At 72.6% G+C, this 55,797-nt stretch carries 54 protein-coding genes (1 of these 54 cut by a window edge); 23 read left to right on the top strand and 31 right to left on the bottom strand.

Annotation, left to right across the window (positions count from 1 at the left end; translation table 11 throughout):
- The first annotated feature begins 23 nt into the window (after positions 1-23).
- Entirely contained in the window at positions 24-3,248 is a 3,225-nt protein-coding gene (locus ACTWO6_RS04460) for a S8 family serine peptidase (RefSeq protein ID WP_446218360.1), read from the top strand.
- Positions 3,249-3,311: 63 nt separating this feature from the next.
- Here the strand turns inward: ACTWO6_RS04460 and ACTWO6_RS04455 are convergent, their stop codons facing one another.
- The 3 genes from ACTWO6_RS04455 to ACTWO6_RS04445 are packed head-to-tail and all read right to left on the bottom strand — an operon-like array spanning position 3,312 to position 5,184.
- Positions 3,312-3,743, bottom strand: coding sequence for a hypothetical protein (locus ACTWO6_RS04455; RefSeq protein ID WP_446218359.1), 432 nt, complete (start codon positions 3,741-3,743; stop codon positions 3,312-3,314).
- A gap of 46 nt (positions 3,744-3,789) precedes the next feature.
- A complete protein-coding gene (locus ACTWO6_RS04450) occupies positions 3,790-4,782 on the bottom strand; it encodes a 4-hydroxy-3-methylbut-2-enyl diphosphate reductase (protein WP_446218358.1) in 993 nt (330 codons plus the stop codon).
- A 9-nt stretch (positions 4,783-4,791) separates the two neighbouring features.
- Entirely contained in the window at positions 4,792-5,184 is a 393-nt protein-coding gene (locus ACTWO6_RS04445; protein ID WP_446218357.1) for a hypothetical protein, read from the bottom strand.
- A gap of 99 nt (positions 5,185-5,283) precedes the next feature.
- Between ACTWO6_RS04445 and xseA the strand changes: the two genes are divergently transcribed.
- Both xseA and ACTWO6_RS04435 read left to right on the top strand, forming a co-directional pair.
- Entirely contained in the window at positions 5,284-6,498 is a 1,215-nt protein-coding gene (xseA, locus tag ACTWO6_RS04440; RefSeq protein WP_446218356.1) for an exodeoxyribonuclease VII large subunit, read from the top strand.
- 47 nt (positions 6,499-6,545) lie between these two features.
- Positions 6,546-6,758 carry an exodeoxyribonuclease VII small subunit gene (locus ACTWO6_RS04435; protein WP_130331682.1) on the top strand — a complete coding sequence of 71 codons (213 nt, stop codon included), beginning with the start codon at positions 6,546-6,548 and terminating at the stop codon, positions 6,756-6,758.
- Between the two features lie 47 nt (positions 6,759-6,805).
- On the opposite strand, the gene ACTWO6_RS04430 is transcribed toward ACTWO6_RS04435, so the two are convergent.
- The 3 genes from ACTWO6_RS04430 to ACTWO6_RS04420 form a co-directional block, all read right to left on the bottom strand.
- Positions 6,806-7,648, bottom strand: coding sequence for a hypothetical protein (locus tag ACTWO6_RS04430; protein WP_446218355.1), 843 nt, complete (start codon positions 7,646-7,648; stop codon positions 6,806-6,808).
- Between the two features lie 236 nt (positions 7,649-7,884).
- Positions 7,885-8,703, bottom strand: a complete 819-nt coding sequence (locus tag ACTWO6_RS04425; RefSeq protein ID WP_446218354.1) for a hypothetical protein — start codon at positions 8,701-8,703, stop codon at positions 7,885-7,887.
- A 110-nt stretch (positions 8,704-8,813) separates the two neighbouring features.
- On the bottom strand, positions 8,814-9,581 hold the full coding sequence (locus ACTWO6_RS04420) for a DUF4245 family protein (protein ID WP_446218353.1): 768 nt from the start codon (positions 9,579-9,581) through the stop codon (positions 8,814-8,816).
- Between the two features lie 293 nt (positions 9,582-9,874).
- Between ACTWO6_RS04420 and glpX the strand changes: the two genes are divergently transcribed.
- Entirely contained in the window at positions 9,875-10,906 is a 1,032-nt protein-coding gene (glpX, locus tag ACTWO6_RS04415; protein ID WP_446218352.1) for a class II fructose-bisphosphatase, read from the top strand.
- Entirely contained in the window at positions 10,903-11,874 is a 972-nt protein-coding gene (locus ACTWO6_RS04410) for a DMT family transporter (RefSeq protein WP_446218351.1), read from the top strand. The genes glpX and ACTWO6_RS04410 overlap by 4 nt, the downstream gene beginning before the upstream one ends.
- A 27-nt stretch (positions 11,875-11,901) precedes the next feature.
- Here the strand turns inward: ACTWO6_RS04410 and ACTWO6_RS04405 are convergent, their stop codons facing one another.
- A complete protein-coding gene (locus ACTWO6_RS04405) occupies positions 11,902-12,819 on the bottom strand; it encodes an NAD-dependent epimerase/dehydratase family protein (RefSeq protein WP_446218350.1) in 918 nt (305 codons plus the stop codon).
- A gap of 146 nt (positions 12,820-12,965) precedes the next feature.
- On the opposite strand from ACTWO6_RS04405, the gene ACTWO6_RS04400 reads away from it, so the two are divergent.
- Positions 12,966-13,661, top strand: coding sequence for a TetR/AcrR family transcriptional regulator (locus ACTWO6_RS04400; RefSeq protein ID WP_446218349.1), 696 nt, complete (start codon positions 12,966-12,968; stop codon positions 13,659-13,661).
- 10 nt (positions 13,662-13,671) lie between these two features.
- Here ACTWO6_RS04400 and ACTWO6_RS04395 read toward each other — a convergent pair whose 3' ends face one another.
- The 6 genes from ACTWO6_RS04395 to ACTWO6_RS04370 all read right to left on the bottom strand — a co-directional run bounded on the left by ACTWO6_RS04395 (position 13,672) and on the right by ACTWO6_RS04370 (position 19,103).
- Positions 13,672-14,640: an NAD(P)/FAD-dependent oxidoreductase gene (locus tag ACTWO6_RS04395; RefSeq protein ID WP_446218348.1), complete on the bottom strand. Its 969-nt coding sequence runs from the start codon at positions 14,638-14,640 to the stop codon at positions 13,672-13,674.
- Positions 14,641-14,754: 114 nt separating this feature from the next.
- The gene (locus tag ACTWO6_RS04390) at positions 14,755-15,414 is read right to left on the bottom strand and encodes a rhomboid family intramembrane serine protease (RefSeq protein ID WP_446218347.1); all 660 of its coding nucleotides are present in this window, start codon (positions 15,412-15,414) and stop codon (positions 14,755-14,757) included.
- Positions 15,415-15,530: 116 nt separating this feature from the next.
- Complete coding sequence (locus ACTWO6_RS04385) at positions 15,531-16,211, bottom strand: aggregation-promoting factor C-terminal-like domain-containing protein (protein ID WP_446218346.1); 681 nt, start codon at positions 16,209-16,211, stop codon at positions 15,531-15,533.
- 286 nt (positions 16,212-16,497) lie between these two features.
- Positions 16,498-17,910: a PhoH family protein gene (locus ACTWO6_RS04380; protein WP_446218345.1), complete on the bottom strand. Its 1,413-nt coding sequence runs from the start codon at positions 17,908-17,910 to the stop codon at positions 16,498-16,500.
- A gap of 346 nt (positions 17,911-18,256) precedes the next feature.
- Positions 18,257-18,709, bottom strand: coding sequence for a hypothetical protein (locus ACTWO6_RS04375; RefSeq protein ID WP_446218344.1), 453 nt, complete (start codon positions 18,707-18,709; stop codon positions 18,257-18,259).
- Between the two features lie 52 nt (positions 18,710-18,761).
- On the bottom strand, positions 18,762-19,103 hold the full coding sequence (locus ACTWO6_RS04370; protein ID WP_130331658.1) for a hypothetical protein: 342 nt from the start codon (positions 19,101-19,103) through the stop codon (positions 18,762-18,764).
- 264 nt (positions 19,104-19,367) lie between these two features.
- On the opposite strand from ACTWO6_RS04370, the gene ACTWO6_RS04365 reads away from it, so the two are divergent.
- From ACTWO6_RS04365 to otsB, 3 genes are all read left to right on the top strand, one after another.
- Entirely contained in the window at positions 19,368-19,808 is a 441-nt protein-coding gene (locus ACTWO6_RS04365) for a helix-turn-helix domain-containing protein (RefSeq protein WP_446218343.1), read from the top strand.
- 178 nt (positions 19,809-19,986) lie between these two features.
- Positions 19,987-20,340 carry a hypothetical protein gene (locus ACTWO6_RS04360; protein ID WP_446218342.1) on the top strand — a complete coding sequence of 118 codons (354 nt, stop codon included), beginning with the start codon at positions 19,987-19,989 and terminating at the stop codon, positions 20,338-20,340.
- 70 nt (positions 20,341-20,410) lie between these two features.
- Positions 20,411-21,235: a trehalose-phosphatase gene (gene otsB / locus ACTWO6_RS04355; protein WP_446218341.1), complete on the top strand. Its 825-nt coding sequence runs from the start codon at positions 20,411-20,413 to the stop codon at positions 21,233-21,235.
- A 34-nt stretch (positions 21,236-21,269) separates the two neighbouring features.
- Here the strand turns inward: otsB and ACTWO6_RS04350 are convergent, their stop codons facing one another.
- The 4 genes from ACTWO6_RS04350 to ACTWO6_RS04335 form a co-directional block, all read right to left on the bottom strand.
- On the bottom strand, positions 21,270-22,040 hold the full coding sequence (locus ACTWO6_RS04350; protein ID WP_446218340.1) for an isoprenyl transferase: 771 nt from the start codon (positions 22,038-22,040) through the stop codon (positions 21,270-21,272).
- 31 nt (positions 22,041-22,071) lie between these two features.
- On the bottom strand, positions 22,072-23,277 hold the full coding sequence (locus ACTWO6_RS04345) for a geranylgeranyl reductase family protein (RefSeq protein ID WP_446218339.1): 1,206 nt from the start codon (positions 23,275-23,277) through the stop codon (positions 22,072-22,074).
- 177 nt (positions 23,278-23,454) lie between these two features.
- Positions 23,455-24,318, bottom strand: a complete 864-nt coding sequence (locus ACTWO6_RS04340; protein WP_446218338.1) for a hypothetical protein — start codon at positions 24,316-24,318, stop codon at positions 23,455-23,457.
- Positions 24,319-24,355: 37 nt separating this feature from the next.
- Positions 24,356-26,200 carry a phosphoenolpyruvate carboxykinase (GTP) gene (locus tag ACTWO6_RS04335; RefSeq protein WP_446218337.1) on the bottom strand — a complete coding sequence of 615 codons (1,845 nt, stop codon included), beginning with the start codon at positions 26,198-26,200 and terminating at the stop codon, positions 24,356-24,358.
- Positions 26,201-26,725: 525 nt separating this feature from the next.
- Here ACTWO6_RS04335 and ACTWO6_RS04330 point away from each other — a divergent pair.
- Together ACTWO6_RS04330 and ACTWO6_RS04325 are read left to right on the top strand one after the other, a co-directional pair.
- The gene (locus ACTWO6_RS04330) at positions 26,726-27,274 is read left to right on the top strand and encodes a GtrA family protein (RefSeq protein ID WP_446218336.1); all 549 of its coding nucleotides are present in this window, start codon (positions 26,726-26,728) and stop codon (positions 27,272-27,274) included.
- 63 nt (positions 27,275-27,337) lie between these two features.
- Positions 27,338-28,069 carry a GtrA family protein gene (locus ACTWO6_RS04325; RefSeq protein WP_446218335.1) on the top strand — a complete coding sequence of 244 codons (732 nt, stop codon included), beginning with the start codon at positions 27,338-27,340 and terminating at the stop codon, positions 28,067-28,069.
- Between the two features lie 71 nt (positions 28,070-28,140).
- On the opposite strand, the gene ACTWO6_RS04320 is transcribed toward ACTWO6_RS04325, so the two are convergent.
- Together ACTWO6_RS04320 and ACTWO6_RS04315 are read right to left on the bottom strand one after the other, a co-directional pair.
- A complete protein-coding gene (locus tag ACTWO6_RS04320) occupies positions 28,141-28,713 on the bottom strand; it encodes a PH domain-containing protein (RefSeq protein ID WP_446218334.1) in 573 nt (190 codons plus the stop codon).
- Between the two features lie 83 nt (positions 28,714-28,796).
- A complete protein-coding gene (locus ACTWO6_RS04315; protein WP_446218333.1) occupies positions 28,797-29,672 on the bottom strand; it encodes a biotin--[acetyl-CoA-carboxylase] ligase in 876 nt (291 codons plus the stop codon).
- Between the two features lie 108 nt (positions 29,673-29,780).
- Between ACTWO6_RS04315 and ACTWO6_RS04310 the strand changes: the two genes are divergently transcribed.
- Positions 29,781-31,364 (top strand): acyl-CoA carboxylase subunit beta, encoded by a 1,584-nt coding sequence (locus ACTWO6_RS04310; RefSeq protein WP_446218332.1) that lies wholly within the window; start codon positions 29,781-29,783, stop codon positions 31,362-31,364.
- 51 nt (positions 31,365-31,415) lie between these two features.
- Here ACTWO6_RS04310 and ACTWO6_RS04305 read toward each other — a convergent pair whose 3' ends face one another.
- The 4 genes from ACTWO6_RS04305 to ACTWO6_RS04290 all read right to left on the bottom strand — a co-directional run bounded on the left by ACTWO6_RS04305 (position 31,416) and on the right by ACTWO6_RS04290 (position 34,829).
- Positions 31,416-32,294: a hypothetical protein gene (locus ACTWO6_RS04305; RefSeq protein ID WP_446218331.1), complete on the bottom strand. Its 879-nt coding sequence runs from the start codon at positions 32,292-32,294 to the stop codon at positions 31,416-31,418.
- Complete coding sequence (locus tag ACTWO6_RS04300) at positions 32,287-32,790, bottom strand: SigE family RNA polymerase sigma factor (protein ID WP_446218330.1); 504 nt, start codon at positions 32,788-32,790, stop codon at positions 32,287-32,289. Before ACTWO6_RS04300 ends, ACTWO6_RS04305 begins: the two co-directional genes overlap by 8 nt.
- A 151-nt stretch (positions 32,791-32,941) precedes the next feature.
- Positions 32,942-33,925, bottom strand: coding sequence for a ketopantoate reductase family protein (locus ACTWO6_RS04295; protein WP_446218329.1), 984 nt, complete (start codon positions 33,923-33,925; stop codon positions 32,942-32,944).
- A gap of 160 nt (positions 33,926-34,085) precedes the next feature.
- Positions 34,086-34,829, bottom strand: coding sequence for a M50 family metallopeptidase (locus tag ACTWO6_RS04290; protein WP_446218328.1), 744 nt, complete (start codon positions 34,827-34,829; stop codon positions 34,086-34,088).
- Between the two features lie 195 nt (positions 34,830-35,024).
- Between ACTWO6_RS04290 and ACTWO6_RS04285 the strand changes: the two genes are divergently transcribed.
- A complete protein-coding gene (locus tag ACTWO6_RS04285; RefSeq protein WP_446218327.1) occupies positions 35,025-35,777 on the top strand; it encodes a GH25 family lysozyme in 753 nt (250 codons plus the stop codon).
- A gap of 89 nt (positions 35,778-35,866) precedes the next feature.
- On the opposite strand, the gene ACTWO6_RS04280 is transcribed toward ACTWO6_RS04285, so the two are convergent.
- The gene (locus ACTWO6_RS04280) at positions 35,867-36,097 is read right to left on the bottom strand and encodes a hypothetical protein (protein WP_446218326.1); all 231 of its coding nucleotides are present in this window, start codon (positions 36,095-36,097) and stop codon (positions 35,867-35,869) included.
- A 90-nt stretch (positions 36,098-36,187) separates the two neighbouring features.
- Positions 36,188-38,215, bottom strand: coding sequence for a protein kinase domain-containing protein (locus tag ACTWO6_RS04275; RefSeq protein ID WP_446218325.1), 2,028 nt, complete (start codon positions 38,213-38,215; stop codon positions 36,188-36,190).
- A 91-nt stretch (positions 38,216-38,306) separates the two neighbouring features.
- On the opposite strand from ACTWO6_RS04275, the gene ACTWO6_RS04270 reads away from it, so the two are divergent.
- The 5 genes from ACTWO6_RS04270 (at position 38,307) to ACTWO6_RS04250 (ending at position 42,988) form a co-directional block, all read left to right on the top strand.
- Complete coding sequence (locus tag ACTWO6_RS04270) at positions 38,307-38,519, top strand: acyl-CoA carboxylase subunit epsilon (protein ID WP_446218324.1); 213 nt, start codon at positions 38,307-38,309, stop codon at positions 38,517-38,519.
- 114 nt (positions 38,520-38,633) lie between these two features.
- The gene (locus tag ACTWO6_RS04265; RefSeq protein ID WP_446218323.1) at positions 38,634-39,086 is read left to right on the top strand and encodes a hypothetical protein; all 453 of its coding nucleotides are present in this window, start codon (positions 38,634-38,636) and stop codon (positions 39,084-39,086) included.
- Positions 39,087-40,617: 1,531 nt separating this feature from the next.
- On the top strand, positions 40,618-41,658 hold the full coding sequence (mycP, locus tag ACTWO6_RS04260; protein ID WP_446220557.1) for a type VII secretion-associated serine protease mycosin: 1,041 nt from the start codon (positions 40,618-40,620) through the stop codon (positions 41,656-41,658).
- 28 nt (positions 41,659-41,686) lie between these two features.
- On the top strand, positions 41,687-42,325 hold the full coding sequence (locus ACTWO6_RS04255; protein WP_446220556.1) for a Maf family protein: 639 nt from the start codon (positions 41,687-41,689) through the stop codon (positions 42,323-42,325).
- A 9-nt stretch (positions 42,326-42,334) separates the two neighbouring features.
- The gene (locus ACTWO6_RS04250) at positions 42,335-42,988 is read left to right on the top strand and encodes an O-methyltransferase (protein WP_446218322.1); all 654 of its coding nucleotides are present in this window, start codon (positions 42,335-42,337) and stop codon (positions 42,986-42,988) included.
- Between the two features lie 15 nt (positions 42,989-43,003).
- On the opposite strand, the gene ACTWO6_RS04245 is transcribed toward ACTWO6_RS04250, so the two are convergent.
- The 4 genes from ACTWO6_RS04245 to ACTWO6_RS04230 all read right to left on the bottom strand — a co-directional run bounded on the left by ACTWO6_RS04245 (position 43,004) and on the right by ACTWO6_RS04230 (position 46,826).
- Positions 43,004-44,254, bottom strand: a complete 1,251-nt coding sequence (locus ACTWO6_RS04245) for an MFS transporter (protein ID WP_446218321.1) — start codon at positions 44,252-44,254, stop codon at positions 43,004-43,006.
- A 57-nt stretch (positions 44,255-44,311) separates the two neighbouring features.
- On the bottom strand, positions 44,312-45,067 hold the full coding sequence (locus tag ACTWO6_RS04240; protein ID WP_446218320.1) for an ABC transporter permease: 756 nt from the start codon (positions 45,065-45,067) through the stop codon (positions 44,312-44,314).
- 17 nt (positions 45,068-45,084) lie between these two features.
- Entirely contained in the window at positions 45,085-46,041 is a 957-nt protein-coding gene (locus ACTWO6_RS04235; RefSeq protein ID WP_446218319.1) for an ATP-binding cassette domain-containing protein, read from the bottom strand.
- 125 nt (positions 46,042-46,166) lie between these two features.
- Complete coding sequence (locus tag ACTWO6_RS04230) at positions 46,167-46,826, bottom strand: PadR family transcriptional regulator (RefSeq protein WP_446218318.1); 660 nt, start codon at positions 46,824-46,826, stop codon at positions 46,167-46,169.
- A 131-nt stretch (positions 46,827-46,957) separates the two neighbouring features.
- Here ACTWO6_RS04230 and ACTWO6_RS04225 point away from each other — a divergent pair, with 131 nt between their 5' ends.
- Together ACTWO6_RS04225 and ACTWO6_RS04220 are read left to right on the top strand one after the other, a co-directional pair.
- Positions 46,958-48,709 (top strand): acetyl/propionyl/methylcrotonyl-CoA carboxylase subunit alpha, encoded by a 1,752-nt coding sequence (locus ACTWO6_RS04225; RefSeq protein WP_446218317.1) that lies wholly within the window; start codon positions 46,958-46,960, stop codon positions 48,707-48,709.
- Positions 48,710-48,902: 193 nt separating this feature from the next.
- On the top strand, positions 48,903-50,342 hold the full coding sequence (locus ACTWO6_RS04220; RefSeq protein ID WP_446218316.1) for a GuaB1 family IMP dehydrogenase-related protein: 1,440 nt from the start codon (positions 48,903-48,905) through the stop codon (positions 50,340-50,342).
- 15 nt (positions 50,343-50,357) lie between these two features.
- On the opposite strand, the gene ACTWO6_RS04215 is transcribed toward ACTWO6_RS04220, so the two are convergent.
- Complete coding sequence (locus tag ACTWO6_RS04215) at positions 50,358-50,915, bottom strand: TetR/AcrR family transcriptional regulator (protein ID WP_446218315.1); 558 nt, start codon at positions 50,913-50,915, stop codon at positions 50,358-50,360.
- A gap of 91 nt (positions 50,916-51,006) precedes the next feature.
- Here ACTWO6_RS04215 and ACTWO6_RS04210 point away from each other — a divergent pair, with 91 nt between their 5' ends.
- The 3 genes from ACTWO6_RS04210 (at position 51,007) to ACTWO6_RS04200 (ending at position 55,279) form a co-directional block, all read left to right on the top strand.
- Positions 51,007-51,528: a MarR family winged helix-turn-helix transcriptional regulator gene (locus ACTWO6_RS04210; RefSeq protein WP_446218314.1), complete on the top strand. Its 522-nt coding sequence runs from the start codon at positions 51,007-51,009 to the stop codon at positions 51,526-51,528.
- Complete coding sequence (locus tag ACTWO6_RS04205) at positions 51,522-53,255, top strand: ABC transporter ATP-binding protein (protein ID WP_446218313.1); 1,734 nt, start codon at positions 51,522-51,524, stop codon at positions 53,253-53,255. Before ACTWO6_RS04210 ends, ACTWO6_RS04205 begins: the two co-directional genes overlap by 7 nt.
- Before the next feature lie 95 nt (positions 53,256-53,350).
- Positions 53,351-55,279 carry an ABC transporter ATP-binding protein gene (locus tag ACTWO6_RS04200; RefSeq protein WP_446220555.1) on the top strand — a complete coding sequence of 643 codons (1,929 nt, stop codon included), beginning with the start codon at positions 53,351-53,353 and terminating at the stop codon, positions 55,277-55,279.
- A gap of 122 nt (positions 55,280-55,401) precedes the next feature.
- Here ACTWO6_RS04200 and thrS read toward each other — a convergent pair whose 3' ends face one another.
- Positions 55,402-55,797: the 3' portion of a threonine--tRNA ligase gene (thrS, locus tag ACTWO6_RS04195; RefSeq protein WP_446218312.1), read on the bottom strand. The gene runs 822 nt beyond the window's last position; only the last 396 of its 1,218 coding nucleotides appear in the window; its start codon lies beyond the right edge, outside the window; its stop codon occupies positions 55,402-55,404.

Here is a 55,797-nt window from a genome sequence, read left to right as displayed (position 1 = left end):
CTCTCCCCCCCGGAGGAAGAGACGTGAGTACAACCCCCGTCCGACGCAGCCGTGCGGCTGCCGCTCTCCTCGCGTCGGTGTTGACCGCCGGTGCCCTGACCACGGCATTCGCCGGCGCACCCGCCAACGCCCAGCCGTCCGTCGACGCCGTCAAGAGCAGCGCCGCCGGCTGGACCCCCACCGACCAGGACCGGCTGACCGAGGCCCGCGGCAAGGGCCAGCAGACGGTCACCGTCCTGGTCGGAGCACAGTCCGGGCAGGCCACGACCGTCGCCGACGGCCTGGCCGGACTCGGCGCCAACGTCCTCTACCGGGACGACATCCTGGGCTACCTGCGCGCCGAGGTGGCCGTCGACCGGGCCGACCGCGTCCCGCAGCTCAACGGCGTGCAGACCGTGGAGATCGACGCGGCCGTCCCGGTGCCCGACCCGGGCCCGGACGCGTCCCAGGCGCCGGCGCCCCAGCCCGCGCCAGGCAAGGACACCCCCGCCGTCAACCCGTACATGCCGATCGGTGACATGGGGGCGGCGCAGTTCGTGGCCGACCACCCCACGCTCGACGGCCGGGGTGCCACCGTCGGCATCATCGACACCGGCGTCGACCTGGCACACCCGGCGCTGCACACCACGACCACCGGCGAGCGCAAGATCGTCGACTGGGTCACCGCGACCTCCCCGGCGGAGGACGGCGACCCGACCTGGATCAGCATGGCGAAGACCGTCTCCGGACCCGCCTTCACCGTGGCCGACCGCACCTGGACCGCGCCGAGCTCCGGCTCCTACCGGTTCGGCGTCTTCAACGAGCGGGCCGCCGCCCTGGCCGGCGAGGTGGGCAACGACGTCAACCGCGACGGCAACCCCGCCGGCAGCAGCGGCCTCTTCGGCGTGCTCTGGGACGGCGGCAGCACCGTCTGGGTCGACACCAACCAGAACGGCTCCTTCGCCGATCAGACCCCGATGACCGACTACAAGGTCCGGTACGACGTCGGCACCTTCGGCACCGACGACCCGGCGACCCCCGTCGCCGAGTCGATGCCGTTCGTCGTGCAGGTCGACGGCAAGGGCAAGTTCGTCAACATCGGCATCGTGGCCGGCGCGCACGGCTCGCACGTCGCCGGCATCACCGCTGGCAACGGCCTGTTCGGCGGGGCGATGACCGGTGCCGCCCCGGGTGCCAAGCTGGTCTCCGTCCGGGTCTGCATGTTCGTCGGCGGCTGCACCTCGCACGCCCTCATCGAGGGCATGATCTACGCCGCCAAGCAGGCGAACGTCGACGTCATCAACATGTCGATCGGTGGCCTGCCGTCGCTCAACGACGGCAACAACACCCGGGCGCTGCTCTACAACCGCCTCATCGACCAGTACAACGTGCAGATGTTCATCTCGGCCGGCAACAGCGGGCCGGGCACCAACACCGTCGGCGACCCGTCCGTGGCGGAGAAGGTCATGAGCATCGGGTCGTACGTCACCGACGCCACCTGGCGGGCCAACTACGGCTCCAGCTCGCCGTACGCGGACAACCTGCACTACTACAGCTCGCGCGGGCCCCGAGAGGACGGCGGGTTCAAGCCCAACGTCGTCGCCCCGGGTTCGGCCATCTCGAGCATCCCCACCTGGCAGCCGGGCGGCCCGGTCACCGGCACCTACCCGCTGCCGCCGGGCTACGCGATGTTCAACGGCACCTCGATGGCGTCGCCCCAGGCGGCGGGCGCCGGGGCGCTGCTGGTCAGCGCCGCGAAGGCGCAGGGCTTCCAGCGCCAGCCGGCCCAGATCCGGCAGGCCATGATGTCGTCGGCCCGGTTCATCGACCACGCCGGGGCGTACGAGCAGGGCGCCGGCCTGATCAACGTGCCGGCGGCGTATGAGCTGCTGCGGAAGAACATCAAGACGGTGGACATCACCTCCTCGGTGCCGGTGAACACCGTGCTCTCCGGCTTCCTCGCCAAGCCCGGCGTCGGCGTCGGCATCTACGACCGCGAGGGCGTCACGGTCGGCAGGGAGTACACCCGCACCTACACCTTCACCCGCACCAGCGGCGGGTCGAAGGCGGTCACCTACAACCTGTCCTGGGTCGGCAACGACGGCACCTTCACCACCGGCACGTCGGTGACGCTGCCGCTGAACAAGCCGGTCACCCTCACCGTGAAGGTCAACCCGGCGACCCCGGGCGCCCACTCGGCGGTCCTGCGGCTGGACGACCCGGCCACCACCGGCGTCGACCACCAGACGATGAACATGGTGATCGCGCCGTACGCCTTCCAGGCGGGCGACAACTACCAGGTGCAGGTCAGCGACAAGGTGGGCCGTAACCAGTCCCTGCACTACTACTTCAAGGTGCCGGCCGGCACGCCCGCGCTGAAGGTGGACTTCGCCGGACCGTCCGGCGCGGCGGGCACCGGTCAGGCGCGGTTCCTGCGCTACCACCCGTACGGCGTGGCGATCGACGACAACGCGTCGAGCTCCTGCTACGTCCCGGCCGCGGGCGTCTGCGCCACCGGCTCGGCGACCAGCCGTACGACCTCCAACCCGCTGGCCGGGGTCTGGGAGGTCACCGTGGACGGTCGGCGTACGTCGGACGCGGAGTGGACGCCGTTCACCCTCAACGCCTCGGTGCTCGGCGCGACGGTCTCCCCCAACCCCGATGTGATCGACTCGGCCACAGCGAACACGCCGGTGTCCCGGTCGTACACGATGACCAGCACGCTCGGCGCGTTCACCGGCCGGGCGGTCGGCGGCACGCTGGGCAGCGCCCGGCAGGGTCCGTTCACCATCGCCAACCACGCCACGCAGGAGTACGACCTGACCGTGGCCCCGGGTTCGACGCAGCTGCGGGCCACCATCGGCGGGACCTCCGACCCGGGTTCCGACCTGGACCTGTACGTGCTCAACTGCACGTCCGGGGCCTGCGTCGAGGCTGGCCGGAGCGCCGACGGTGACTCGGAGGAGTCGGTGACCATCGCCAATCCGGTGGCGGGCGCCTGGAAGGTACGCGTCGACGGGTACTCGGTGCCCTCCGGCTCGACCAGCTACAACTACATCGACGTCTTCACCAACGCGGCCTTCGGCACGGTGGCGGTGACCGACGCGAACGCGCCGCGTCCCAGCGGCGCCTCGTGGACGGTGCCCGGCACGGTGACCGCGAAGGCCGCCCCGGCCAGCGACCGGGTGCTCTACGGCAACGTCCAGGTCCGTACCGACACGAACATTCTGATCGGCAGCGGTGACGTGGTCGTGAAGAACGTCAACTGACCGAACCCGCACAAGGCAGGAGCCCGTCCCCGGTCCCGGGACGGGCTCCTGTCGTTGTCGGCCTCAGGCGCGGCGGGCGCTCTCCACCACGAAGGGGGTGCCCTGCTGGCAGGTGGTCATCATGCCGGGCTGGGAGCGGCCGGTGACCGTGACCCGGGCGCCCGGCTTCAGCACGTCGCGGGGGCCGCCGATCAGCAGGTTGCCGTCGAGCAGCAGGCAGTTCGGTTCCACCCCGGCCTGGATGGTGCCGGTGAGCACGGTGTCGCCGGCCGGCGGCGGCTTCGTCGGGCCGCCTCGGGGCGGGGCGGTCGGGCCCTTCGCGGTGGGCAGCGGGTCGGCCGGGTCGGCCGGGTCGCTCGGGGTGGGGGTCGGCTGGCTGGTCACCGGGGCTGCTCCCGTCGGGGTGGTGGTGCCGTCCGCACCGCCCTGGCCGCCGCAGGCGCTCAGCGCCGCGCAGACGAGCAGGGCGGGGACGGCGAGCCGAAGGTTCCTCATACCCGTATCGGACGTACGACGTTGGTGGTCCGTTCCCGGCGGCCGGTCAGCCCCGCGCGGCCGTCGCCGCGGCCTTCATGTCCCGCTTGAGCTCCTGCGGCAGCGAGAAGGTCAGCCGCTCGTTGGCGGTGGTGATCTCCTCGACGTCGGTGAAGCCCCGCTCGGCCAGGTGCGCGAGCACCTCCTGGACCAGCTCGTCGGGGACGCTGGCGCCGGAGGTGACGCCGACCGTGCCGGCGCCGGCCAGCCAGGCGTCGTCGATCTCGTCGGCGAAGTCGACCAGGTGACCGCCGCGGGCGCCGGCGTCCAGAGCCACCTCGACCAGGCGCACCGAGTTGGAGGAGTTGCGGGACCCGACGACGATCACCACGTCGCAGTCGGGGGCGATCTCCTTCACCACGTGCTGCCGGTTGGAGGTGGCGTAGCAGATGTCGTCGCTGGGCGGCGACTGGAGCAGCGGCAGCCGCTGCTTGAGCCGGGCCACGGTCTCCAGCGTCTCGTCCACCGAGAGGGTGGTCTGCGAGAGCCAGACGACCTTGTTCGGGTCGCGCACCGTGACCTTGTCGGCCCCGTCCGGGCCGTCGACCAGCTGGATGTGCGCGGGGGCCTCACCGGCGGTGCCGACGACCTCCTCGTGCCCCTCGTGGCCGATCAGCAGGATGTCGTAGTCCTCGGCGGCGAACCGCTTCGCCTCCTGGTGCACCTTGGTGACCAGCGGGCAGGTCGCGTCGATCGCCTTGAGCGAGCGCACCTTCGCCTGCTCGTAGACCTCGGGGGCCACGCCGTGCGCGGAGAAGATCACGGTGGCGCCCTCGGGCACCTCCTCGTTCTCCTCCACGAAGATCGCGCCCTTGGCCTCCAGGGTCTGCACCACGTGCTTGTTGTGCACGATCTGCTTGCGTACGTAGATCGGCGCGCCGTAGAGCTTCAGCGCCTCCTCGACGGTCTGCACCGCCCGGTCCACGCCCGCGCAGTAGCCGCGGGGCTTGGCCAGGAGCACGCGCTTGCCGGTCCGGGGAGTCGTCTCAGCGTGAGTCACCCGCCCATCCTACGTGTCGGGTTTTCCGACGGCAGCGGCTGCGACCCGCGCCACAGGGGGCCGCGGGGCTGGCAGAATGACCGGACCGGCAGCGCGCGGGGCCACCGGGGACCCCTTCACGGGTACGAGAGGACGCGCGTCATGGTGATCCAGAAGACCCCCGACGAGCTCGAACTGATGGCCCGGGCCGGTGCCGACCTGGCCGAGGTGCACGAGGTGCTCGCCGAGGGCGGTCGCCCCCGGCGTCACCGCCGAGCTGGACGCGCTCGCCGCCGCCGAGATCAGCGACAGGAAGCGCTCCGCCCGGGCCGGGTCGAACTCCCCCCACCGCAGCGGCGTCAGAAAGCCGTCCGCGGCGTCCCACTCGTGGCGCAACCGCCGGCCGATCCCGTCGACATCCATCCCGGCCTCCCGTCCCTCCCCCGACCTCACCACTGCCGCCGCCGTGCCGCCGGGCCCGCCGATCCTGGCTCGCGGCGCGGCGGTGCGTAGGGTGGGCGGGTGAGCGACGCCCCGCGCAGCACCCCCGAGGAGCCCTGGCCGGTCCGGGTGGTCAGCCAGAAGGTCGGCGCCTGGATCGCCAAGCTCGGCTGGGTCTGGGTGGACGGGCAGGTGGCGCAGATCAGCCGGCGCCCCGGCGCCAGCACCGTCTTCCTCACCCTGCGCGACCCGTCGGCGGATCTCAGCCTGACCGTCACCACCAACCGGGACGTCCTCGACTCCGGCGCGCCGGAGCTGCGCGAGGGCGCCCGGGTGGTGCTGCACGCCAAGCCGGAGTTCTACGCCGCCCGGGGCACGCTGAGCCTGCGCGCCGACGAAATCCGGCAGGTCGGGCTCGGTGAGCTGCTGGCCCGGCTGGAGAAGCTGAAGAAGCTGCTCGCCGCCGAGGGGCTCTTCGACCGGGCCCGCAAGCGCCGGCCGCCGTTCCTGCCCGGGCGGATCGGGCTGATCACCGGTCGCGCCTCGGCCGCCGAGCGGGACGTGCTGACCAACGCCCGGCGGCGCTGGCCGGCGGTGGAGTTCCGCACGGTCAACGTCGCGGTGCAGGGGCCGGGCGCCGTCCCGCAGATCGTCGACGCGCTCAAGGTGCTCGACGCCGACCCGACCATCGACGTGATCATCCTGGCCCGGGGCGGCGGCAGCATCGAGGACCTCCTTGCCTTCTCCGACGAGGCGCTCTGCCGGGCGGTCTTCGCCTGCCGTACGCCGGTGGTGAGCGCGATCGGCCACGAGACGGACGCCCCGCTGGTCGACTACGTCGCCGACGTCCGCGCGTCGACGCCCACCGACGCGGCGAAGCGGATCGTGCCCGACCTCACCGAGGAGGTCCGCCTCATCGGCCAGGCCCGGTCCCGCCTGGAGCGGGCCGTCCGCAACCTGGTCGACCGGGAGTCGCACCGCCTGGACCTGCTCCGCTCCCGCCCGGTGCTGGCCCGGCCGCAGGTGATGGTCGACCAGCGGGCCGCCGAGGTGACCGCGCTGCGCGACCGGACCGGCCGCTGCCTGGACCACCGGCTCGGCGCCGCCGGCGACGACCTGCGGCACACGCTGGCCCGGCTGCGCGCGCTCTCCCCCGCCGCCACCCTCGACCGGGGGTACGCGATCGTGCGGCGCGCCGACGGCCACGTGGTCCGCGCGGCCGCCGAGGTGGCCAAGGGCGACCCGCTGCGGGTCCGCCTGGCCGACGGCGAGCTGACCGCGACGGTCGACGGCTGACCGGCGGCGGACGGGCGACGGCGGACGGATGTGGTGGGATGGGTGCGATGACTGACGAGAAGAAGGACGAGCGGCTCAGCTACGAGCAGGCCCGCGCCGAGCTGGCCCAGGTGGTCGAGCGGCTGGAGACCGGCGGCACGTCGCTGGAGGAGTCGCTGGCGCTCTGGGAGCGCGGCGAGCAGCTGGCCGAGATCTGCCAGCGCTGGCTGGACGGCGCACGGGCGCGGATCGACGCGGCCCGGCAGCGCGCCGAGGACTGATGCCGCGACGGCGGGACGGCCGGAGCCGCCCCGCCGTCACCTCAGGCTCAGTTGAACAGGTTGTAGAACTCCGGCGGAGCCTCCACGACCTGGTCGACCGGCGGCTTCTGCGCGGCCGTGGCGTTGCCGTAGTCCGAGTACGTGATCTTGATGTCCTGCGCGGCGCTCTGGCCGGCCGCCGGGACCTGGACCACCATCTCGCTGAGCCGGCCCTGCGGGTCCAGCTTCGCGGTGAACGGCACCGACTTCGCCTGCGCGCCGAGCGCGGTGATCACGGTGGGGTCGACCGAGCCGGCCTCGGCCGCCCGGGACACGTCGAGCGTGCCGGCGTACATGCCGTCGCCGGTCTGCCGGACCTCGGTGACGCCCTGTGTCAGCACCGCGCTGCCGGCCGGGTCGACCTTCTCGAAGTCGAAGCCCAGCGCCCGGTTGCCCTTGATCCGGGTCTGGTCCAGGTGCTGGTACTTGCCGAGGTTGAGCTTCTGCACCCCGGGGATGCTGCTGGCCGACTTGCCGCCCAGCTCCACCTTCACCCAGCTGTCCGGCTTGGAGTGGATCAGGTCGAGCTTCATCATCAGGTCGGAGGACGCGTCGCCGATCGTCACCCGCATCTCCGCGCTCTGGCTGGGCTCGTGCACCTGCCCCTCGGCGGTGGAGCCGGCGCCGGACATGGTGAACCGGAAGTTGCCGTTCCGGATCTCGTTCGTGGAGTTCAGCAGGGCCTGCTTGGCGTCACCGGTACCGGGCGAGGCGCCGCTCGGCGCGATGCTGCCGGCGACCGTCGGGGACGCGGAGGCCCCCGCCTCGCCGGTCCCGGTGCTGTTGCAGGCGGCCAGGCCAGGAGTGAGCAGCGCCGCGGCGAAAGCCGCCGCGCTGAAACGTCGAATCATCACGTGAACCTCTCCAGGTGGGTCGTCCGGCCCACGGAGGCGCCGGAGGCGTGGCGCCGCAGCCCTCACGCCGGCTCCGGCGCACGAGGCCCGTCCGGCCGGCGGAGCGACCCGGCGAGCTCGTGCCCTCTCTGTTCCCTGAAGCGGCCTTCGGCAATCCCTGTCCGGTCCACGCCGCCCACGAGGGGTGGGCGACCCGGTCGGGGGCGGCGCGTGCCGCCCCCGACCGCGCGGGCTCAGCCCTTGAACATCTCGTACGTCTGCTCGGACGCCTCGACGACCTGGCTCGCCGGGGGCGCCTGCACGGCGGTGGCCGCGCCGTAGTCGGCGTAGGTCACCTTCATGGTGTACGCCGCGGTGTCCCCGACCGCCGGCATCTGAACGGCGAACTCGGTCAGCCGGCCCTGCGGGTCGACCTTGGCGGTGAACGGCAGGGCGCCGGCCTTGTCGCCCAGGCCCTTGACCGTGTCGGCGTCGAGCACGTCGGTGTCGGTGACCTTGGTCGCGTCGAGGGTGCCGGCGTACGCGCCTTCGCCGGTGGCCTTGACGTCGGTGATCGCCTTGACCAGCGCGTCGCTGCCGCCCGGGTCGACGTCGCTGAAGTCGAACTCCAGCTCCTTGGCGTCCTTGATCCGGGTGCGGTCCAGGTGCTGGTACTTGCCCTTCATCGCCTTGAAACCGGGGATGGAATCCGCCATCGGGCCGCCGAACTCCAGCTTCACCCAGCTGTCCGTGTCGATGTAGACCAGGTGCATGTTCATCGAGGCGTCGTCCGTACCACTCTGGCCGCTGCCCATCTTCATCTCGGCGCTCTTGGACGGCAGGTGCACCGTGCCACCGCCGGTGAACTCGCCCCCGTCGATCGCGAAGGTGAAATTGCCCTTCTGGATCTCCTTGGTGGAGGCGAGCAGCGCCTCCTTCGGGTCGGCGGGGACCGCCGGGGCGGCGGAGGCGCCGTCGGCGGTCGGCGAGTCGGCCGCCGTCTTGCAGGCGGCCAGACCGGGGACGAAGAGGGCGGCGGCGAGGACGCCGAGGCTCCACCGTCGAATGTTCACGTCGTTCTCTTTCCGGAGATCTGTCCGGGCACGTCGGGCGTGCCCGGTTTCGAGCCCGGGCAGCCTAACGGAGAACGGCGGGGCCGTGGGGACCTGGCAGGCCCGCCCGGTCAGCGGAGGGCGCCGGCGAGCTGGCGCAGCTCGGCCTCCCCGGCGTCACCGACCACGATCACCGTTCGCGTCGGTTCGAGCAGCACCAGCGCCTGCTCGTTGCCCCGGGCGGTGTAACGCTGCCAGCTTCCGCCGGGCAGGTCGGCCGCCCCCAGCGGCTGGCCGCCGCTCAGCTCGGCGGGCAGCAACTTCTCGGCGGGCACGTTGCTCTGCACGAGCTGGGCGCCGCGCCCTTCCGGGGTCAGGTAGCCGATCCGCAGCGTCGTCCCGCCCGGCTCGGCCTGGTAGCGGGCGCTGATTGTGCGCCAGTCGGAGGCCAGGCCGGCCGGCGTGCTGACCGGGAACGCGTTCGCCGCCCGCGCCTCCTGGACGGCGGGCGCCGGGTCGACGGTGACCGGCTCGTCGCCGCCGAGGAACCCACGGTAGAAGGCGAGCAGCAGCGCGATGGGGACCAGCAGCACGAGCAGCGAGAGCGCCATGTCCCGGGGCGACCGCTCGGAGCGGGGCTTGTCCCGCCGGGCCGGCGGCGCGGGCTGGTCGCCGGAGACCGCCGGGTGGGCGCCGACCTCACCCCGGGCCGCGCCGTCGACCGGCTCGACCAGCGCCGGCTCGCCGGCGTCGGGCAGGGGCGCGGGCCCGGTGGCGGGCTCGACGAGGGCCGGCTCCCCGGCCTCCGGGGACGGGCCGGCGGTCGACCGGACCGGCGGCTGGCCGTCCGGCGGGGTCGCGTCGGCGGGAACGCGGTCGGCTGGCTGTGCGGCTTCCACCCGCCCATTCTCGCAGCCGGCCGATCGGTGTCGATCGGCCGGCGGGGAGCGACCCGCCGCAGGTCGCCAAGAGCGACCTTTCTCACAGCCGACTCCGCTGCGGAGCCGGCCCGCGACGGACCGGCCAGGTCACGACCGGCCGGGTCCCGGACCGCCCGGTCGGCGGGAAGCTGGTCATCCCCGCCCCGCTCCGGCGTCACGTCGGCGATCGTGTGAGGATCAGCGACAAAGCCGGCAGCGGCGACGGCCGCATCCTGCCGGTCCACCCCGCAACGTCGCGAGGAGGAGCCGTCATGACGAACACCAGGACGCGGATCCCGCAGGATCTCGACCGAAACCTTGCCCTCGACCTGGTCCGGGTCACCGAGGCCGCGGCGATGGCCGCCGGCCGGTGGGTCGGGCGGGGCGACAAGGAGGGCGGCGACGGGGCAGCCGTCGACGCGATGCGCAAACTGATCAACTCGATCCCGATGCGGGGCGTCGTGGTGATCGGCGAGGGCGAGAAGGACAACGCCCCGATGCTCTTCAACGGCGAGGAGGTCGGCGACGGCAGCGGCCCCGAGGTGGACGTCGCGGTGGACCCGGTCGACGGCACCACCCTGATGAGCAAGGGCATGCCGAACGCCCTCGCGGTGCTCGCGGTCTCCGAGCGGGGCGCGATGTTCGACCCGAGCGCGGTCTTCTACATGGAGAAGCTCGCCGTCGGCCCGATGTACGCCGACGTGGTGGACATCAACGCCGGGGTGGCCGACAACCTGCGCCGGATCGCCAAGGTCAAGGGCACCGACATCTCCGAGGTGACGGTCTGCGTGCTGGACCGGTCCCGCCACGACGACCTGGTCAAGCAGATCCGCCGGACCGGCGCGGGCATCCGGTTCATCTCCGACGGCGACATCGCCGGCTCGATCGCCGCCGCCCGGGGTGAGTCCGACGTCGACGTGCTGATGGGCATCGGTGGCACGCCGGAGGGCATCATCTCCGCCTGCGCGCTCAAGTGCATGGGCGGGGCGATGCAGGCGAAGCTCTGGCCGCGCGACGCCCAGGAGCGGGAGAAGGCGCTCGCCGCCGGGCACGACCTGGACCGGGTGCTGCTCACCGACGACCTGGTCACCGGGGACAACTGCTTCTTCGTGGCGACCGGGGTCACCTCCGGCGACCTGCTGCGCGGGGTGCGCTACCGGGCCGGCGGGGCGTACACCCAGTCGATCGTGATGCGCTCCAAGAGCGGCACCATCCGGGTGATCGACTCGTACCACCGGCTGGAGAAGCTGGCGCTCTATTCGGCCGTCGACTTCGACGGCCGACCGCTGGCCGAGCAGGAGTGACCGCGACCGGGACGGCGGCACCCCCCACGCTGTCGACCGGGCGGCGGATCGCCGGCGTCGGGCTGGCCTCCGCCTCCGGGGTCGCGGTGGCCGTCCAGTCCCGGATCAACGGAGAGTTGGGCGTACGACTGGCCGACGGGATCGCCGCGGCGGTGGTCTCGTTCGGCCTGGGCCTGCTTCTGCTGCTGGTGCTGGTCCCCACCACCCCGGGCGGCCGGCGGGGGCTGGCCGCGTTGCGGGCGGCGCTGGCCGAGGGGTCGCTGCGGCCGTGGCAGTGCCTCGGCGGGGTGTGCGGCGCGTTCCTGGTCGCCACCCAGGGGCTGACCATCGGCACGCTCGGCGTCGCCGTCTTCACCGTCGCCGTGGTCGCCGGGCAGTCCGCGAGCAGCCTGCTGGTGGACCGGGCCGGGCTCGGGCCGACCGGCCCGCAGCCGGTCACCCCCAGCCGCCTGGTCGGCGCGGCGCTCACCGTGCTGGCGGTGCTGCTGGCGGTGGGCGACCGGCTCGGCGACCCGGGCGCCCTGGCGCTGGCCCTGCTGCCGCTGCTCGCCGGGGTGGGCATCGCCTGGCAGCAGGCGGTGAACGGCCGGGTGCGGGGGGCCTCGGGCAGCGCCCTGGCGGCCACGCTGGTGAACTTCGCCGTGGGCACGGTGGCCCTGCTCGCCACCTTCGCGATCGAGGTGGCGGTGCGCGGCCGCCCGAGCGGCAGCTTCCCGACCGAGCCCTGGCTCTACCTGGGCGGCCCGATCGGCATCGTCTTCATCGCGCTCGCCGCCGCCATCGTCCGCTTCACCGGGGTGCTGCTGCTCGGGCTGGCCACCATCGCCGGGCAGATCGTCGGCGCCGTACTGCTGGACCTGGTCCTGCCGACGGCGGCCTCGCACCCCGGGCCGACCACCCTGCTCGGCGCGGCGCTGACCATGGTCGCGGTCCTGATCGCGGCGCTCGGGCCGGCGCCGCGCCGCTGACGCCCGCCGTCGGCGGGCGACGGCCGGTCAGCGGCGCAGCGCCGCGACGGTCTCGGCGAGGGAGACGTCCAGCGGGGTCGGCTCGACACCGAGGGTGGCGGTCGCCGCGGCGGAGTCGAGCAGGTAGGGCCGGTCGAACTGGTAGGCGGTCTCCCGCAGCTCGCGGGCGAACGGGTCGGCCAGGCCACCGAGCCAGAGCACCGGGTAGGGCATCCGGATCAGCTTGGGCGCGGGGGCGCCGGCCAGGGCCGCCGCCCGGGTGGCCAGGTCCCGCATCGCGACGGCGGGCGCGCTGGGCACGTGCCAGGCGCGGCCCCAGGCCCGCGGGTCGGTGGCGGCGGCGACCAGGGTACGGGCGACGTCGTCGATGTACGTCCAGCTGTGCGGGGCGTCCCAGTCGACCGGGAGGAAGACCCGCTTCCCGGCGAGCACCCGGGGCAGCACCAGCATCGGCAGGGAGGTGCCACCGGGGCCCAGGTAGTCGGAGCCGCGCACCTCGGTGACCCGGGCCCGCCCGGCCCGGTGCGCGGTGAGCGCGTCGGCCCACATCCGGTTCCGCACCTGTCCCTTGACGCCGGTGGCTGCCAGCGGGGTGGCCTCGGTCATCGGCCCGTCGACCGGGCCGTAGCCGTAGAGATTGCCGACGGTGGCGAGCACCGCGCCGCTGCGCTCGGCGGCGGTGAGCAGCGCCGCGGCGAGGGGCGGCCAGTCCGTGGGCCAGCGGTGGTACGGCGGGTTGGCGCAGTTGTAGAGGGCGTCCGCGCCGTCGCTCAGCGCGGCCAGCCGGTCCGCGTCGGCGGCGTCGGCGGCGACCCGCTCGACGGCCGGGTGCTCGGGCCCGGTGCCCCGGCGGGTCACCACCCGCACCCGGTCGCCGCGTCCCGCGAGGAGCCGGGCGGTGGCGGTGCCGACGGGGCCGGCGCCGACGATGACGTGCAGGGCCATGGGAAGGCTACCTTTCGAAGCAGGGATCCGATCTGAGAGCACTGCTCTCATCGAGAACGGGACCAGCATGACGCGCCGCACGACACTTCGTCAAGAGCAGTGCTCTCGGTTTTGATTGGCGCTCTCATCCGTGGCAGAGTTGGGACATGGTCGCTCCCTCGCTGCGCGCCCGGGTCCGGGCCGGAATGATCGACGAGATCAAGGCGGTGGCCCGCCGCCACCTGGCCACCGACGGCGCCAACCTCTCGCTGCGCGCGGTCGCCCGCGACATGGGCATGGTCTCGTCGGCGATCTACCGCTACTTCCCCAGCCGGGATGACCTGCTCACCGCGCTGATCCTGGAGGCGTACGAGGCGCTCGGCGACGCGGTGGAGGCGGCCGACGCGGCCGCCGAACGGCACGACCTGCGCGGACGCTGGCACGCCGTCTGCCGGGCCGCCCGGGACTGGGCGCTGGCCCACCCGGCCGAGTACGCGCTGATCTACGGCAGCCCGGTCCCCGGGTACGCGGCCCCGGACGACACGGTCGGCCCGGCCCAGCGTCCCCCGATCGTGCTGGTCGGCATCCTGCACGACGGGCTGACCACCGGCCGGCTCACCCCGCCCGACGACGAGCTGCCCGACCCCCTGCGCGAGGACCTCGCCGAGATCGCCGCCGGCCTGCACCCCGGCATGTCCGAGGCGCTGCTGGCCCGCGGCATGGCCGGCTGGACCCAGCTGTTCGGGCTGATCAGCTTCGAGCTCTTCGGCCGGATCAACCGGTCGCTCCCGCACCGGGACGAGTACTTCGACCACCAGACCGGCCTGATGGCCGACCTGATCGGCCTCCCCCGACCGTCCTGACCGGACCCCGTCAGCTGCCGTCGGAGGAGTGGCCGGGGAAGAGGTGGGCGGTGGGGTCGATCACCACCGCCGCGTTGTTCACCGCCGTGGCGGCCTCGCCGAAGCCGGTGGCGATCAGCCGGACCTTGCCCGGGTACTCGGTGATGTCACCGGCGGCGAAGACCCGGGGCAGGTTGGTGGCCATCGCGCTGTCCACCACGATGTGCCGGCGGTCCAGCCGCAGGCCCCACTCGGCGAGCGGGCCCAGGTCGGCGGTGAAGCCGAGCGCCGCGACGATCGTGTCCACCGGCAGCGTCTCCGCCGCGCCACCCCGGACGACGAGCTCCGCGCCGGTCACCCGGTCCTCCCCGTACAGCCGGGTCACCTCGGCGTTGACCACCACCCGCACCGGCAGGGCCAGCACCCGGGCGACGGTCGACGCGTGGGCGCGGAACCGCTCCCGGCGGTGCACCAGGGTCACCGACCGGGCCAGCGGCTGGAGGGTCAGGGCCCAGTCGAAGGCCGAGTCTCCGCCGCCGACGATCAGCACGTCCCGGCCGGCCAGCTCGGTCGGCTGGGGGACGAAGTAGACGATCCCGGCGCCGACGAAGCTGTCGGCGGCGGGCAGCGGCCGGGGCGTGAAGCTGCCCAGCCCGCCGGTGACGATCACCGCGCCGCAGCTCAGCTGCTCGCCGCCGGCGAGCCCCAGCACCGGCCGCCCGTCGGCGTAGGAGAGCTTCTCGGCCCGGGTGCCGAGCAGGTACGTCGGCGCGAACGGCGCCGCCTGGGCGACCAGGTTGGCCACCAGGTCCCGCCCCTTGACGGCGGGGAAGCCGGCGACGTCGAGGATCAGCTTCTCCGGGTACATCGCGGCGACCTGGCCGCCCGGCTCGGGCAGCGCGTCGATCACCGCCACGGAGAGCCCACGGAACCCGGCGTAGTACGCGGCGAAGAGGCCGGCCGGACCGGCCCCGATCACGGCGACATCGACCTCGCGCATGCGTACCGTCACTTTCGCCTCACGGATCAACGTGTGCTGATGCCGACGGTAGGCGGGCGAATGCCGCCGGGCAAGCACGTCCCATGACCCTTTCTCCACGACCGTGCCGGCCGGTCAGGGCAGGGTGAGCGGCGGCTCCGTGTGCTGCGGCTGGTGCAGCTCGGCGCGGCGACGCCGGAACAGGATCGCCGCGACGATCCCGCCGAGCAGCCCGAACAGGTGGCCCTGCCAGGAGATCCGCTCGTCGGTGGGGAGGATGCCGAGCAGCTGCCAGCCGTAGAGCAGGCCGACCAGCAGCACCACCGCGACGTTCCACCAGCTCCGCTCGACGAGACCCCGGGTGAGCAGCATGCCCAGGTATCCGAAGATGACGCCGCTGGCACCGACCACCACCGAGTTCGGCGAGCCGGTGAACCACACCCCCAGCCCGCTGACCAGGATGATCATCAGCGTCGACCAGAGGAACCGGCGGGTGCCGGCGGCGAGCACGAAGGTGCCGAGCAGGATCAGCGGGATGCTGTTGCTGTAGAGGTGGTTGAAGTCGGCGTGCAGGAACGGCGAGAAGAAGACGCCGTCGAGCCCCTGGATCCGGTGCGGGATGATCCCCGCCGCCACGTCGAGGTCGGCGTGCAGCCCGACGTCGAGCGCCTCGATGAGGAAGAGCACCGGCACGACCGCGCACATCGCGACGAAGGCCCGGCCCAGCGAGGCGTAGAACGCCTCGGTGCCGAACCGGTGGGGATCGCCGCCCGTCGGGCCGCCGCGCCAGGTCACGTACCAATGGCTATCAGCAATCGCGGTCGACCGCCAGTCGGGCGGCGCGTCCCGGCCCGACACGACGACGGCGGGGTGTGCGGATGGCCGCCCACCCCGCCGTCGTCAGCGTCGGATCAGTACCAGCCGGTGCTCTGCGAGTGCGCCCAGGCGCCGCAAGGGTCGTCGTAGCGACCCTCGATGTAGCCGAGCCCCCACTTGATCTGGGTGGCCGGGTTGGTCTTCCAGTCATCGGCGACCGTGCCCATCTTGCTGCCGGGCAGCGCCTGCGGGATCCCGTACGCGCCGGAGCCGGAGTTGTAGGCCTTGTGGTTCCAGCCGCTCTCCTTGGTCCAGAGCTTGTCGAGGCAGGGGAACTGGTCGATGCCGAAGCCCTCGTCGAGCATGATCGCGCAGCCGATCGCCCGGTTGCCGCTGAACTCCTCGCAGGAGGCCGGGATCGGGCCGTCGTACGGCTTGGCGACCGTGGCCGCGGCCGCCTCCCGCGCCTTCTTCCGGGACGCCGCCGCGGCCTCGGCCTCGCGGGCCCGGTCGGCTGCCTCCTTGGCCGCCGCGGCGGCCCGCAGCTTCGCCTGGTACTCGGCGGCGCGCTGCGTGGCCGAATCCATTCGGTGGTCGGCCTGCCGGTCACGCTGGTACGCGTACTCCGCCTGGTCGACCTCGAGGCCGACCTGTGCGGTCAGGCCCTGTTGCTGGGTTTCCCGGTCTTCGCCCAGATAGAAGCCGCCGGCAACGCCCACGGAGAGCAGCGCGACAGCGGCCGTGCGGGCGCCGAACCGGCTCCACAGCCGACTCACGAAGTGGTCCCTTCGTCGGGGGCAAGGACACGGCGCGACGCCTGGCCGTCCACTGGCCGCGTCGGCGCCGTGAGCGCCCCGACCCCTCGGGTCGCAGCCGACGCACCGGTGTTCACCGATCTCCGTCGCCGGGGGCAAACGATGACCGACGATCTTCATGGTGCGTGGGCGCTCGTTGGACACCATTGCGCACAGTGAGGCGGATGGGAAACCAACAGCCTCATTTGTGACCTGGGCCACAAAGTGAAGGCCCTCAGACAAGGGCAAATCCGGCAGGGAATCGCTGTCAGAGCGGAATGTCCTCCAACAGATCCGTCACCATGGCGGCGATCGGCGACCGCTCCGAACGACTGAGCGTGACGTGTGCGAAGAGCTGATGGCCCTTCAGCGCCTCGATCACCGCAGTCACCCCGTCGTGCCGCCCGACCCGCAGGTTGTCCCGCTGGGCGACGTCGTGGGTGAGCACCACCCGCGACCCCTGGCCGATCCGGGACAGGACGGTGAGCAGGACCCCCCGCTCCAGCGACTGCGCCTCATCGACGATCACGAAGGCGTCGTGCAGGCTCCGCCCCCGGATGTGGGTGAGCGGAAGCACCTCGAGGATGCCCCGGGTGGTGACCTCCTCCAGCACGTTCTCGTGCACCACCGCGCCGAGGGTGTCGAAGACCGCCTGGGCCCAGGGCGACATCTTCTCCGACTCCGACCCGGGCAGGTAGCCCAGTTCCTGACCGCCGACGGCGTAGAGCGGACGGAAGACGATCACCTTCTTGTGCCGGCGGCGCTCCATCACCGCCTCCAGCCCGGCACAGAGCGCCAGGGCCGACTTGCCGGTGCCCGCCCGCCCGCCGAGCGAGACGATCCCGATCGACTCGTCCAGCAGCAGGTCCAGCGCCACCCGCTGCTCGGCCGAGCGGCCGTGCAAGCCGAACGCCTCCCGGTCACCGCGGACCAGTCGTACGGTCTTGTCGGGCAGCACCCGGCCGAGCGCCGAGCCACGGGCCGAGTGCAGCACCAGACCCGTGTGGCAGGGCAGCCCGGCGGCCGCGTCCAGGTCGAGCGTCTCGCCCGCGTACAGCCGGGCGATCTCCTCCTCGCCCAGCTCCAGCTCGGCCATGCCGGTCCAGGTCGGGTCGCTGGCCTGGCCGTGCCGGTACTCGTCCGCCCGCAGGCCGACCGAGGCCGCCTTCACCCGCAGCGGCATGTCCTTGCTGACCAGGGTGACCTCGCGCCCCTCGGCGGCGAGGTTGAGCGCCACGGAGAGGATCCGGGCGTCGTTCGACTCGTTCCGGAAGCCCGGAGGCAGCACCCCGTCGTCGGTGTGGTTCAGCTCGACCCGGAGGGTGCCGCCCTGGTCGTTGGCGGGGACCGGCCGGTCCAGCCGGCCGTGCTTCACGCGCAGGTCGTCGAGCATGCGCAGCGACTGCCGGGCGAACCAGCCCAGCTCCGGGTGGTGGCGCTTGCCCTCCAGTTCGGAGATGACGACGAGGGGCAGCACCACCTCGTGCTCGGCGAAGCGGTGGAACGCCGCGGGATCGGAGAGGAGGACCGAGGTGTCCAGGACGAAGGCCTGGCCGGCTGGTCGGGGCTCCTCGGTGCCGACCGGCGCGGCCGCCGTGCGGCGGCTGCGGGTGGTCCGGCGGGTCGTGGCAGTCGCGGCCGGGGTCTGGTCGGCACCGGCGGGGGTACGGCGAGTCGTCACAGGCCTGCTCCGCGGATGGGCACCCGGCCACCCGTGTTCCGCCTCGTCCGGTGCCCGGTGGACACGGGGTCGGATGCGGGCCCCGTGCGCGAGGTCGCAGGTCCGGGCTGGCCGGCTGGCCCGGGAGAACCCCGTGCCATGACTAGACGCTAGTCGCGTCACGGCCCTTCGGCTAGTGGGCGGCGGTGGATCCCAGCCGGCCGGGGCGTGCACGCGGGGCGGCGGATCCGGCCGGGATGCATGCCCCCTGCGCGCATCCCGGCCGGCGGGACCATCGTCACCGGTCTGACGTGGTCCCGACGGTGCGCGTCCGCCGCGGACGACGCACCGTGTCCCTTGGCGGGCCTCAGCCCTGCCGGCGGACCAGCGTCCCGGCCGGATGCCGGCCGCCGACGACCGACGCCGTGAACGTGGAACCGGTGTAGGTCGTGCCCTGCCGGGTCGCGATCCCGCCGAGCTGCGCGGTCGCGGTCGCGGTCGCGGTGGCGCGGGCGGACGGCCCCGCCGCGGGCCGGCCACCGAGGCCGACCGCCGACGCCGTACCGTCGCGCGGGCCCCCGCCGGGCGGTGGCACCGCGGCGGATCCCGGCGCGACGACCGGACCGGCCAGCGCCGAGCCGATGGTGGCCTGGGCGTCGCGGCGCCGGCGGTTCCAGGCACCCCGGTCACCGTCGAAGTAGCCCTGCCGGTAACCGAAGCGGTAGCCGATCCGGTAGCTCAGCTGGCCGTGCAGCCGGCCCGCCGCGTAGCTGGTCGACCCGAGGACGAGGACGAGGAAGACCGCGAGGAAGGGGCTCATCCGGCCGCCCCCGCCGGCGTCGCGTCGCGGGACGTCGCGGTCGCCCGCCGGGTCATCGCTCCTCCGGCTCGACCGCGGGGTCGACGACCAGCAGCCGCTCCAGATCGGCGGTGCTGACCTCCTCGACCAGTTCGACGCTGATCCGGCAGCCGTCCAGGACGACCTCGGCGACCGAGGAGCGCCGGATCTCGCCGCCCGCGTCGTAGACCCGGACGCTCAGTTCGGGACAGCCGAGGTGGGTACGCCAGGCGTTCCACTCGTCCCGGTCCCCGACGCTGAGGGACAGGTAGCGGCAACCCCGGGCGAGGTAGAGGCGCCATGGCGCACTCAGCCCGGCGGCCACCCCCTCCGCGATCAGACCGAACGCCTGGGCGCGAGTGGCGAGTTCGGTCACCGGACCCCCTTGAAACCCGCGGAGTGACGCATGTGAGCACTCGTCGTCTCATCCACGTGACACACCGTAAGTTGTCTCACGAGCGTGACAGTATCAGCTTTTCGTCTGTTTACCGCCGTACTGGCGGGCATCTATTCTGCCCGGGTGACACCCCTCAAGAACAGCGCTGGATCGTTTACCGGCAAGCCGGGAGAGCCGTCACGTCCGCGTGACAGCAGCGTGCCCGGCCGCCCGGGGACCGAAGACTGGTCGTACCGTCACGGGGTGACCGAGACGGCCAACGCCCGGAAGATCGCCTTCGCCACCTTCGTACGTCGCGCGCTGGACGACGCCCGGGCCATGCGGGCCTGGAGCGGCACCGAGGTCTCCCGCCGCACCGGCGTCTCCCGCCAGACCATCAACCGGTGGGTACGCGGCGACTGGGCCAGCGACCCGGAGGCCGAGCGGGTGGTCGCCTTCTGCGAGGGGCTGGGCCTCAACCCGGCGACCGCCTTCACCGCGCTGGGCTGGGACCGGACGGCCCCACCCCGCACCGCCCCCACGCCGCCGCCGATGGACCCCGACGTCGAGGCGCTGCTCCGTCGCCTGGTGGATCCGAATGTGTCGGACGCCGAGAAGTTCCACATCCGGGAAACCATTCGCTACCTCGCCTATCGTCCGACGCTCCCCGTCGATGCCGGAAAACGAGGCAAGCAGGCCGGATAGTAAACAAGCCGGGCGGTTCCTCAGATGGCGAAAGAACGGTAGGGCAGACCCGATCGTTTCCCTCCGGGGCCGGAACGGGCGCGCTAGCGTCCCTATTCGTACTGCTTGGGCTCGTCATCGGCGGGGGGACGGGACAAGGCCGAACCCAGCCCTGCGGGACAGAAGGAGGGGTCTGTCCATGACCCTGAAATGGTTGGCAGTCGTGATCGCGGTGGTGTCGGTGACATCGTGCGTGACCGGCAACGTGGTGGTCGGCGTGCTCAACGGCGGGCAGCTTCCCCTGGTCGTGAACCTCTTCGCGCTCACCACCGCCGGCACCGCGGTGGTCCTGGCCGTCGTCGCCGAGCTGCACGACCGGCTCAACGACCGGGTAAGCGCGCTCACCGAGTTCCTGGTGGCTCGGCTGAACGAGATCGAGGCGCACACCGGCGACCGGAACACCGGCTTCGTGGAGGGCTACCTGCTCAGCCACGGCCAGGACGCGGCCGTCGTGCCGTTCGGACGCCGGGGACGGGGGGCCGCCGAACGCTGAGCCTCCCCGACGGCTGAGCGTCACATCTCGGCCACGAATGAGCCGCACCGCCCGGGGTACGCTGTCGCGCGTGCCGCCGTTGAATCTGGGCAACCAGCAGCCGAAGACCCCGTTGAACGCCGAGCACGCCTGGCGTGCCACCGCCGAGCGGGCCGCCGACACGGTGCTCTTCTTCGACTTCGACGGCACCCTCGCGCCGGTCGACGACGACCCGACCGCGGTTCAGCCCGCCCCGAAGGTGCTCGCCGCGCTGGAGGCGCTCGCCCCGCTGGTACGCCGGATCGCCATCGTCTCCGCGCGGCCGGTGGAGTTCCTCCGCGACCACCTCGGCGGCCTCGCCGGGATCGACCTGTACGGGCTCTACGGCCTGGAGCACAGCCACTCCGGCGGCGAGACGGTCACCGAGCCGGCCGCCCTGCCCTGGGTGCCCACCATGTCGGAGCTGGCCGAGCAGGCCCGCGCCGAGCTGCCGCCCGGCGCCCTGGTGGAGTTCAAGCGGCTCTCCGTCGCCCTGCACTGGCGCACCGCCCCGCAACTCGGCGACCTGGTGCAGGAGTGGGGCCGGGCCCGCGCCGAGCGGCTCGGGCTGCGCTGCCAGGCCGGCCGGATGGTGCTGGAGCTCAAGCCCCCGGTCGACCGGGACAAGGGCATGGTGATCGGCGAGATCGTCCGGGATGCCGGTGGCGCCTGGTACTTCGGCGACGACGTCTCCGACATCAAGGCCTTCGCCGCGCTGCGCGCCCGCGCCGCCGCGGACCCCGACTTCGTGGGCGTCTGCGTGGCCGTCGCGAACCCGGAGACCGGTCACGAGGTGGCCGACGCCGCCGACCTCACCCTCGACTCCCCCGCCGCGCTGGCCACCTTCCTCACCAACGCCCTTCCCCACCTCACCTGACCCCCGTCGGCGGGGGTCGGTCGGCGACGGCGGGTCAGGCGCCGAAGCGGCGTTGCCGGGTGGCGTAGGAGCGCAGGGCGCGGAGGAAGTCGACGCGGCGGAAGTCCGGCCAGTTGAGTTCGCAGAAGTAGAACTCCGAGTGGGCCGACTGCCAGAGCATGAAGCCGGAGAGGCGCTGCTCACCGCTGGTCCGGATGATCAGATCCGGGTCGGGCAGGCCCTTGGTGTAGAGGTGCTCGGAGATGTGGTCGACGTCGATCGAGTTGGCCAACTCCTCGATCGTGCCGCCGTTCGCCGCGTGCTCCAGCAGCAACGAGCGGACCGCGTCGGCGATCTCCCGCCGGCCGCCGTACCCGACGGCGATGTTGACCTGGGCGCCGCCGCTGCGGTCCCGGGTGCGCTCCTCGGCGGCCTTCAGCGCGGCGGCGTGCGGCGCGGGCAGCACGTCGAGCGCGCCGACCATCCGCAGCCGCCAGGGGTTGCCGTCCTCGGCCAGCTCGGTGGTGAGGTCCTCGATGATCTGGAGCAGCGGGTCCAGCTCCGCCGCCGGCCGGGAGAGGTTGTCGGTGGAGAGCAGCCAGAGCGTGACGTGCCCCACGCCGGCGGCGTCGCACCAGCGCAGCAGCTCCTTGATCCGCTCGGCGCCCATCCGGTGGCCGTCGTTCGGGTCGACGAAGCCCATCTCCCGGGCCCACCTGCGGTTGCCGTCGCACATCACGCCGACGTGCCGGGGCACCGGCTTGCCCGCGAGCCTCGCCGTCAGCCGGCGCTCGTACACGGAGTAGAGGAGTTTCCGCAGAGTCATCACCTTGCAGGGTAGCGACCCCGGTTGAAGATCAGTGCCGCGGAGCCCGATCCCTGGTCGGGAGACCGATGCCGATCATGGCCAGCGTGCGCGCGTCCAGCCGCCCGTCACCCAGCCCCAGCTCCACCACCGTCCGGTAGACCCGGTCGTCGCGGCGGGCCGCCCGGACCGCCGCGTCGACCACTCGCCGGCGCCGCGCCAGCCAGGCCGCGACCGAGCTGTGCCGCAGGTGCGTGCCGAGCCGCCGGCGCAGCGCCTGGGCGTACCGGCGGCCGGCCTGCCCCGGGGAACCGGCCGCCGCCGCGCCGGCCAGCGCGCCGGACCGCAGCGCGTAGAAGATGCCCTCCCCGGTGAACGGGTTGATCAACGAGAGCGCGTCGCCGGCCAGCACCACCCGGTCCCGCCCCGGCGCTGGCCGGTGGGTGGAGAGCGGCAGGTGGTGGGCCCGCAGCTCGGTGACCGTCGCCGGGTCCGTGCCGGGCAGCAGCGCGGCGAGGCGGTCCACCAGGTGGGCACGGGTCAGCGGCTCGCCGCGCAGTACCTCCCCGTACCCGACGTTCGCCCGGCCGTCACCGATCGGGAAGGACCAGGCGTACGCCGGCCAGCGCGGCGCCGAGGTGACGATGAGCTGCTCGGGCGGGCCGGGCAGCGCCGGGGCGTACCCCCGGATGGCCAGCGCCAGGTGGCGGTCCGGGTTCACCGGATGGCCGAGCGCCCGGCGGACCACCGAGCCGGCCCCGTCCGCGCCGACCACCGCCCGCCCGGACAGCTCGCCGTCCAGCACCACCCGGTCGTCCCGCAGCTCCACCCGGCGCACCGTGTGCCGGCGCAGCTCCGCACCGGCCGCGACCGCCGCCGCCACCAGCCGCGCGTCGAAGACCTTCCGGGGCACCGTGTACGCGGGCCGGGGCAGCGCCCGGGCCACCGCCCCGCCGCCGGGGCCGACCAGCCGCAGCGCGGGGAGCGGGGCGTACCCGTCGACGGCGTCGGTGACGCCCAGCTCGGCCAAAACGTCCAGCGCGTGCGCGGCGATCCCGTCGCCGCAGGCCTTGTCCCGGGGGAAGTCGGCCCGGTCCAGCAGCAGCACCCGGGCCCCGGCCCGGCGGGCGGTCAGCGCGGCGGCCGAGCCGGCCGGCCCCGCCCCGACCACGATCACGTCGAACTCGTCGCCCACGGCCGCCCTCCCTCCCGGTCGCCGCCGGTGGCGCGGCGGCTCGGACCGGCCACCCCGACGCACCGGACCTCTCGGCCCATCCTGCCCCGCCCACGCTCACGAACCCCGATGCCTCACCGGCACACCCTCGCCCGCCCCGGCCCCGTCGATCCACGACCGGGACGTCCGGCGGTGACCGGCAACAGCAGCGGCCAGCAACATCCCCGAAGTCGTCTGGATCGTGGAAGGGGGGCCGGGGGGTCAGGCGGGGCTGGGGGCTTCGCCGGCGCGGATGGCGCGGCGGAGGCCGTAGAGGGCCAGGAGGGCGGCGGCGACCAGGGGGCCGCCGTCCCGGATCAGGCCGTCGACGCCGAGCAGCCACCAGCAGAGCGGCAGGTCGACGGTGAGCACGCCGAGCGTGATCGCGACCAGGAACCGGCGGGCCCAGGCCCGGCCGCGCATCAGGAAGGCGGTGCAGAACAGGACCAGGTAGCTGACGGCGACGCCGGCGGCGAACCAGAGGAGCACGGCCGGCACGGCGCTGAGTCGCCCGTCCAGGATGGATCCGCCGGCGACGAGCGCCGGGACCAGCATCAGCGGGCTGTAGGTGAACGCGGCGACCCGGCTGGTGAGCAGCCAGCCGGTCACCGGCGGGCGCTTCGGCGCGATCTCCCGCCAGGAGATCGTCCCGCCCTCGACGACCAGGGACTTCCGGTGCCGGACCAGGTGCGCGCCGACCGCGTCGGAGCGGTAGAGCAGCACGACCACGGCCACGCAGAGCGCGGTGAGCAGCCCGAACCCCAGCAGGCCGGGCAGCGCCGGCACCCCTTCCCGGGGTACGACCAACCGCCCCACCGCGAAGACGGTGGTGACCGCGAGGATCAGCCCGAACGGTCGGGCCACGGTACGGCCGCGGTTGACGTGCCCGATGAGCACCAGGAAGCCGAGCGAGCGGAGCATCGCCCAGCCGGTGCGGACGGCCAGGCCGAACTCCTGCTCCGGGGCGTACCAGTAATTGAGCAGCTCGACCACGACGGTCGCCGCCGCCGTGACGGCGAGCAGGGTGGTCAGGGCCCGGACGGCGGACGGCCGCCGAACCTCGGTGGTCTCGGCGGCCGTCCTCATGGGATCCGATGTTGCCCGGTACGGGCAACCGTCACACCTACCTCTGCGGCTGCTCCGCGTCGAGCCGGGCGCGCAGCGCGTCCAGCTCGGCCCAGAGGACGCCGGGCAGCTTGTCCCCGAACTTCTCGAACCACTCGGTGACCAGCGGCAGCTCCTTGCGCCACTCCTCCGGGTCGACCTTGAGGGCGATCCGGACGTCCTCCGGGGTCATGTCCAGACCCTCGACGTCCAGGGCGTCCTGGGCCGGGACCATGCCGATCGGGGTCTCCACCGCGCCGGCGGTGCCCTCGATCCGCTCGACGACCCACTTGAGCACCCGGGAGTTCTCGCCGAAGCCCGGCCAGAGGAAGCTGCCCTCGGGGTCCTTGCGGAACCAGTTCACGTAGTAGATCTTGGGCAGCTTGGCCGCGTCGCCGTCGGCGCCCTTGCCCATCTCGATCCAGTGCCGGAAGTAGTCACCGGCGTGGTACCCGATGAACGGCAGCATGGCCATCGGGTCGCGGCGGACCACGCCGACCGCGCCGGAGGCCGCGGCGGTGGTCTCCGAGGAGAGCGTCGCGCCCATGTAGACGCCGTGCACCCAGTCGCGGGCCTCGGTGACCAGCGGGATGGTGTCCCGGCGGCGACCGCCGAAGAGGATCGCGTCGATCGGCACGCCGTTCGGGTCGTAGTAGTCGTCGGCCAGGATCGGGCACTGGGTGATCGGGGTGCAGAACCGGCTGTTCGCGTGCGAGGAGAGGCTGTCGCTCTCCGGCGTCCAGTCGTTGCCCTTCCAGTCGATCAGGTGCGCCGGCGGCTCACCCATGCCCTCCCACCAGATGTCGCCGTCGTCGGTGAGGGCGACATTGGTGAAGACGGAGTTGCCCCGCTCCAGCGTCCGCATCGCGTTCGCGTTGGTCTTCCAGTCGGTGCCGGGCGCGACGCCGAACAGGCCGTACTCCGGGTTGACCGCGTAGAGGCGGCCGTCCTCGCCGAACCGCATCCAGGCGATGTCGTCGCCGATGGTCTCGACCTTCCAGCCCGGGATGGTCGGCTCCACCATGGCGAGGTTGGTCTTGCCGCAGGCGGACGGGAACGCGCCGGCGATGTGGTAGACCTTGCCCTCCGGCGAGGTGATCTTGAGGATCAGCATGTGCTCGGCGAGCCAGCCCTCGTCCCGACCCATCACGCTGGCGATGCGCAGCGAGTAGCACTTCTTGCCGAGCAGCGAGTTGCCGCCGTAGCCGGAGCCGAACGACCAGATCTCCCGGGTCTCCGGGAAGTGCGAGATGTACTTCGTCTCGTTGCACGGCCAGGCCACGTCCTGCTGGCCGGGGGCGAGCGGGGCGCCGATGGAGTGCAGTGCGTGCACGAAGTCGGCGTCGTCGCCCATCGCGTCGAGCACCTTCGCGCCCATCCGGGTCATGATGCGCATCGAGGCGACCACGTACGGGCTGTCGGTGATCTCGACGCCGAACATCGGGCTCTCGGCCTCGACCGGGCCCATGACGAACGGGATGACGTACATGGTGCGTCCGCGCATGCTGCCGCGGTACAGCTCCGTCATCGTCCGCTTCATCTCGGCCGGCGCCATCCAGTTGTTGGTGGGGCCGGCGTCCGCCTCGTCGACGGAGCAGATGTAGGTGCGCTCCTCGACCCGGGCGACATCCGTCGGGTCCGTCCGGGCGTAGAACGAGTTGGGCTTCTTCTCCGGATTCAGCCGGATCAGGGTGCCCTTTTCGACAAGCTCGTCGGTGAGGCGGCGCCACTCCTCATCGGACCCGTCCACCCAGACCACCCGGTCGGGGGTGGTCAGTTCCGCGACCTCTCGGACCCAGGCGAGCAGTTTGGGGTGGGACGTCGGGGCCTGATCGATACCCCGAACAGTAGCCGGAGCAACCATGTCACATCTCCTTGTGGTCGACGCTGACCGATGTATGGGATGCACGAGTTCTGGCGAGCGAGTCGTCGCCTTCGTGGAAACCTGGGATTGGGCTCAGCGTAAACCGGGCTGCCTCGCGAGTCAGTGGGACTGGTTGTGAAGAACTGCACAAGGTACGGCCACGCTGCGGCATCGCGATCTGATACCCGCTTTCGCGCGCAGTTTCACGCAAATCCTGCGCCCAACCTCTGTCGGACGCCGGTCGCGAGGTCCGGTCGCAGGTGCACGATGAGCGGAAGCGCCCGCCCGTGCCGAGGGCGCCGATTCGGCGATCCGATCCGCAATTCCGCCACGGCCGGTTACGCTGTGCTCACCGGATCTCGGGAGCGGTCGCGGGGCGCCCGCCGCCAGTCGGTCACCCACCGTCACCGGGGTGACGGCGGTCGGTGTCCGCCGGAGGGACCGGGCGACGCCCCGCGGGACGCGGGTGCGTCCGGCTCGTGGTTGCTACCGGTCCCGGGTGCCGGCACCCGGTAGGCTCGGCGGGTGGCCGCGACGATGACCGGGGATAAACCGGGCACTCCGCAGACCCGGCCGGGTCTGATCGGTTCCCTCCTCGACCGTTTCGGTCACCTCGTCCGCGAGTTGAGCAAGTTCGCCACGGTGGGTGGGCTCGCGTTCCTGGTGGACTTCGCACTCTTCAACTACCTGGCCAGCGTGCGCCACATGCCGCCGGTCGCCGCGAAGACCATCTCCACGGTGATCGCCGCGACCCTGGCGTTCCTCGGCAACCGGTTCTGGACCTGGCGGCACCGCCAGCGCTCCAACCCCGCCCGGGAGTACGCGCTGTTCTTCTTCTTCAACGGGGTCGGCCTGGGCATCGCCGTCGGCTGCCTCGCGATCAGCCGCTACGGGCTGGGCAGCGTCTGGCCGGGCGTGTTCCAGACCCCGCTGGCCGACAACATCGCCAGCTTCATCGTCGGCACCGGGCTCGGGACGCTGTTCCGATTCTGGTCGTACCGGCGGTTCGTTTTCGTCGAAGCGGGAACTCCTCCCGTTCCGGAAACGAGCCACGACCGAGACTCCGGGGCGTGACCTACCGCCCACCCCGTCCCGCCGGGCCGAGCCGGCCCTGGCCACTGCCCTAAGGTGTTCCGCATGCGTCTGGTCCGTCTGCTGCCCGAGCGCTGGCAGAAGTTCATCCACGAGGCGCTCAAATTCGGCATCGTCGGCGGCATCAACACCGTCATCAATTACGCGGTGTTCAATGCGCTGGCACTGACCGTTTTCCGCGACGGGCAGCTCAAGGCGACGGTGATCGCGACCATCGTGGCCACCATCACGTCGTATCTGATGAATCGGCACTGGACGTACCGGGATCGCCCGAAATCGGCGCTACGCCGCGAATACATCCTGTTCTTCCTGTTCAACGCGACCGGCCTGATCATCGAACTCGGCGTCCTCGCCGCGGCGAAGTACGGCCTCGGCGTGACCAGCCTGCTGGCGCTGAACGTGGCGAAGACCGGTGGCGTGCTGCTGGCCACCATGTTCCGTTTCTGGTCCTACCGGACGTTCGTCTTCCAGCCCGTGCCGAAGCACGCGGAGAAGACCTGGCACAGCATCCCGCGTGACGAATGGGACACCATGGCGGAGATGGACCCGGTCGCCGAGCTGGCCGAGTCGGTCAGCGAGTTGGAGGAGTCCGAGCCCGCGCCCGGCGGGCGCCGCGACCGGACGGCCGGCCGCCGCGTCACCGCGGAGTACGGCGCCCCGGCCCAGGGCCGCCCCGCCCCGGCCGACGCCGCCCTCGGCCGCGCCCTCGACAGCGACCTGGACGCCGAACTCGCCGCGGAACTCCACGCCGGCACCCGCCACTCCCGGCGGAGCTGATCAAGAAGTTTGCGTCACCACGGGTTACCGATCTGACGCAAACCTCTTGATCAACGACCGCGGGGCGGAGGTCAGGCGCTGGGGTCGCGGAGGGGCTTGCCGTCGCGCATGTCGGCGAGCATCTCGCGCATCTCGCCGTCGCCCAGCGAGTGCTTGTCGTGGTGGGCCTCGACCAGCTCGTAGAGCTTGGTCTGCACCTTGTCGACGTGGGGCACGTCGTTGAGCACCGACTGGCCGCGTTCGCCGGCCGACTCGATGGTCAGGGTGCCGCAGCCGAGCAGCCGCTCCAGGAAGCGCTGGTGCATCGAGTGGTCGTTGATCCGGGTCAGCGGGAGGTCCCGCCGGTTCCGGGAGAAGACGCCCTCCTGGAGCAGCACCCGCTCGTCGGTGAAGAGATAGTGCGTGGTGCGCCAGACCAGGACCGGCCAGAGACCGAGCCAGAACACCAGCGCCAGGCCGAGCGCGGCGATCACGTAGAGCGCGATCGTGCCGCCGTCGCCGTCGGGCAGCAGGAGCCAACCCGCCACCACCGCCGCGACGGCGAGCACCAGCACCAGGATCGGCCGGAGCAACGCCTTCCAGTGCGGGTGCAGGTGGAGCACGACGTGCTCATCCTCGGTGAGCACGTCTTCGGGGAACGCCACGGAAACCTCCTCGCAGAACAGGACGCGCTGACCGTAACGGGTCGAGGCTCGCCCAGGGATCAGCCGCGCGGCGGTAAAGCGGGTCAGCGCACGTGCAGCACGTCGCCGGCGGCGAGGCGCAGCTGTCCCTCAGGTCCCTCGACCAGCAACTGGCCGTCCGGGTCCACGCCGGTGGCGGTCCCCCGCACCTCGCGGCCGTCCGGCAGCAGCACCCGGACCTGGCGGCCGACCGTGGCACAGGCGGCCAGATAGGCGTCGCGGAGCCCGCTGGCCACCGCGTCGCCCCCCGCGTCGCGCCAGCGGTCGTACCAGTCGGCGAGCGAGCGGAGCAGGGCGCGCAGCAGCGGATCCCGGTCGGTCGCCGCCGCGCCGGCGAGCTGCAGCGAGGTGGCCGGCAGGCCGGTCGGGTTCTCCGGCAGCTCGTCGACGCGGAGCGTGACGTTGAGGCCGATGCCGACCACGATGGCCGGCGGCTGGCCCGGGGACGCGCCGGGCACCGCCTCGGCCAGCACCCCGGCGCACTTCGCGCCGTCGATCAGCAGGTCGTTCGGCCACTTCAGGCCCGCCTCCAGCTCGGCCAGCCGGGCCACCGCCTCGACCAGCGCCACCCCGGCGAGCAGCGGCAGCCAGCCGTACCCGACGGGTGGGACGGGCGACCAGCCGCGCTCCGGGACGGCCTCGCCGGGCCGGAGCAGGACGCTGGTCGCGATGCCGGCCCGCGGCGGCGACTGCCAGATGCGGCCGCGCCGGCCCCGGCCGGCGGTCTGCCGCTCGGCGACCACCACCAGTCCCTCCGGCTCGCCGGCCCGCGCGGCCTCCACCACGTCGGCGTTGGTGGAGCCGGTCTCCGCACGCAGCTCCAGCCGGCGCCACGGGCCGTGCGGGGCGAGCAGCGCGCGCCGCAGCCGGGCCGCCGACAGCGGCGGGCGGTCCAGATCGGTGTACGGCGAGCCGGGCATCCCGCCAGCCTACGGCCCCGGCCTCCCGGCGTCGGCCGGATGCCGCCCGGAGCCCGGTGAGGCGCACTGCACAGCGGCGCCCGCCTGAACCATCGTTATATTCCCTGGGTGACTACCGAGACCGGGATCAACATCCACAGCACCGCGGGCAAGCTGGCGGACCTGGACCGTCGGGTCGACGAGGCGGTGCACGCCGGGTCGGCGCGCGCGGTCGAGAAGCAGCACGCGAGGGGCAAGAAGACCGCGCGGGAGCGCATCGAGATGCTGCTCGACGAGGGCTCCTTCGTCGAGCTGGACGAGCTGGCCCGGCACCGGTCGACCAACTTCGGGCTGGACCGGACCCGCCCGTACGGCGACGGCGTGGTGACCGGCTACGGCACCGTGGACGGCCGGCAGGTCTGCGTCTTCGCGCAGGACTTCACCGTCTTCGGCGGCTCCCTCGGCGAGGTCTTCGGCGAGAAGATCGTCAAGGTGATGGACCTGGCCATGAAGATCGGCTGCCCGGTCGTCGGCATCAACGACTCCGGCGGCGCGCGGATCCAGGAGGGCGTAGCCTCGCTCGGCCTCTACGGCGAGATCTTCTTCCGCAACGTCCGGGCCAGCGGCGTCATCCCGCAGATCTCACTGATCATGGGCCCGTGCGCGGGCGGCGCGGTCTACTCCCCGGCGGTCACCGACTTCACCGTGATGGTCGACCAGACCTCGCACATGTTCATCACCGGCCCTGACGTGATCAAGACGGTCACCGGCGAGGACGTCGGGATGGAGGAGCTGGGCGGCGCGCGCACCCACAACTCGCGCAGCGGCAACGCGCACTACCTCGGCAGCGACGAGGAGGACGCGATCGAGTACGTCAAGGCGCTGCTGTCGTACCTGCCGTCGAACAACCTGGACGAGCCAGTGGTCTACGAGGCCCCGGCCGACCTCGACATCACCGACTCCGACCGCGAGCTGGACACACTGATCCCGGACTCGGCCAACCAGCCGTACGACATCCACCGGGTCATCGAGCACGTCCTGGACGACGGGGAGTTCCTGGAGGTCCAGCCGCTCTACGCACAGAACCTGGTGGTCGGCTTCGGCCGGGTCGAGGGGCGTCCGGTCGGCGTGGTCGCCAACCAGCCGATGCACTTCGCCGGCACCCTGGACATCGCCGCGTCGGAGAAGGCGGCCCGGTTCGTGCGCACCTGCGACGCCTTCAACGTCCCGGTGTTGACCTTCGTGGACGTTCCCGGCTTCCTCCCCGGCACCGGGCAGGAGTGGGACGGCATCATCCGCCGCGGCGCGAAGCTCATCTACGCGTACGCCGAGGCGACCGTCCCGAAGGTCACCGTCATCACCCGCAAGGCCTACGGCGGCGCGTACGACGTGATGGGCTCGAAGCACCTCGGCGCGGACCTGAACTTCGCCTGGCCGACCGCGCAGATCGCGGTGATGGGCGCCCAGGGCGCGGTGAACATCCTCTACCGCTCGGACCTGGCGAACGCCGACGACCCGGCCGCCGTCCGGGCCGAGAAGATCGCCGAGTACGAGGACACCCTGGCCAACCCGTACATCGCCGCCGAGCGCGGGTACGTCGACTCGGTGATCCCGCCGCACGAGACGCGTACCCAGATCGTCCGGGCGCTGCGGGTGCTGCGTACCAAGCGGGAGACCCTGCCCCCGAAGAAGCACGGCAACATCCCGCTGTAGCGGTCGCCGCCGGGGCCCCCCGCCGTACGTCCGGCGGGGGGCCTCGGCGCGTCAGCAGCCGGGGTTGGCGGCGGCGCACATCCGGCGGCCCGCGGCGCGTGCCACGTCGAGCAGTTGTGCCTCGGTCACCGTGTTCCCCGGCACGCCGAGACGCAGAGGCTCGCCCGGCACCAGGACCGTGACCAGGTCTCCGACCCGGACGACCAGCGTGTACTCGGGCCAGGGCGGGAGACCGACCGGTTTGCCCGTCGTCCCGTCCGGCGGCACGGAGACGGTGTGCCGGAGCAGGATCGCCTGGTCGCCGGCGAAGTCGCTCGCCGCCACCGTCCACCGGTGCACGACCGTGGTGGTGACGGTCCCCTGCTCCGCCTGCACCGGGCTCACCTCTTGCCAGGCCGTGCAGCCCGCCACCAGTCGGTCGAGGTCGGCGAAGACCCGGCCCGCCGCCCCGGCCTCCAACCGGTAGACGTCCTGGCTGACGACCGGCCTCCGGTACGGGGCGAAGCCGTCCACCGTGGCGGTCCCGATCAGGGTCTGCGACCGGGAGTAACGCGACACCGCCTGGTCCTCCAGCAGCCCTCGCCCCTGCCCGCAGGTCCGGAGGACGTCGTCGACCCGGACCCGCTCACCGAGGCCCGTATCGCCGAGTCGCTCGTCGCTCTTCGCCGGTACGTCGGCCGGTGCCAGCATCGCCTCCACCGGGATCTCGGCGTGTTCGCCGGCGGTGGCGGCCGGCGGTGGCGCGGGCGCCACGGCCCGGCCGACGGCGACGGTGGAGACCGAGGCGAGCACCAGCACGGCCGCGGCCGCCGTCACCGCCGTACGTCGGCTGCGGCCCCGGGCCCGCGCCCGGATCTCGGCCGGCCCGGGCCAGCGGACCTCACGCAGGTCCCGATGCACCAGTTCGACAAACGTCACGTCGTCACGCATCTGCGGCCTCCTCCTCCAGATCCACGACCGCGAGCAGCCCGGCGAGTGCGGCACGCCCCCGGGAGAGTCTGGCCTTGACGGTGCCCAGCGGGGCCTCGGTCTCCCGCGCCACCTCGGCGACCGGCATACCGAGCAGGTAGTGCAGCGCGATGGCGGTGCGCTGGGCCTCGGGCAGCCGGCGCAGCGCGGCCACCACCTCCACCGTCTCGGTGCTCGGCGCCGGGACGCTCTCCTCGACCCCGTGCCGCAGGTACGCCCGGGCCCGGCTGCGCAGGCTGCGCCACCGGCTGACCGCGATGCGGCTGGCCACCACCCGCACCCACGCCTCAGGGTCGTCGTACCCGCTCACCGTCGACCAGCGCTGCCAGGCGCGGATGTACGCCTCCTGGACGGCGTCCTGCGCCTCGGCGAGATTCCCGGTGAGCACGTAGACGAAGCCGAGCAGCCGTTGTCGACTGCCGCGATAGAACTCGTCGAACCCGTCGATGTCCGGCAATCTGCCACCTCCCCGTGTCGCAGGAGACACGCCTGGCGTCGCCCGGGTGGTTGCCCCGCCGGCCGGTCTTCTTTGCCCGGCCCCTCCGGGAAGCTGGCCCGCCGTGACATCGAACGCTTCCCCGAGGCCGCGCGGTGAGCGCGGCGGAACCTCAGCCGATCAGCCGCTCCAGCCCGGCGAGCGGGAAGCCGCCCGCCGGGATCCGCTCGCGCACCGCCCGGCGCACCGCGAGCTGGACCGCCGCGTTCGCCGGCGTCGGCACGCCGTGCAGCCGGCCGAGGAGCACGATCTCGCCGTTGAGGTGGTCGGCCTCGGCGGAGCCCGCACCCCGGGCCAGGCTCTGCCAGGTCGAGCCGCCGGCCCTTTCCTCGCCGTCGACCGGCCGGCGCCGGACCTGGTCGCCGCGCTCAACCGCCTCCTCCTCGGGCGAGGTGTGCGCGATCCCGGCCGCGGCGAGCGTCGCGACCCCCTCGGCCCGCACCCGCTCGGCGAGAGTTTCCGGTACGTCCCCGCCGAGCAGCGCCTGGAGGCCGTTGCCGAGGTTGCCGAGGAGCTTGCCGTACTTCCAGCGCATCACGTCGTCGCGGACCGGGGCGACGAACCCGGCGGCGGTCAGGTCGGCGGCGATCGCCCGGCTGGTGTCGTCGGATCCGGACGGGTACCGGCCCAGGTGCAGCATGCCGGGGTGCGGGTGCCCGTTGGCGACGACCACACCGGGTTCCAGGTGGGTGGCGGGCAGCCAGACGCAGACCGGGTGCACCCGGGCGAAGAGCCGAAGCGCGGCCCGCTCGTTCGCGACGCCGTTCTGGGCGAGGACGAGGGGCAGTCGTTCGCCGGCGGTGCCGCCGTCCTCAACCGGGGCGTCCACCCAGGTCGCCAGCGCCGCGTCGGTGTCCTGCGACTTCACGGTCAGCACCAGCACGGTGTCGGCCGGCAGCGGCTCGGCCTGCGGCCCGTCGGCGGCAGGCCCGCGCCAGGTCACCGTCGCGTCGGGAGAGCGCAGGGTCAGGCCCCGCTCCCGGATCGCGTCCAGGTGGGCGCCGCGGGCCACCAGTGTCACGTCCCGGCCGGCTTCCCCCAGCCGTACGCCGATGGTGCCGCCGACCGCGCCCGCCCCGATGATCACGTATCGCATCTGTCCGATTCTGCCCCTCGCCGGTTCATCCCGCCGCGGCGCGGTGGCAGAGCCACCGTTTGCCGTCCGGAGGGGGCGTCGCGTTCCCGGCCGAGCAGGGTGAAGCCCGCCCCGGTGCCTCGCCCGGCTCGCGGCCGCCCCTGGGTGGGTCTGCCCTTCGTCAGAGGGTGAGGCCGGCGTCGGTGAGGATCGGGCCGGCGAGCAGCAGCGCGCCGACCCCGAGGGCGGCCAGGCTGACCAGGGCGAAGACGGTCACCCAGAAGAGCGCCGGGAGCGGCGTCAGCCGGGCGAGCTGGTCGGCGTCGGACTCCGGCATGCGGCCCCGGCTGCGCATCCGTTGCAGCTCCACGACCGGCCGTACGCCGCCGAGGAGCAGGAACCAGACGCAGGTCCAGGCGAAGGAGGCCTGCACCTGCGGGGAGGCGTACCAGGAGACGGCGAGCACCACGCCGCCGGTGACCAGCAGCGACAGCACGCCGAAGACGTTGCGGATCATCACCAGCATGGCCAGCAGCAGCGCCACGGCGATCCAGAGCAGCAGGGTGATCCGGTTGCCGGCGAGCAGCCAGGCGCCGGCGAGGCCGACCAGCGACGGGGCGACGTACCCGGCGAGGAGGGTGAGGATCATCCCGGGTCCGGTGGGGCGGCCGGCGGAGAGGGTGAGGCCGGAGGTGTCGGAGTGCAGCCGGATGCCGCGCAGCTTCCGGCCGGTCAGCAGCGCCACCAGCGCGTGCCCGCCCTCGTGGGCGATGGTGACGGCGTTGCGGGCGATCCGCCAGGGCAGCCGGGTGGCGACGACCACCAGCGCGACCACGGCGGTGAGCAGGACGAGCAGTGGCGGCGGGTCGGGCTGGGCGCCGAGGAGCTTGTCCCAGAGGGTGGTCAGACCGTCGATCAGGGGCATGGGCGGGGAGCCTACCGGCATGACCTGAGGTCGTTTCGCGGCTACCGCCTCGTCCTGTCCGGGACTGCCCGAGGAGCGGGAGGTGAACGCCGGGCGACGACGGTGGTCTATGAAAAATTCTTTAGAGCCCCTTGCGATCTAGGGCAGTTACCTCCAAAGATAGTCGTCAATCGATTGACGTCCCTGGAGGCATCCATGGCCCGTACCAGACTCTCCGTACGCCGGCTCCTCGCCGCCGGCCTCACCGTCGTCGCCACCGCGGCCGCGGCCCTCGTCGTGACCGCCGGACCGGCCGCCGCGGCCACCACCCCCGGCATCGACGTCTCCCGCTACCAGGGCACCATCAACTGGACCAGCGTCCGCAACGCCGGCATCCAGTTCGCCTTCATCAAGGCCACCGAGGGCACGAGCTACAAGGACCCGAACTTCAACAGCAACTACACCAACTCCTACTACGCCGGGGTGATCCGCGGGGCGTACCACTTCGCCCGGCCGAACATCTCCTCCGGCGCCACCCAGGCCAACTACCTGGCCAGCAACGGCGGGGCCTGGTCCGCCGACAGCCGCACCCTCCCGGCGGCGCTCGACCTGGAGGCCAACCCGTACAGCGGCGGCTACTGCTACGGCCTCTCCACCTCCGGCATGCGGAGCTGGATCCAGGACTTCCTCAACACCTACAAGGCCCGCACCACCCGGTACGCGGTCATCTACACCACCACGAGCTGGTGGAACCAGTGCACCGGCAGCTGGACGGCCCCGTGGGCCAACCACCCGCTCTGGGTCGCCCGCTGGTCCAGCACCGTCGGCACCCTGCCCGCCGGCGCCCCGTTCTGGAGCTTCTGGCAGTACACCTCAAGCGGCAGCGTCTCCGGGATCAGCGGCAACGTCGACCGCAACTACTGGAACGGCGACCGGACCCGACTGATCGCCCTCGCCAACAACACCTGATCCGATTGGACAGGTCGGCGGCAGCGGGACCGGCTATCACCTTGGTCGATAGCTGGTCCGGCTGCCGCCACCGTCGTCCCGGTTCCTGGTCAGGCCCTCCGTCGGGCGGGGACCGGCACGGGGACCGTGCCCTCTCCGGCCAGGGCGTTCCGCCGCGTCAGACGCCAGGCGGCCACCCCGGCGACGGTGACGGCCACGACACCGAGCAGCGCCACCAGCGCGGAGACGCCGGCGCTCACCAGCAGCAGGACGATGTCCCCCAACGCGACCAGCATCCACAGTGCCAGCCGGGGCCGGGTGTCCTTGCGTCGGTAACTCATGTCGTACCTCCTTCCGTCGTCGCGGGTTCAGTACCCCGTTCGACGGAAGACCATGCGAGTCACTTTCGCAGTGGCGGGACTTCCCCCGGGTCAGTTCACTCTGTCCGGCTTGAAGCCCTTGGCGATCACGCCGAAGTTGGTCAGGTTGGCGTTCCAGTCGTTCGCCGGAACCTCCCAGCGGAGGGCGTAGCCCCGGTTGCTGGCGGTGGCGATGCCGCGGTTGCGGACATGGATCCGGGCACCGTCCCGCGTCTCCAGCCAGTCCCAGTCGGCGCAGGTCCGGTAGGCGTCGCAGCGGGTGATGCTCACGTACTGGTAGTTGTCCACGTAGTTGTGCCGGTAGGGCTCTTTGCTCTTCCAGTCGGCGTACGCGTCCCGCTCCGGCGAGTCGGTCCACTGGACGTACAGCCTCCGCAGGCCGCCCGGCTCGGAGAACGTGACCGAGTTCCGGCCGGCGCTGCTCCGCCACCCGTTCGGCAGCGGAACCTGGAAACCATTCGGGCCCCGGTAGTAGCGCCAACCGTCGGGCAGCGTGCCGGCGGCGGAGGGCGTCGCCGACGGGTTCGGGCTGGGGGCGGCGCTGGTCGGGGCGGCCGAGGTCGGCCCGGCACTCGGCGCGTCACTCGTCCCGCCCGGCGGCGCCTGCGACGCGGCGGAGCTGGCGGTGCTCGCCTGCTGGCCCCCGCCGCCATTCGGGTCGTCGCCTCCGTTGAGCAGCGGCACGGCCACCACGACCCCAAGCAGCAGGAGCGCGACCAGCGTGCCGATCAGCAGGTTGCGCCGCCTGCGGTCCGGCTTCGTGCCCGGAACCACGGTGGCCCGGCCGGTCGACGGCGCCGGGCTCACCGGCGCCGGCATGACCGAGGTCGGGTTCGCCGGCCGGCGCGGCGGGGGCGCGTCGACCCGGGTGGCGTCGCCGGCTGCGGGAGCCGGCGCGTCAACGCGGGTGTCGTCGACGGCGGGCGGCGGCCCGTCCACACGGGTCTCATCGAGGGCGGGCGCCGGAGCGTCGACCTTCGCGGTCGGCTCGGCGTCCGCAGTGGACACCGGCGGGTCGACCTTGGCGGTCGGCGCCTCCGACCCGGTCGGCGTCCTGGTGGCGGCATCGGCCGCCAGCGCGGTGCCCGCGGCGGCGGCAGCCGTACCCGCGTCGGGCCGGCGGGGGGCCGGCGCGGCGGCCGGCCGGTCGGAGCGCGCGCCGGCCGGACGCGGCGCGGGCACCAGCGGCGGGCGCGGCTCGCGCGGACCGTTCGGCCCCGGCCGGCGTACGCCGTCCAGCAGCGAGATGCCCTTGGCGCGCTTGCCGCCGGCCTTGCGGAGCAGGCGCTCGGCCACCTCGGCGGTGATCCGGTCGGCCGGGTCCTTGCGGAGCAGGCCCTGCAGGAGCGGCTTGAGCGGCCCGGCGTTCTTCGGCGTCGGCAGCGGCTCGGTGGCCAGCGCGGCCAGGGTGGCGATCGCGGACGGCCGGGCGTACGGCGACTTGCCCTCCACGGCCGCGTAGAGCGTCGCGCCCAGCGACCAGAGGTCGGCCTCCGGCCCGGCGGTGCCGTCCTTGGCGCGCTCCGGCGCGATGTACGCGGGCGAGCCGAGGACCATGCCGGTGCGGGTCACGTTCGGGTCGCCGGGGATGGTGGCCAGCCCGAAATCGGTCAGCACCACCCGGCCGTCGTCGCCGAGCAGCACGTTGCCCGGCTTGACGTCCCGGTGCATCACGCCGGCCTTGTGCGCGGCCTTCAACGCGCCCAGCACACCGAGGCCGATCTCGATCGCCTTGGCCGGCGACACCGGACCGTCCTCGGCGAGGGTGTCCTGCAACGACTTGGACGGCACGTACTCCATGACGATCCACGGGTCGCCGTCGGTGCGCAGCACGTCGAAGATGCGGACCACGTTGACGTTGTTGAGGCGGGCGATGGCCCGCGCCTCCCGCAGGGAGCGTTCCCGCATCTCGCGGCGCTCCTCCGGGGTGAGGCTGGGCGGTGGGACGAGTTCCTTGATGGCAACGTCCCGGTGCAGCACCTCGTCGCGCGCCTTCCACACCCGACCCATGCCGCCCTGGCCGAGCGGCGAGATGAGCCGGTACCGGTCGGCGACGAGTTGGGGAAGAGCGTTCGACATCGGTGAGACGGTACCCGGCACGCGCGGCCCTCACACCGCCGGCACGCCACTATGCGGCGAAGATCAAGTTGTCGACGCGTACCCTGAGGTCATGTCTGCCGAAGAGCCGCTGTTCCGGATCGTCCGCGGCGTGCCGACCGCCGAGGAGCTGGCCGCCCTCGTCGGCGCCATCGCCGTCCGGACCCGCCCGGCCGCCGCCCCCGCGCCGGTCGCCGTGTCGGCATGGGCGCGCAGCGGCCGGCCGGCCGGCGCGACGCCCGCCGCCGGCCCCGGGGCGTGGCGCACTTCCGGCCTCCCCCGCTGACCTTTCTCGGTTACGGCGGTCCTGAGCTGGGAGAAGTTTGTCGGGACTGCCGAGATCGCGCCGCAGCCATTAACCTCACTCAGGGAAACGGTGCGGTAACTGGCAGGAGGGCCGATGATCCCCGAGGAGGACCGGCCGGCGGGCTGGCTGCGTGACTACGCCGGCATCGAGGCCGACATCCGACAGATGCGCGAGTTCGCCGACCGGCTCCAGGCCGAGGTCGAACGGAACTACGCACCCCACCTGTCGTACATCGCGGACGACATGAAGGCCCCGATCCCCAACCCGGCCGACGCCTTCATCGAGCTGGTCCAGTTCCTCCAGGCGCACCACGAAACCCAGCAGGCCACCGCCGAGGTGGTCTGGAGCATGGCCCCCGCCACCGGCCGGCTGGCCCAGGCGGCCGGCACCATCGCCGACGACTACGCCGGCTCGGACGCGTTCTCCTCCGCCCGGGTGGCCGACGTCGAGCGCGCCCTGGCCGGCCCCTCCGCGACGGCGGCACGCCCCCTACCCGCGCTCCCCGATCCGACCGGGCCGGAGAGCGGGCGGGTGGTGCTGCCGTGATCGAACGGGGCAGCGGCCGGACGTCCGGCCTCACCGACTGGCGACTGATGGACGTGCTCAGCATGTGGGCCTGTCTCCAGGACCACGACACCGCCGGGCACTGGAAGCAGGTCGCCGGCTGGCGCAAGGTATGCGACCTCGCCCTCACCCACCTGAGCCGCCTGCGGGAGTACCGGCGCGGGCTCGCCGCGGCGTGGCCGCCGGAGACCAACGCCGCCGCCCGCGCGTACATCGGCGAGCTGGACCAGCTCATCGACAAGGTGCAACACACCCACGACGCGGCCGCCGCGAACTACGACGCACTGTCCGCCGCCACCCGCGCCATCGGCAGCACCCGCGCCGAGCTTGAGCCGCTCTACCAGGAGTACGCGACCAAGCTCCAGCAGAAGCAGGCGTACGAGGCGACGGTCGCCGATCCGAAGGCGGTAGCCGGGAGCCGGCTACCGGAACAGCCGCCGGTGACGGACGCGGACCTGGAACGGCTGAACGTCCAGGCCCGGGGTCTGATGACGGGGCTCAGCGGCGAACTCCAACAAGCCCAGGTAATGCTCCGTACGCCCCCCGCTCCTCCTCGTCGGCCAGGCATCCAGCCGAACGATCCCGATGTCTACGGCAGTAACCCTCCGACCCCAGTCATTCCGCCAATCGTGCCGGTGCCGATGGCGACGTCCGGCACAGCGCACTCGCTGAATCGAACGTCGCGGGCGAACCAAGGGGTGGCGATCCCAACCGCTCCGAGGGTTGGGCCGGCGGTCGGGACCGGACCTGTGCTCGGCGGGGCCGCTCCTGGGCTCGCACCACCTCCTCTCAGTGCCGGATTGTCAGGCATGACGCCACCAGTCCCGCCCACTTCCGCCTCACCTGCCGGTGGCCTCGGGCTGCCTCCGGCTTTGCCGCCGGTTTCCGCCAGACCGGGCCGGGTTGGTGCACCTGGCCCGGTGGATGGACGGTCGAGCTCGGTCGGTAAGCCGATCGGAGGCACAACCGGGCTGCCGAACACCAGACCACCACGAGCACTGCCGCCAGGCGGACTAATCGGTGGGACCCCCGGTATGGGGCTTGGCCAACCTGGCAGGGCGGCTGTCCCGTCCCGTCGGGTTAACCCAGTCGGAGGCGTGATTGGAGGTGGCGGCGCCGGCACCGCGCCGACCGGTGCCGCCGGCTCCCGTCCCGGTGCCGGTCGCGGGTCGTTGGGCGCGCACGGGGTCCCACCGATCGGCGGCGCTCCCAGCAAGGGGGGCACCGCTTACGGAACGAGCATCCCGTCCGGACGGCCGGGGCGCCGAGAGCAAATTGACGACGAGTCGCGTCGTTGGGACCCGGATAATCCGTGGGAGACCGACGAGGGTGTAAGCCCTGTAGTACGCCCACCGGACGAGGAGGGTCCGATAGATCCGGGCCCCGCCATCGGCTTAGGCCGGTGAGGCGCCAGGCCATCCGTGCAGCTCTCGCCGCAGTAGCTGTGTCGGCGCCAGGGCTGCTGTCAGTCAATCCTGCTCACGCCGCTCCGCGCCTTGGTGGCGTGACGCAGATTCGTGGAGAGCAGTGGCACCTCGCCTACCTAAAGGTGGCCGAGGCGCATCGGATAAGCCAGGGCGAGGGCACCGTCGTTGCTGTTCCAGACACTGGTGTCGATCCGCACCCCGATCTGATCAACAACCTTCTGCCCGGAACCGACATCGTCTCGGGCGGCAGCGGCGACGGTCACAGAGACGACAACAGCCACGGCACCTCGATGGCTGGCCTGATAGCGGCGCATGGCAGAGGCGAGCACATCGGCGCGCTTGGCATCGCGCCGAAGGCCAAGATTCTGCCAATCATGTCATCGCTAGCCGACAATCGGGGGGAAGCCGATGATCTAGCCGCAGGTATCGAATACGCCACCTCCCACGGAGCCGACGTGATTAGCATTTCCAGCGCTGGTGGTTCCAGTGTGCGCCTCATCCAAGCAGTTGACGCCGCGCTGGCCGCAAACATCATTGTCGTTGCGGGAGCCGGCAACAGACCCGAAGCCTCCTCGGTCGGCTATCCAGCCTCTCAGCAAGGAGTCATCGCGGTCGGTGGCATAGATCGGGCCGGTAAGCACGCAGCCGTTTCGATGACCGGCCCTGAGATTGATGTTGTGGCGCCAGCAGTGGACATCTACAGCACGAGCTATGGCGGGAATTACGCGAAGGGATCTGGGACATCCGGCGCCACAGCGATTGTCGCTGGGGCCGCCGCGCTGATTCGGTCCAGGTACCCGAACCTTCCCGCCCAGGAAGTCGCGCACCGGCTGACCGCCACCGCCATCGACAAGGGCCCACCTGGCCGGGACGACGAGTACGGCTACGGCGTCATCGACCTGGTCGCGGCCCTGACGGCGGACGTACCCCCGCTCGGCTTCGAGTCCGCGGCGGCGAGCGCGTCGACCACGACGACCGCCGCGGAGCCGGCGGCGGACGGCGGGGACGGCGGTGCGACGGCGCGTGGTTTGGCCACGCTGGGCGTGCTGGTGGCAGCGAGCGGCGGTTACCTGTTGTGGCGGCGGCGTCGACGTGCCGACGACCCGCCGCCCCGGGTCAGCCGGTAGCGTCGATCGGGTGCTGAACTCCGTACCGATGCGTCTCGTGCTCGCCTCGCAGAGTCCCGCCCGCCGCAAGCTGCTTCAGGCCGCCGGGATCGAACCCGACGTGCTGGTGAGCGGGGTGGACGAGTCACAGGTGGTCAGCGACCGGGCCGAGGACCTGTGTCTGGAGCTGGCCCGGCTCAAGGCGCAGGCGGTGCTCGGTCGGCTGCGGGCGACGCCGGGCGAGCGGACGCTGGTGCTCGGATGCGATTCGGTGCTCGCGTTCGACGGTGAGATTCTCGGCAAGCCGGCCGACGCGGCTGACGCGACCCGGCGGTGGGAGCGGATGCGGGGGCGCAGCGGCGTGCTGCACACCGGGCACTGCCTGATCGACGTGACCCGCGAGGCGCGGGCGGAGGGGGTCGCCTCCGCCACCGTGCACTTCGCCGACATCAGCGACGAGGAGATCGCCGCGTACGTGGCGACGGGCGAGCCGCTTGCCGTGGCCGGTGCGTTCACCATCGACGGGTTGGGCGGCGCATTCCTGACCGGGATCGAGGGTGACCCGGGGACGGTGGTCGGGCTCAGCCTGCCGCTGCTGCGCAACCTCCTCGGCGAGTTGGACCTGAGCGTCACCGACCTGTGGACGAAGGTCGCGCCAGGGGGCCAGGAGATCGAGCATCTCGGCTAACGTCCGGTCATGAGCACGAAGCCGCTGCCGCTGACCCCGGAACTGCACGCCTACCTCGTCGCGCACGGGTCCGCCCCTGACGAGATCGTCCGTGAGCTGGCCGAGGAGACCCGGGCGGCGCTGCCGGCCCAGGCGGACATGCAGGTCGCGCCGGAGCAGGCCGCGTTCCTGACCTTCCTCACCCGACTCCTCGGGGTCCGGCAGGCGGTGGAGGTGGGCACCTTCACCGGCCTCTCCTCGCTGGCGATCGCGCGAGGGCTGGCCGACGGTGGCCGGCTGACCTGCTTCGACATCTCGGAGGAGTACACGGGCATCGCCCGCCGCTACTGGACCCGGGCGGGGGTGGACGATCGGATCGAGCTGCGGATCGGCCCGGCCGGGCAGACGCTGCGGGAGTTGCCCCGCGAGCGGTACCTGGACTTCGCGTTCATCGACGCGGACAAGGTCGGCTACCCGATCTACTGGGACGAGCTGGTGCCGCGGATGCGTCCGGGCGCGGTGATCGCCGTGGACAACACGCTGCGCGGCGGCCGGGTGCTGGCCCCGCAGAACGCCGACGACCGGGCGATCGCCGCGTTCAACGACGAGGTCCTCGCCGACGTCCGGGTGGAGCCGGTGATGCTGCCGATCGCGGACGGCGTCACGCTCGCCCGCGTGCGATGAGGCCCGCCGCGACGCTCAGGCGGGGATCGGAATGGGGGCCTGGTCGTCGGTGGGGTGGGGGGTGCGCAGGGCGCGACCGAGCCGCACGGCGAGCAGCGCGGCCGCCGCGATGAAGACCGGCAGCAGCAGGAAGGCCAGGTGCGGCCCCACCCCGTCGGCCACCCACCCCAGCGCGACCGGCGCGATGCCGAAACCCACCCCCATCGAGTACGCCGACCAGCCCGCCGCCTTGTCGGCGGCCGGCCCGGCGACGGCGAGCGCGATGGAGATCGCCAGCGGGTAGTGCAGGGCGTTGCCCAGGCCGAGCACGACCAGGCCGGCGACGGCGAGCCAGCCCACCGAAGCGGCCCAGAACAGGGCGAAGCCGCCCAACGACACGCCCAGCGCCGCCAGCAGCAGCGGCACCGGCGGCCAGCGCAGGGCGATCCGGCCGCCGACGACCCGGCCGACGAACATCCCGCAGACGATCGCGGCGACCGCCGCCGACGCGCGACCGGCGCTCAGCCCGGCGTGGCTGCGGAGCACGTCGGCGGTCCAGAGGGACAGGCACACCTCGATCGAGCCGGTGACCGCCATCAGCACCCAGGCGATCCAGTACGCCCGGGGCAGCCGGTGCGACGTTGCCGGGTTCGGCCCGTCGACGGCGGCGGCGGAGGCCGCGGCGATCACCCGCTGGTCGGCAGCCGCGGCAGCGGGGGCGGTCTGCGGGAGGCGTACCCGGAAGGTCAGGGCGGCGAGGGCGACCAACGTGATCAGCCCGACCTCGACGGCCATCACCGGCCGCCAGCCGAGGCCGGCGCCGACGGTGGCGCCGATGACCAGCGGGGCGAGGATGCCCATGCCCGCGCAGGCGGCGTTGGCCTCGGTGAGGGCGGCGGGGGCGGCGTCGCCGTGGCGGGCGGTGAGCACGACGCTGACCCCGCTGATCACCATCATGCCGAAGGCGGCAATCACCGCTACCGAGGCGATGGTCGCCGGCAGCGGGTGCAGCGCGCCGAGCGCGGTGACGCCGGCGGCCACCCCGGCGAGGCCGAGCCAGATGGCGGGGCCGCGGCCGAGGCGGCGGGCGACCGGCGCGAAGAGCGCCCCGCCGAGCAGGGCGCCGACCGCGATGCCGGTGCTGTGCAGGCCGGCGACGGCGGCGCTGGTGCCCTGCTCGTCGCGGAGCAGCGGTACGACTGGGCCGAACCCGTAGAGGAAGAAGCCCCACAGCCCCAGCTGGGCGTAGGTCAGCCAGGTGATCTTGTCATGGGTGAGGCGGGGCACTGGCCTTACGCTACAAGCGTCGGACCGGCGCCCCGCCTCAGTTGAGAGGCAGCTCTCTCAGCGGACGCTGCGGGCGAACTGCCGGGCGGCCCAGACCACGCCGGCCACGGCGAGCACCGCGATGATGCTCAGCCCCTGCCAGACCTTGTCGTTGCTGAGGTCGCCGGCGAAGAGCGCGCGGGTGCCGTCGACCGCCCAGGAGAACGGGTTCCACTCGGCGACGCCCTGGAGCCAGCCGGGGGCGAAGGTGAGCGGCAGCAGGATGCCGGAGAGCAGCAGCACCGGCTGGGCGACGGTGTTCATCAGCGGGGCGAGCGCGTCCTCGCTCTTGACCTTGAGCGCGACCCCGTAGGAGACGGCCGAGGTCATCAGGGCGATCAGCGCCAGCATCAGGTACGCCAGCAGCAGGTCCCCGATGAACACCCGCAGGTCGAACAGGAGCGCCAGCAGGGTGATGATGACGGCCTGCACGACCAGCGAGACCACGTCCCGCAGCGAGCGGCCGAGCAGCAGGGCGAGCCGGCTGACCGGGGTGACCCGGGACCGTTCGATGACCCCGGCGCGCAGCTCGGCGATCAGGCCGAAGCCCTGGAACAGGCCACCGAAGATGGCCAGCAGCACCAGCAGGCCGGGTACGAAGATCTTGTAGGCCTCCGCCTGGGTGGGTGCGTTCAGCGCCGGCTTGAGGAGCGGGGCGAAGAGCAGCAGGTACATCACCGGCTGGAAGACGCCGACGAAGACCCAGACCGGGTTGCGCAGCAGCAGTTGGATCTGGCGCTCGAAGATGAGCCAGGTGTCGCGGGCGAGTTTCATGGACTGTCTCCGGTATCTCAGGACTCGCGCAGCGAGCGGCCGGTCTTGGTGAGGAAGACGTCGTCGAGGCTGGGGCGGTGCAGCTCGATGGAGCGCAGGTCCAGCCCGGCGTGGTCGAGGCGGCGCAGCACCTGCGGGATGGCGGTGGCGCCGTCCTCGACGTAGAGGCGCAGGCCCTCGTCGCCGGTCTCCAGCTTGCTGACGTACGGCTCGGCGTCGAGCAGCTTCGCCGCCTGCGGAGTGGCGGCGGCGTCGAGGCCGACGAGCACGACGTCGCCGGAGATCTCGCGCTTCAGCTCGGCCGGGGTGCCCTCGGCCACCACCTCGCCGTGATCCATGATCGCGATCCGGTCGCAGAGCGCGTCCGCCTCGTCCAGATAGTGCGTGGTGATGAAGACGGTCATCCCGTCGGCCCGTAGCCGGCGGATCTCGTCCCACATGTGCGCCCGGCTCTGCGGGTCGAGGCCGGTGGTCGGCTCGTCCAGGAAGACGATCTTCGGCTCGTGGATGATGCCGAGGGCGATCTCGACGCGCCGCCGCTGGCCGCCGGAGTAGGTCTTGCACTTGCGGTCGGCGTACTCGGTGAGCTGGAAGGCGTCCAGGGCGCGGGCGGCCCGGCGGTGCGCCTCGGCCTTGCCGATCCCGTAGAGCCGGGCGTGCAGGACCAGCTCCTCGCGGGCGGTCGACTCGTCCCAGGTGCTGCCGCCCTGGGCCACGTAGCCGATCCGGCGGCGCACCTCGGCCGGGTCCTTACGCAGGTCGGCGCCGGCGATCGTGGCCTCGCCGCCGTCCGGCTCGATGAGCGTGGCGAGCATCCGCAGGGTGGTGGTCTTGCCGGCGCCGTTGGGGCCGAGGAAGCCGAAGATCTCCCCTTCCGCCACCTTGAGGTCGACGCCCCTGACGGCGTCCACGGTCTTCGTCTCGCGACCCGCCCGGGAGCGGAACGACTTCCGCAGTCCCCTGGTCTCGATCATTTCTGCTCCTGGTCGTCCGGGCCGGCGCGCCGGCCGTTCTCGCCTGGGGACGACGCCGGACGGCGCGCTCCCCCCGTTGTGCCGGGCTCAGGCTAACGCGATATAGCGCTTGTAGTCAACGTTGATTATTGCTCGGGGGTCGCGTCCGGGCCCCGGCCGCCGCCGGGCTCTCCGGTCACGCCCAGGTTCTGCTGCTGCCACTCGACCCAGCTCTCCCCGCCGACCAGTCCAGCAGGCAGGTACGACACTCCGGACTCGATCCGCTCGGCGATCCGCTCGCACCAGGCGATCTCCGCCTCCGAACGGGCCGACCAGAGCTCGAAGATCCAGCCGACGTGCACTGGCCGGGTGGTCCGCATCCACTCCGAGTCGATCGCCGCCCGCATCGACTCGGCGCCGGCACGCAGCAGCATGGCCCGATTCCGCAGGGCCGCCGCCGCCTCCTCCCGGGGCAGGGCCGGCAGGAAGGAGAAGGCCGCGGTGAACGGGTCGGTCGGCTCCTGCAACTGCCACCACAGGCCGCGCAGCAGCGTCTCGAACTCGTCCGCGCCCTTCTCCGTGATCTCGTACGTGGTCCGGGCCGGCCGGGCGCCGACCTGCTCGGTGGCGACCGCGCGGAGCAGCCCCTCCTCGGTCAGCTTGCGCAACGCGTGGTAGATCGAACCGGGCTGGATGTTGGCCCACTTGTCCGCGCTCCAGCTCAGCAGCTCGCGGCGCACGTCGTAGCCGTGCACCGGCTGCATCCACTTGACCAGCCCGAGGATCATCATTCGCGTCGCCGACATCGGACAAGCGTAATAAACAAATTTGACTAGTGCTCGCTATCCGAGTGCGGCATCCCACACTGAGCGATCGTTAGGGTCGCCAGGCCGGCCGATACACTCCCGGCATCGACCTCCCGGGAGGAGCCACCAAGGTGCGCAAGGTACTCATCGCCAACCGCGGCGAGATCGCCGTCCGCGTCATCCGCGCCTGCCGCGACGCCGGTCTGGACAGCGTCGCCGTCTACGCGGACTCCGACCGGGACGCCCTGCACGTCACCCTCGCCGACGAGGCGTACGCGCTCGGCGGCGACACCGCGGCGGAGAGCTACCTGCGGATCGACAAGCTGATCGACATCGCCGGGAAGGCCGGCGCCGACGCCGTGCACCCCGGTTACGGCTTCCTCTCCGAGAACGCCGACTTCGCCCAGGCCGTCATCGACGCCGGGCTGACCTGGATCGGCCCCACCCCGCAGGCCATCCGCGACCTCGGCGACAAGGTGACCGCCCGGCACATCGCCCAGCGCGCCGGCGCGCCGCTGGTCCCCGGCACCCCGGACCCGGTGGGCAGCCCCGACGAGGTGATGGCCTTCGCCGTCGACCACGGCCTGCCGGTCGCCATCAAGGCCGCCTTCGGCGGCGGCGGTCGCGGCCTCAAGGTCGCCCGCACCATGGAGGAGATCCCGCAGCTCTTCGAGTCGGCCACCCGCGAGGCGGTCGCCGCGTTCGGCCGGGGCGAGTGCTTCGTCGAGCGGTACCTCGACAAGCCCCGCCACGTCGAGGCGCAGGTCCTCGCCGACCAGCACGGCAACGTGATCGTGGTCGGCACCCGGGACTGCTCGCTGCAGCGCCGGCACCAGAAGCTGGTCGAGGAGGCCCCCGCGCCGTTCCTCACCGAGGCCCAGCGCGCCCAGATCCACGACAGCGCCAAGGCGATCTGCCGGGAGGCCGGCTACCACGGCGCCGGCACCGTCGAGTACCTGGTCGGCGTGGACGGCACCATCTCCTTCCTTGAGGTCAACACCCGGCTCCAGGTCGAGCACCCGGTGACCGAGGAGACCGCCGGCATCGACCTGGTCCGCGAGCAGTTCCGGATCGCCGACGGCGAGAAGCTGCGCTTCACCGAGGACCCGACGCCGCGCGGACACTCCATCGAGTTCCGGATCAACGGCGAGGACCCGGGCCGCAACTTCCTGCCCGCCCCGGGCACCGTCACCGCGCTGCGGCTCCCCACCGGCCCGGGCGTCCGGGTGGACACCGGCATCTCGGCCGGCGACGTGATCGGGGGCAACTTCGACTCGCTGCTGGCCAAGGTGATCATCACGGGCGAGACCCGCGCCGAGGCGATCGAGCGGGCCCGCCGGGCGCTCGACGAGATGGTCGTCGAGGGCATGGCCACCGCGCTGCCGTTCCACCGGCTGGTGGTCCGGGACGAAGCGTTCACCGCCGAGCCGTTCACCGTGCACACCCGGTGGATCGAGACCGAGTTCGACAACACGGTGCCGGCGTTCACCGCCGCCGCCGGCGCCGCCGAGGCGCCGGCGGAGCGCGAGACCGTCGTGGTCGAGGTGGGTGGCAAGCGGCTGGAGGTGGTGTTGCCCGCCGGCCTCGGCGCCGGTACGACCACCAGCGCGCCCGCCGTCAGGAAGCCGGCCCGCCGGGGTGGCGGGGCCAAGGCGGGCGCGGCGGTCAGCGGTGACGCGCTCACCTCTCCGATGCAGGGCACCATCGTGAAGATCGCCGTGGCGGACGGGGACACCGTCGCCGAGGGCGACCTGATCGTCGTCCTGGAGGCGATGAAGATGGAGCAGCCGCTGCACGCGCACAAGGCCGGTACGGTCACCGGTCTCTCCGCCGAGGTGGGCGCGGTCATCACCGCCGGCGCCGCCATCTGCACCATCGCCTGACCCGTCGCCCCGACCGGCTCGCCGGCTGCGGGGAACCGACACCACCGTGAGCGATATGCCTGTGAGTCATATTTATGCCTCTCAGGTATATCGCTCACCAGGTATATGGCCGGCCGACGCGACACGGCGGCCGGCCGGGTGGTTTGGGCCACCAGCGGGGGCGATCCGGGGCGCGAGCAGGAATGATGTCCGGGTGCGGTTTCTTCATGGCGCGGTCCCCGCGCACGACCTGACCTACAACGACGTCTTCATGGCGCCGGCCCGCTCCGAGGTGGGCTCGCGACTCGACGTCGACCTGGCCACCGGCGACGGTACCGGCACCACCATCCCGCTGGTGGTGGCGAACATGACCGCGGTCGCCGGCCGCCGGATGGCCGAGACGGTCGCCCGGCGCGGCGCCATCGCGGTGATCCCGCAGGACATCCCGATCGAGGTGGTGGCGAACGTCGTCGCCTGGGTCAAGCAGCGGCACCTGGTGCACGACACGGCGATCACCCTCGGCCCGACCGACACCGTCGGCGACGTGATCCACCTGCTGCCGAAGCGCTCGCACGGCGCGGTGATCGTGATCGACGAGGCCGGCCGCCCGGTCGGCGTGGTGACCGAGGCGGACACCGTCGGCGTGGACCGGTTCGCCCAGCTCCGGCACGTGATGTCGACCGAGCTGCACACCGTGCCGGCGGACGCGGACCCGCGTACCGGCTTCGACCGGCTCTCGGCCGGGCGGCGGCGGCTCGCCCCCGTGGTGGACGCGGAGGGCCGGCTGGTCGGGGTGCTCACCCGGCAGGGCGCGCTGCGCGCCACGCTCTACAAGCCGGCCGTGGACGACCGGGGCCGGCTACGGATCGCCGCGGCGGTCGGCATCAACGGCGACGTGACCGGCAAGGCGGCCGCCCTGCTGGAGGCGGGTGTCGACACGCTGGTCGTGGACACCGCGCACGGCCACCAGGAGCGGATGATCTCGGCGCTGCGGGCGGTCCGCAAGCTCGACCCGGCGGTCCCGGTCGCGGCCGGCAACGTGGTCACCGCCGACGGCGTACGCGACCTGGTCGAGGCGGGCGCCGACATCGTCAAGGTCGGCGTCGGCCCGGGTGCGATGTGCACCACCCGGATGATGACCGGGGTGGGTCGGCCCCAGTTCTCGGCGGTCCTCGACTGCGCGGCGGCGGCCCGGGAGCTGGGCCGGCACGTCTGGGCGGACGGCGGCGTACGCCACCCGCGCGACGTGGCGCTGGCCCTGGCGGCCGGGGCGTCCAACGTGATGATCGGTTCCTGGTTCGCCGGCACCTACGAGTCCCCCGGCGACCTCTACACCGACGCGGACGGCCGCCGGTACAAGGAGAGCTTCGGGATGGCCTCGGCCCGGGCGGTCAGCGCGCGCACGGCCGAGGACAGCGCGTTCGACCGGGCCCGGAAGGCGATCTTCGAGGAGGGCATCTCCTCGGCCCGGATGTACCTGGACCCGACCCGGCCCGGCGTCGAGGACCTGATCGACGAGATCATCTCCGGGGTGCGCAGCGCCTTCACCTACGCCGGCGCCCGCAACCTCGGCGAGTTCCACGAGCAGGCCCTGGTGGGCGTGCAGAGCACCGCCGGCTACACCGAAGGCATGCCCCTCCCCACCAGCTGGTAACCCCCGGCGTGGGGGTCACTCGAAGAGGCGGCGGATGACCGAGCGGGCGGCGGACTCCGGGTCCGGGCCGGCGGCCGGCGGAAGGGCACCGGCCAGCCAGAGGGTGGCGAAGCCGTGCACGATCGACCAGGCGGCGAGGGCGTCCCGGTCGGGCTCGGCGGCCGGCCGGGCGGGCAGCGCGGCGATCCCGCCGCGCAGCGTCGCCCCCGCCCGGGCGCGCGCGGCGGCCACCTCCGGGTCGTCGGCCCGGTAGAGCCCCGGCGCGAACATCACCTCGAAGTGGGCGCGGTGGTCGATCGCGAAGCGGACGTACGCCACCCCGGTCTCGAGCAGGTCGTCGCCGGCCCGCGCGAGCGCCCCGGCGAGGAGGTCGAAGCCCTCGACGGCGAGCGCGGTGAGCAGGCCGGCCTTGTCCCCGAAGTGATGCGCGGGCGCGGCGTGCGAGACCCCCGCCCGGCGGGCCAGGTCACGCAGGCTCAGCGCGGCCGGCCCGGACTCGCCGATCGCCTCGACCGCCGCGGCGAGCAGGGCCCGCCGGAGGTCGCCGTGGTGGTATCCGCGGTTCGCCGTCATGCCCGGAAGCATATCTTGCCAGCGACAAGATGGTGTGTCGGGAATTAGTTTGGCCCCTGACGATCCGGTAGCTAATCTGACGGTTGTGAAGATGGAACCGCTCGTCAGCTTCCCCGACATGCTCCGCCACGCGCCGCTCGGCCGGCTGCTCGCGATCGCCGGTCATGTCGTCGAGCAGCGCTGGGGGCGGTACCTGACCGAGCACCACGGCCTCACCTCGGCCGGCATGCGGGTGCTGCTCATCCTGAGCCGCGTCGGCGACAGCACTCATCGGGAGGTCGCCGAAGGGTGCTTCGTCCGGCCCGCCACCCTCACCGGCATCGTCGACACCCTCGAACGCGACGGCTTCGTCGAGCGTCGCCGGGACGGCGCCGACCGCCGCACCGTGCAGCTGACCCTGACCGACAAGGGCCGCCGGCACGCCGAACAGCTCACCGAACTGATCCACAGCGACCGCCCGCTCACCTCCGTCGACGCCGACCCGGCGAAGAAGGCGGTGATCCGGGAGTTCCTCACCGAACTCATCACGAGCATGTCCGACGGGGATGTCGGCAGGTTGAACCAACACCAGGACTCCGCCACCGACCCGACGCCGGGGAGCCGTCCATGCTGATCCGCCTGCTCCGCCACCATCTGCGCCCGTACCGCCGGCTCCTCGCCGCCGTGGTGGCGCTCCAGTTCGTCGGCACGATGGCCTCGCTCTACCTGCCGAGCCTCAACGCCGACATCATCGACCGGGGTGTCGCCCTCGGCGACACCGACCAGATCATGCGTACGGGCGGATGGATGCTGGTGGTCAGCCTGCTCCAGATCGCCTGCTCCATCGCCGCGGTGTACCTGGGCGCGCGGACCGCGATGGGGTTCGGGCGGGACGCACGGGCGGCCATTTTCGGGCACGTCAACCGCTTCTCGGCCCGCGAGGTCGCCCGGTTCGGCGCGCCGTCGCTGATCACCCGCAACACCAACGACGTGCAGCAGGTGCAGATGCTCGTGCTGATGAGCTGCACCATGCTGGTCGCCGCGCCGATCATGTGCGTCGGCGGAGTGGTGATGGCGCTCAACGAGGACGTCGGGCTCTCCTGGCTGATGCTGGTCAGCGTGCCGGTGCTGGCCGTCACGCTGGGCCTGATCATCCGGCGGACGGTGCCGGCGTTCCGGCTCATGCAGACCCGGATCGACGCCGTCAACCGGGTGCTGCGCGAGCAGATCACCGGCATCCGGGTGGTCCGCGCCTTCGTCCGGGAGCCGTACGAGACGGAGCGCTTCGGTGTCGCCAACGCCGACCTCACCGCGACCGCGCTGCGCGTCGGCCGGCTGATGGCCCTGATCTTCCCGGTGGTGATGCTGGTGCTCAACGTCTCCAGCGTCGCGGTGCTCTGGTTCGGCGCGCAGCGGGTCGACGCCGGCCAGATCCAGGTCGGCGCGCTGACCGCGTTCCTGCAGTACCTGATGCAGATCCTGATGGCCGTCATGATGGCCACCTTCATGCTGATGATGGTGCCGCGCGCGGCCGTCTGCGCCGAACGGATCGTCGAGGTGCTGGACACCGAGTCGTCGGTGGTGCCGATGGCCGAGCCGGTGATCGCGGTGACCAGGAACGCCGAGCTGGAGCTCCGCAGGGTCGCCTTCCAGTACCCCGGGGCGAGCGCGCCGGTGCTGCACGACATCTCGTTCCGGGCCGGCCCCGGCCGGACCACGGCCATCATCGGCTCCACCGGCGCCGGCAAGACCACCCTGCTCACGCTGATCCCCCGGCTGGTCGACCCGACCGCCGGCGCGGTGCTGGTCGACGGGGTGGACGTGCGGCTGCTGGAACCGGACGAGGTCTGGCGCCGGATCGGGCTGGTGCCACAGCGGCCGTACCTGTTCAGCGGAACGGTCGCCAGCAACCTGCGGTACGGCAACCCGGACGCGACCGACGCCGAGCTGTGGGCGGCGCTGGAGATCGCCCAGGCCCGGGACTTCGTGGCCGAGATGCCGGGCGGGCTGGACGCCCCGATCGCCCAGGGCGGCACGAACGTCTCCGGTGGTCAGCGGCAGCGGCTGGCGATCGCCCGCGCGCTGGTCCGTAAGCCGGAGATCTACCTCTTCGACGACTCGTTCTCGGCGCTCGACCTCGGCACCGACGCCCGGCTGCGGGCCGCGCTGAAGCCGGTCACCGCGAACGCGGCGGTGGTGATCGTGGCCCAGCGGGTCTCCACGATCGTCGACGCCGACCAGATCATCGTGCTCGAGGACGGGGGCGTCGTCGGCATGGGACGACACGAGGACCTGCTGGAGAACTGCCCGACGTACGCCGAGATCGTGGCGTCCCAGCAGACCGCGGAGGTGGCGGCGTGACCACCAGGTCCATACCGGGTCAGCAGCGGGGCCCGGAGGGGGCGGCGCCGAAGCGGCTGCCGCCGGCCGGGCGGCGCCCCGGCGGGCCGCCGTGGATGAGCGCCGGGATGCCCGCCGAGAAGTCGATGAACTTCGGGCCGTCGGCCCGGCGCCTGCTCGGCCGGCTGCGGCCGCACCGGCTCCAGCTGGCTGCCGTGACCGCGCTGGCCGTGCTGAGCGTGGGGCTCAGCGTCGCCGGGCCGAAGCTCCTCGGCCACGCCACCGACCTGATCTTCAGCGGGGTGATCGGCCGGCAGTTGCCCGCCGGGACCAGCACGGAGCAGGCCGCGGCGGCGGCCCGGGCGGCCGGCAACGACAACTACGCCGACATGCTCGCCCGGATGGATGTGGTGCCCGGCGCCGGGATCGACTTCACCGCCCTCGGCCGGGTGCTCGCCCTGGCCCTCGCGCTCTACCTGGCGGCCAGCCTGCTGATGTGGTGGCAGGGCTGGCTGCTCAACGGGGTGGTGCAGCGGACCGTGCTGCGGCTGCGCGCCGAGGTGGAGGAGAAGCTCCACCGGCTGCCGCTGCCCTACTTCGACCGGCAGCCCCGGGGCGAACTGCTCAGCCGGGTCACCAACGACATCGACAACATCTCACAGACCCTGTCGCAGACGCTCAGCCAGCTGCTCACCTCGCTGCTGACCGTGATCGGCGTGCTGGCCATGATGTTCTGGATCTCGCCGCTGCTGGCGCTGGTCGCCCTGGTCGCGGTGCCGCTGTCGGTGCTCGTCACCCAGCGGATCGCCAAGCGGTCGCAGCGCAGGTTCATCGCCCAGTGGAGGCACACCGGTGAGCTGAACGGCCAGATCGAGGAGGCGTACACCGGCCACGAGCTGGTCAAGGTCTTCGGCCGGCAGCGCGAGGTGGAGGCCGCCTTCGCGGCCAAGAACGAGGAGCTGTTCCGGGCCAGCTTCGGGGCCCAGTTCATCTCCGGGATCATCATGCCGGCGATGATGTTCGTCGGGAACCTCAGCTACGTCGCGATCGCCGTGGTCGGCGGGCTCCGGGTGGCCTCCGGGTCGATGAGCCTCGGCGACGTGCAGGCGTTCATCCAGTACTCGCGGCAGTTCACCCAGCCGATCACCCAGGTCGCCTCGATGGCGAACCTGCTCCAGTCCGGGGTGGCCTCCGCCGAGCGGGTCTTCGCGGTGCTCGACGCCGAGGAGCAGGCTCCGGACACGGTTGCACCGCCCCGGGTCACCGGCAGGGTCGAGTTCGCACACGTCTCCTTCCGGTACGACCCGGACAAGCCGCTGATCGACGACCTGTCGCTGGTCGCCGAGCCGGGTCACACCGTGGCGATCGTCGGCCCGACCGGCGCCGGCAAGACCACCCTGGTCAACCTGATCATGCGGTTCTACGAGCTGGACGCGGGCCGGATCACCCTGGACGGGGTGGACATCACCACCATGCCCCGGGACGAGCTGCGCGGCCGGATCGGCATGGTGCTCCAGGACACCTGGCTCTTCGGGGGCACCATCCGGGACAACATCGCCTACGGCCGGCCGGACGCCACCGAGGAGGAGATCCTGGCCGCCGCCCGGGCCACCTTCGTGGACCGGTTCGTCCACAGCCTCCCCGACGGGTACGACACCGTGATCGACGAGGAGGGGAGCAACGTCAGCGCCGGCGAGAAGCAGCTCATCACCATCGCCCGGGCGTTCCTGGCCGAGCCGTCGCTGCTCATCCTGGACGAGGCGACCAGCTCGGTGGACACCCGGACCGAGGTGCTGCTCCAGCGGGCGATGGCCGCGCTGCGGTCGGACCGGACCAGCTTCGTCATCGCGCACCGGCTCTCCACCATCCGCGACGCCGACCTGATCCTGATGATGGAGAACGGCCGGATCGTCGAGCAGGGCACCAACGACCAGCTCGTCGCCGCCGACGGCGCCTACGCCCGGCTGTACCGGTCCCAGTTCAGCCAGGCGGTGGTGGACGACGAGGCCGACCTGCTCGCCCAGCCGGCGACGGCCGGGAACTGACGATGGACGAGGGATCCGGCCCGGCACCGGCTCCCGTCCGCGACGGACGGGAGCCGGCGGGCGCACGGTCGGCGGGTGACGAGCGGCCGGCGCCGCCCCGGTGTGGGCCCGGCGCGACCGGGTCAGTCCGCCGGGAGCAGGCCGGCCGAGCGGCCGGCGACCACCTTCCCGATCAACCCGAGGGCGTCGGCGACGGGCATCGGGGCCAGCGCGCGACCGTCGCGCAGCCGCAGCGAGACCGCGCCGTCGGCCGCCTCCCGGGGGCCCAGCACCCCGACGTACGGGACGCGGCGGCGGGCGGCGTCGCGGACCCGGGCGCCCAGCGAGCCGGCCACCTCGACCTCGGCCCGCAGCCCGGCCGCCCCGGCCCGGCGGGCCAGCTCGACGGCCGCGCCGGCCTGCCCCTCCTCGACCGGGAGCAGCACCAGCTGCACCGGGGCGTACCAGGCCGGAAAGGCGCCCGCATGCACCTCGATCAGGTACGCGAAGAGCCGCTCCATGCTGCCGACCAGGCTCCG

Source organism: Micromonospora sp. IBHARD004 (assembly GCF_052814115.1).
Note: the sequence above shows the minus strand (reverse complement) of the source record. Positions and strands in the feature narration are given on the sequence as shown.

Coding starts and splice junctions, on each gene's coding strand:
- ACTWO6_RS04455 (WP_446218359.1), bottom strand. CDS start 3,743: ATGAGGAACCTTCGGCTCGCCGTCCCCGCCCTGCTCGTCTGCGCGGCG.
- ACTWO6_RS04445 (WP_446218357.1), bottom strand. CDS start 5,184: ATGGATGTCGACGGGATCGGCCGGCGGTTGCGCCACGAGTGGGACGCC.
- ACTWO6_RS04435 (WP_130331682.1), top strand. CDS start 6,546: ATGACTGACGAGAAGAAGGACGAGCGGCTCAGCTACGAGCAGGCCCGC.
- ACTWO6_RS04430 (WP_446218355.1), bottom strand. CDS start 7,648: ATGATTCGACGTTTCAGCGCGGCGGCTTTCGCCGCGGCGCTGCTCACT.
- glpX (WP_446218352.1), top strand. CDS start 9,875: ATGACGAACACCAGGACGCGGATCCCGCAGGATCTCGACCGAAACCTT.
- ACTWO6_RS04405 (WP_446218350.1), bottom strand. CDS start 12,819: ATGGCCCTGCACGTCATCGTCGGCGCCGGCCCCGTCGGCACCGCCACC.
- ACTWO6_RS04400 (WP_446218349.1), top strand. CDS start 12,966: ATGGTCGCTCCCTCGCTGCGCGCCCGGGTCCGGGCCGGAATGATCGAC.
- ACTWO6_RS04395 (WP_446218348.1), bottom strand. CDS start 14,640: ATGCGCGAGGTCGATGTCGCCGTGATCGGGGCCGGTCCGGCCGGCCTC.
- ACTWO6_RS04375 (WP_446218344.1), bottom strand. CDS start 18,709: ATGAGCCCCTTCCTCGCGGTCTTCCTCGTCCTCGTCCTCGGGTCGACC.
- ACTWO6_RS04360 (WP_446218342.1), top strand. CDS start 19,987: ATGACCCTGAAATGGTTGGCAGTCGTGATCGCGGTGGTGTCGGTGACA.
- ACTWO6_RS04350 (WP_446218340.1), bottom strand. CDS start 22,040: ATGACTCTGCGGAAACTCCTCTACTCCGTGTACGAGCGCCGGCTGACG.
- ACTWO6_RS04340 (WP_446218338.1), bottom strand. CDS start 24,318: ATGAGGACGGCCGCCGAGACCACCGAGGTTCGGCGGCCGTCCGCCGTC.
- ACTWO6_RS04335 (WP_446218337.1), bottom strand. CDS start 26,200: ATGGTTGCTCCGGCTACTGTTCGGGGTATCGATCAGGCCCCGACGTCC.
- ACTWO6_RS04325 (WP_446218335.1), top strand. CDS start 27,338: ATGCGTCTGGTCCGTCTGCTGCCCGAGCGCTGGCAGAAGTTCATCCAC.
- ACTWO6_RS04315 (WP_446218333.1), bottom strand. CDS start 29,672: ATGCCCGGCTCGCCGTACACCGATCTGGACCGCCCGCCGCTGTCGGCG.
- ACTWO6_RS04305 (WP_446218331.1), bottom strand. CDS start 32,294: ATGCGTGACGACGTGACGTTTGTCGAACTGGTGCATCGGGACCTGCGT.
- ACTWO6_RS04295 (WP_446218329.1), bottom strand. CDS start 33,925: ATGCGATACGTGATCATCGGGGCGGGCGCGGTCGGCGGCACCATCGGC.
- ACTWO6_RS04290 (WP_446218328.1), bottom strand. CDS start 34,829: ATGCCCCTGATCGACGGTCTGACCACCCTCTGGGACAAGCTCCTCGGC.
- ACTWO6_RS04285 (WP_446218327.1), top strand. CDS start 35,025: ATGGCCCGTACCAGACTCTCCGTACGCCGGCTCCTCGCCGCCGGCCTC.
- ACTWO6_RS04280 (WP_446218326.1), bottom strand. CDS start 36,097: ATGAGTTACCGACGCAAGGACACCCGGCCCCGGCTGGCACTGTGGATG.
- ACTWO6_RS04275 (WP_446218325.1), bottom strand. CDS start 38,215: ATGTCGAACGCTCTTCCCCAACTCGTCGCCGACCGGTACCGGCTCATC.
- ACTWO6_RS04270 (WP_446218324.1), top strand. CDS start 38,307: ATGTCTGCCGAAGAGCCGCTGTTCCGGATCGTCCGCGGCGTGCCGACC.
- ACTWO6_RS04265 (WP_446218323.1), top strand. CDS start 38,634: ATGATCCCCGAGGAGGACCGGCCGGCGGGCTGGCTGCGTGACTACGCC.
- ACTWO6_RS04255 (WP_446220556.1), top strand. CDS start 41,687: ATGCGTCTCGTGCTCGCCTCGCAGAGTCCCGCCCGCCGCAAGCTGCTT.
- ACTWO6_RS04250 (WP_446218322.1), top strand. CDS start 42,335: ATGAGCACGAAGCCGCTGCCGCTGACCCCGGAACTGCACGCCTACCTC.
- ACTWO6_RS04240 (WP_446218320.1), bottom strand. CDS start 45,067: ATGAAACTCGCCCGCGACACCTGGCTCATCTTCGAGCGCCAGATCCAA.
- ACTWO6_RS04235 (WP_446218319.1), bottom strand. CDS start 46,041: ATGATCGAGACCAGGGGACTGCGGAAGTCGTTCCGCTCCCGGGCGGGT.
- ACTWO6_RS04230 (WP_446218318.1), bottom strand. CDS start 46,826: ATGTCGGCGACGCGAATGATGATCCTCGGGCTGGTCAAGTGGATGCAG.
- ACTWO6_RS04215 (WP_446218315.1), bottom strand. CDS start 50,915: ATGACGGCGAACCGCGGATACCACCACGGCGACCTCCGGCGGGCCCTG.
- ACTWO6_RS04210 (WP_446218314.1), top strand. CDS start 51,007: ATGGAACCGCTCGTCAGCTTCCCCGACATGCTCCGCCACGCGCCGCTC.
- ACTWO6_RS04205 (WP_446218313.1), top strand. CDS start 51,522: ATGCTGATCCGCCTGCTCCGCCACCATCTGCGCCCGTACCGCCGGCTC.
- ACTWO6_RS04200 (WP_446220555.1), top strand. CDS start 53,351: ATGAGCGCCGGGATGCCCGCCGAGAAGTCGATGAACTTCGGGCCGTCG.